We start from the raw sequence: 57,671 nt of genomic DNA on the forward strand, positions 1-57,671 counted from the left end.
AAGCGCGCCACGGAGAACCGGCGAGGGAACTAATTGCAGCGCCCTCGCGTTAACACATTCGACCGGGCGGGGAGCGATCAACGAGAGGAGCCGACGTAAGATGAAGAAGATGAACGGACTGGGAGAGTTGGAACGTGCCGTGATGGACACTCTGTGGGCGTCGCCGACCCCACAGACGGTTCGTCAGGTTCACGCAGAGCTGTCCAGCTCGCGGGCCCTCGCCTACACGACCGTGATGACAGTGCTGCAGCGCCTCACCAAGAAGGAACTGGTCACGCAGATCCGCGACGACCGTGCGCACCGGTACGCAGCGACGCGCCCACGTGAAAACCTCGTCGCCAGCCTGATGGTCGACGCGCTCAAGGGCGCCGAAGCACCGGGCTCCCGACATGCCGCACTCGTCTCGTTCGTCGGCCAAGTGGACGCCGACGAAGTCGCCGCCCTCCGCGAGGCTCTCGACGAACTCGAGTCGTCGCGCGGCCTGAAACACTAGAGTCGACATCGTCGACAACCATCAGTCGAGCCTCGGCTCGACCGCACGATTCGAGGAAGGCCGATGACCGCGCTGCTGTTCGGCTTCCTCACGATCGCTTTTGTCGGACCGATCCCCCAGGCTCTGTCCCGAGCGACCTGGCCGCTCTACGCACCACGAGCCGCGATGGCGCTCTGGCAGTCTGTTGCGCTCGCCGCCGTTCTCTCCGCGTTCTCCACCGGACTCGCGATCGCCGCGAATCTCCTCACTCCCGGCCACGACGGAGCTCCGACCACCAACCCGCTCGACGAGATCGGTCGGCTCGGATGGTTCCTGTGGACGCTCTACGTCGTGGTGTTCGCGCTGACCCTGCTGGTCGGCGCGCGACTGATGTTCACCGTCGTGCGCGTCGGCATCCGCACGCGTGCACGCCGAACCATCCATCGGAATCTGGTCGACCTCGTCGATTGCGTGGACAAGCGTCGCGGCACCGACCGGGACGTCCGCGTGCTCGACGTCCCGACCCCACTCGCCTACTGTCTGCCGGGGCTGCGCAGCCGCATCGTGGTCAGCGAGGGAGTTCTCGACCGCCTCACCGACGATGAGCTGACCGCCGTCATCGAACACGAACGCGCTCACCTTCGCGCACGTCACGATCTCGTCCTGGAGGCGTTCATCGCACTGCACGAGGCCTTCCCCCGATTCGTCCGATCGCAGTCGGCGCTCGGATCGGTGGAACTCCTCGCCGAAGCACTCGCCGACGACCAAGCCGCCCGCGCGACTGCCCCGACGACCGTCGGCCGTGCGCTCGTGGCCTGTGCCGACGCGACCGCACCGCGCGGCGCGATGGCGGTGGGCGGGCCGACCACGCTGACCAGAGTGCGACGCCTCGGCTATGTGCGGCCGGTCCCGTTGGTGTCCGCCACCGCGTACACGCTGGCCGCAGCGATTCTGGTGGTGCCGACCCTCGCCGTCGCGATCCCCTGGCTCACCGAACTCAACCGGCTCATCACCCACTTCTGACATCCCTCAGCTCTGGCATCCCTCAACAAGGAGAAAGGTCCGCGCGTGCGATTCCTGGACGGGCACGAACCCGACCACGACCTCACCTACGACGATCTGTTCATCGTCCCGAACCGATCGGCCGCCACCTCGCGGTTCGACGTCGACCTCGCGTCGACCGACGGGACCGGAACCACGATCCCGCTGGTGGTCGCGAACATGACCGCGATCGCCGGCAAGCGGATGGCCGAGACCGTCGCACGCCGCGGCGGCCTGGTCGTCCTCCCCCAGGACGTGCCGCTCGACGCTGCTGCGCAGACGATCGGATTCGTCAAGAGCCGTGACCTCGTCGCCGACACACCCGTGGTGATGTCGCCGAACGATCTGATGGCGCAGGCCCAGTCGTTGATCCCCAAGCGAGCGCACGGCGCCGCGGTCGTCGTCGACGACGGACGGCCGGTCGGCCTGGTGGCTCGCAACGTGACCGGCCACGACATCGACATGTTCACCGACCTGCGCTCGGCGATGACACCGATCCCCGTCGTGCTTCCCGCCGGCACCGATCCGCGGACGGTGTTCGACACCCTGACCGACGCGAACGCCGAACTGGCCGTCCTCGTGGACGACGACGGAGCACTGGTCGGCGTGCTGACTCGCACCGGCGCGCTGCGGGCAGGCATCTACCGCCCGAACGTCGACGCGCAGGGTCGCCTCCGCGTGGCCGCTGCGGTCGGCATCAACGGCGACGTCGTCGGCAAGGCTCGCGGACTAGTCGAGGCCGGTGCGGACGTCATCGTCGTCGACACGGCGCACGGGCATCAGGAGAAGATGCTCACTGCGCTGGCCGCCGTTGCGGGCGCCGATCTCGGCGTCCCGATCGCCGCAGGCAATGTGGTCTCCGAACGCGGTGCACTCGACCTGATCGACGCGGGCGCGACGATCGTCAAGGTGGGCGTCGGTCCCGGCGCCATGTGCACCACGCGCATGATGACCGGTGTCGGACGCCCGCAGTTCTCCGCCGTCGCCGAATGCGCCGCCGCCGCCCGGGAACGCGGCGCGCACGTGTGGGCCGACGGCGGGATCCGGCATCCGCGCGATGTGGCACTCGCCGTCGCCGCCGGTGCGTCCAACGCCATGGTCGGATCGTGGTTCGCCGGCACATACGAATCGCCGGGAGACCTCCACACCGATACGAGCGGCGAGTACAAGGTCAGTTTCGGCATGGCCTCCAAACGAGCGGTCGCCGCACGATCGGCCACCGACAACGCCTACGACCAAGCTCGTAAGGGCCTCTTCGAAGAAGGCATCTCGTCGTCGCGCATCCGGATCGATCCGGAGCATCCGAGCGTCGAGGATCTCATCGACCACATCTGCTCCGGCGTCCGGTCGACCGCGACGTACACCGGCGCGACGACCCTCCAAGAGATGCACGAGAAGGTGGTGCTCGGGGTTCAGTCGGCCGCCGGATTCGCCGAGGGCAGACCGCTGCCCGGGGGTTGGTGACCCGCCCACGTGGACATAGTGATCATCGTCGCGAGCCTCATCGGCTTCGTGGCGCTCACCCTCGGCACCGCACTCTTCGTCGCCGGAGAGTTCTCGCTCACCGCACTCGAACGATCGACGATCTCCGACGACCTCGCCCGTCGAGGTGACCGACGCGCCCGATCAGTCGATCGGGCACACCGGGAGCTGTCATTTCAGCTCTCGGCCGCCCAGCTCGGCATCACCATCACCACTCTGATCACCGGTTATATCGCTGAGCCGGTGCTCGCCCGCATCTTCAACCCGATTCTGGACGCCGTCAAGATCCCCGAGTCGTGGCAGGCGGGTGTCTCGTTGGCTCTGGCCCTGGTGATCGCGACGTCGTTGTCGATGGTCTTGGGCGAGTTGGTCCCCAAGAACCTGGCCATCGCCAAACCGCTCGCCGTCGCCCGCGCCACCGCAGGGCCGATGAGTGCATTCGCAACGATGTTCAAACACGCCATCAACGGGTTGAACGGGACAGCGAACAGGCTCGTCCGACGTCTGGGTGTGGAACCGACCGAGGAGCTGCAGTCGGCCCGTTCGGCCGCGGAACTGTCGGTCCTGGTCCGCAATTCGGCCCTGCACGGTGAAATGGACGCCGACACCGCGGCTCTCGTCGACCGATCACTGCGGTTCGGCGATCTGTCCGCCGAGGACCTGATGACACCCCGTGTCCGCGTGGAGAGTCTCGAGCCCGGCGACTCCGTACACGATCTGATCGAGGCGTCCTCGAGCACCGGTCACTCCCGCTTCCTGGTGGCGCCCGACGGCGACCTGGACAATCTGATCGGCGTGGTCCACATCAAGCAGGCGTTCACCGTCCCCGCTCGTGAGCACTCGACCACTCCCCTGCGGTCCATCGCACGACCGGTCACCCGCGTGCCCGACAGTCTCGACGGTGACGCACTCATGGACCGCATCTCCGCCGACGGCCTCGAAGTGTGTGTCGTCGTCGACGAGTACGGCGGGACGGCAGGCATCGTGACATCTGAGGACATCATCGAAGAGATCCTCGGCAATGTGACCGACGAGCACGACGACGAGGAGTCCGAGGTCGCCCGTGTCGGAAACGGCTTCCGGTGCGCCGGTCTGCTGCGACTGGACGAAGTGCAGGACGCCGTCGGGTACCGCGCTCCCGATGGCGCATACGAGACTCTCGGCGGATTGGTGATGTTCGTCCTGCGGCGGATCCCCGAAGTGGGCGACGTCGTCGACTTGCCGGTTCGCAAATCGACGTCGGACACCGACCGCGGTGAGCCTCCGCAACGATGGCGTGCGACTGTCGTCCGGATGGACGCCCGGCGCGTGGACCAGGTGTGGTTGACCATCGTCGACAATGAGACGACGGGAGACGCTCATGGGTGACATCTGGGGAATCGTCCTCGCGGTACTCCTGCTGGCGGCGAACGCCTTCTTCGTCGGTGCAGAGTTCTCGCTGATCGCAGCCCGACGAGACCGACTCATCGCCTTGGAGGAGTCCGGCAAGAAGCGGGCCCGCACCGTGATCACAGCGTCGGAGAATCTCTCGCTGATGTTGGCGGGATGCCAATTGGGCATCACGATCTGCTCGATCCTGCTGGGTCGGATCGCCGAACCGGCGATCGCCCACCTCATCGAGAAGCCGCTCGGGCTCATGCGCATCCCGGATGGCCTCCTGCACCCGATCGCGTTCGCGATCGCACTCGCGATCGTTGTCGTCCTGCACATCCTGGTCGGCGAGATGGTGCCGAAGAACATCGCACTCGCGGGCCCGGAGAGCGCCGCGATGCTGCTGGTGCCGGTGCATCTGTGGTTCCTGCGGATCGCAAAACCGTTCATCTGGGTGTTCAACGCACTCGCCAACGGCGTTCTCCGGTTGATGCGCGTGGAGCCCAAGGACGAGCTGGCCTCGACCGTGACCGAGACCGAGCTGGCGCAGATGATCGGCGAGTCACGTGAGTCCGGGCTGCTCGACGCCGGTGAACACGATCGACTCACTCGGGCCCTCGAGACCGTCCAGCGGACGGTCAGCGAGGTGATGATCCCGTTGACCGACGTCCACAGCGTTCGGGTGCTGCCGGATCCGGCGACCGGCGGGCTGGGCCCACGCCTGAGCGCACTCGAGGACGCGGTCCGTGAGACGGGCTACTCGCGTTTCCCCGTTCGGGGCCTCGACGGCTCGTACATCGGCTACTTGCATCTCAAGGATGTGCTCGACGACGTCTTCGACGTCAACGTCGACTCCGACTCCCTTGTCGCCGTCGACAAGATCCGCCCGTTGCCGACGTTGGCGGCAACGCTGCCTCTCGACGAGGCCGCGACCGCGCTGCAGCGTGTCAGCGCGCATCTCGCCGCCGTGGTCGACGCCTCGGGCGCGGTCGTCGGCATGGTCGCCCTCGCTGATCTCGCCGAGGCGTTCGTCGGTGCGGTGCGGGACTCCACACACCGAATCTGATGTCCGGCCACGATCGACTCCTGACGCATTCAGAATGGTCAGCACGGGCCGCCACGCACCGAGACAGAATGAATGCGCTGGTCGGACCGTATTTCGCCGAGCGCAGCGCGGGAGTGGCCCATCCCGTTGTCGATTTTCTGTTCACGTACTACGCGGCGCGTCCGGCACAAGTCACACGATGGCACCCGGGGTTCGGTGTGTCACTCGAAAGAGCACGTCGGTACACCGGTCTACGCGGCTACATCGTCGACGATGACGGCACTGCAACCGTCTCTCAGGAGCACCTCGAGTCCCGCATCGACCTGCTCGACGCGACGCTGGCGATCACGCAGGCGACAGCGGGACGGGCTCCGAGATTCGGGTGTTTCGGGCTCCACGAATGGGCGATGGTGTACCGCTCCGACGCCAATCGGCACCCACATCCGTTGCGCCTCGGCGCTGTCGAGACGGATGCCGTCGTCGAACGGAGTGGGCTCCGGTGCACACATTTCGACGCGTTCCGCTTCTTCACCGATCCCGCGCGCCCACGCAACGCCACCTACCTGACCAGGGCCGATGCCGTTGCCAATGAGCAGCCGGGGTGCTTGCACGCCACGATGGACCTGTACCGGTACTGCCTGCGCCTGTCTCCGCTGATCGGTTCGGACCTGCTCGGCGACTGCTTCGAGTTGGCGCTCAAGGCGCGAGAACTCGACATGAGGGCCAGCCCCTACGACCTCACCGGTGTTCTCGACATGACCGGCAGGCCGTACGAGCCCGTCCCGATCGAGACCGCAGAGGGTCGCGCGCAGTACGCGGCCGAGCAGACAGCGGTCGCCGAACGCGGCGCAGTCCTCCGAGAATCGGTGATCGCCAGATGCGACGACCTGCGCAAGTGGTGTCGGGGGCCCAGTCCGGTGGAGCAACCGGGCCGGTAGAATATCTGTGCCGGATGATCTCGCGCCGGCGAATTCGCGAACGCCCACCAGAAAGGTCGTCATGTCTGATCGTGTCACCGTCAACGGCTTGCAGGTCGCTGAGGTCCTCTATGACTTCGTCAACAACAAGGCTCTCCCGGGTACCGGTGTAGACGCCGACGCCTTCTGGACCGGCGCCGCCGCGGTGATCAACGACCTCGCACCACGCAACCGCGAACTCCTCGCGGTCCGCGACGACCTCCAGGCCAAGATCGACGCCTGGCACCGCGATCACCAGACTCTCGACTTCGACGAGTACAAGGCGTTCCTCACCGAGATCGGTTACCTCGTGCCGGTTCCCGCCGACTTCGAGATCACCACCGAAGGCGTCGACACCGAGATCACCTCGGTCCCCGGCCCTCAGCTCGTGGTCCCGATCCTCAACGCCCGCTTCGCCCTCAACGCGTCCAACGCGCGCTGGGGATCGCTGTACGACGCGCTCTACGGCACCGACGCCATCTCCGAGGCTGACGGTGCGGAGAAGGGCACGTCGTACAACAAGGTCCGCGGCGACAAGGTGATCGCATTCGCGAAGGCGTTCCTCGACAAGGCAGTGCCGCTCGAACAGTGCAGCCACGCCGACGTCACCTCGTACACCGTGTCGGGCGACTCCGTCGTCGCAGCGTTCGGTGACGGACAGACCACGACGTTCGCCGATCCGACTGCATTCGTCGGCTACACCGGCGAACCCGCTGCGCCGACCGGGATCCTGGTCCGTCACAACGGTCTGCACCTGGAGATCCAGATCGACGCGTCGTCGCCGATCGGCTCCACGGACTCCGCCGGGGTCAAGGACGTCGCCGTCGAGTCGGCCGTCACCACGATCATGGACTTCGAGGACTCGGTCGCCGCGGTCGACGCCGACGACAAGGTGCTCGGCTACACCAACTGGCTCGGCCTCAACAAGGGCGACCTCGCCGAAGAGGTCAGCAAGGGCGGCAAGACGTTCACCCGCACGCTGAACCCCAACCGGACCTACACGGCTCCGGACGGCTCGACCCTGGAACTGCACGGCCGCAGCCTGCTGTTCGTCCGCAACGTCGGTCACCTGATGACGAACCCGGCCATCCTCGACGCCGACGGCAACGAGGTCCCCGAAGGCATCATCGACGCCCTCGTCACCTCCGCGATCGGCATCCACGGCATGTCCGCCGAGGGCCTGCAGAACTCGCGCACCGGATCGATCTACATCGTGAAGCCGAAGATGCACGGTCCCGACGAGGTCGCCTTCACCGCCGAGTTGTTCGGCCGCGTCGAGGACGTCCTGGGCCTGGAGCGCAACACCCTCAAGGTCGGCATCATGGATGAGGAGCGCCGCACGTCGGTGAACCTGAAGGCGTCGATCAAGGCCGCGTCCGAGCGTGTCGTGTTCATCAACACCGGCTTCCTCGACCGCACCGGCGACGAGATCCACACCTCGATGGAGGCGGGTCCGTTTGTCCGCAAGGCCGAGATCAAGGGCCAGACCTGGTTCAACGCGTACGAGGACTCCAACGTCGACACGGGCCTCGCCGCGGGTCTCGAGCACAAGGCGCAGATTGGCAAGGGCATGTGGGCCATGCCCGACCTGATGGCCGACATGCTCGAGCAGAAGATCGGTCACCCGAAGGCCGGCGCGAACACCGCATGGGTTCCGTCGCCGACCGCTGCGACGCTGCACGCGCTGCACTACCACGAGGTCGACGTCTTCGAACGCCAGGACGAGATCGCCAAGCGCGATCCCGCGTCGGTCGACGACATTCTCACGATCCCGCTCTCGGCGAACCCGAACTGGACCGACGAGGAGAAGCGTGAGGAGCTCGACAACAACGCGCAGTCGATCCTCGGTTACGTCGTCCGCTGGATCGATCACGGTGTCGGTTGTTCCAAGGTTCCGGACATCCACGACGTGGCACTCATGGAGGACCGCGCCACGCTGCGCATCTCGAGCCAGTTGCTCGCCAACTGGCTGCGTCACGGCATCGTGACCGAAGACGACGTCGTCGCCGCGCTCAAGCGCATGGCGCCGGTCGTCGACCGCCAGAACGCAAGCGATCCGGAGTACCGTCCGCTCGCAGCCGATTTCGACTCGAACATCGCATTCAACGCTGCGAAGTCGCTGATCCTCGAAGGCGCTGCTCAGCCGAGCGGCTACACCGAACCGATCCTGCATCGGGCGCGCCGCGAGTACAAGGCCGCGAACGCCTGATACACCTGATGGTGTAGGCGCCGGGCCACGTGGTGGGAACGCCTCGTGGCCCGGCGTTTTCAGTTCAACCGAAGTAGACAGTGGACGGGCTCGGGGGTGGGCCGAGCGCACAGGAGGGACACGCGTTGTCGAAGCACTCGACAGGCGAGAAGAATCGTCAGTTCATCGCACGACCGATCGTCGCCGGAGCACTGGTGGTGATCCTGATCGCGGGCGTCATCACTGCGTGGTCGAGGCTCGGCGACGATATCGAGCAGACCGCGTCGACCGACGCCTCGGCATGCGTCGACGGAAAGGCGACAGTTCCCGTCGTCGCCGATCCCGCGATCGCCCCGGGGCTGCAGCGCATCGCACAGAACTTCAACAGCACCAATCCAATCGTGCGGGACAAGTGCGTGACCGTGCAGGTTCGCCCGGCCGACGCGCGCGCGACGCTGGAAGGCCTCACCGCGAAGAAGTGGGACACACGGTCGTTCGGCCCCTACCCGGGCGCGTGGGTTCCGGAGTCGTCCGTGTGGGCCGCCGCCCTGCAGACGAAGAACGAGTCGATCCTGCAGGGTCCGCCTGCATCGCTCGTCTCGTCCCCTGTCCGACTCGTGATCGAACGTGAACTGGCGAAAGCGATCAACGGACGCATCGCGTGGAAGGACCTGCCGGGACTGACTCAGGCCAATTCCCTCGCTGCCTACGGACATCGCGAGTGGGGGTCGCTGCGCATGGCGATGCCGAACGGACCGCAGTCGGACGCCTCTGCGCTCGGCGCGCAGGGCGTCGCCGCCGCCGTCGCCGACCAGAAGGGATCGCTCACCGCCGCTCAGGCCGAATCCCCCGCTGTGAAGCGCGCCGTGGAACAGTTGATGTCCGCGCCCCCGAAGATCGGTGACGGCTCGACCGCGGCTGCGGTGACGGCGATCGGAGCGGCCACGGACCCGGCGAATGCCAAGGTCCGGGCTGTTCCGGCGACAGAGCAGAGCGTGTTCGCGTCGACTGTCGACGACAAGACCGCCAAGGTCGCCGTCGTCGCACCGACCGGAGCGACTCCGGTCGCGGACTACCCCGTCGTCAAACTGGCGGGCGACATGGTGCCCGCATACGCCGGTGATGCGATCTCGGAGTTCTTCACATTCGCCCGGAAACCTCCACAGATGAAGATCCTGACCGGCATGGGCTTCCGCGGTACCGGTCCACTCCCCGCCCCGACTGCCACTGTTCCATTCGGTCCCGTGGTCGACGCGCTCCCCGCGCCCGAACCCGCCGCGGCCGTCGCCATCAACAAGATCGTCCTCCCCGCCGCCGCTCCCTGAGTCGCGGAACGCTGATTCATCGCTGATCAGCGGCGACGATTCCAGAACTGGTGTGTGAGTCCGCTCGCGGTGGTGACCGATTCGATGTCGAAACGGTCGTGGACGTCGCGCCCACCGTCGAAGACGGACACGCCTGAACCGAGGACGATCGGCACGGTCACCAGGTGCACGAAGTCGACGAGGTCGGCGTCCAAGAACTGACGGATCGACGACGGTCCCCCGCCCAGCCGGATGTCGCCGCCGTCGGCGAGTTCCCGAGCCTGCGCGATCGCCTCTTCCGGGGCTGCGTCGACGAAGTGGAAGCTCGTGCCGTTCTCAAAGGTCAGTGTCTCGCGTTCGTGGTGGGTCAGCACGATGACGGGCGTCTTGAACGGCGGTTCGGCGCCCCACCAGCCGATCCACTCGTCGTCGGTCCACGGTCCGCTCTGCGGCCCGAACTTCTTGCGGCCCATGATCTCCACGCCGATTCCCTGTCCCCAGAGACTGTAGAACGCACGATCGGCGGTGATCGGATCGTCCACGGTGTGGACGCCCTCGATGACACGGCCGTCGAAGCGGCTGAAGAGGTCCCGGGCGTGCCCGATCGGTTCGTCGACGGTGACGGTTCCGCCGGCGCTGAAGCCGTCCAACGAGATGTTCAGGTTGTGTACGCGCACTTTCGACATGCCCAGAACGGTACTCGTCGTTGTGTGCTCGGTGAGTCCAATTCACGTGCCCTGCACCCGATCCCGACAGTTGAATTCATCGCGGGCCGATCCGTCGACGGACCGTCGACGGCGGCGCACCATCGTTGTCATGACCGCTGTCGAACTCTCCCGGAACCGATGTCGCTGACCATGCGTCCTGACGTCCACTTCACGAGGAGAACCACCACTGTCATGTCCGACATCGTTTCCGAGCGGCTCGACGCCGCATCAGCTCCACTCCAATTCGCGTACTGGGTGCCGAATGTGAGCGGCGGCCTCGTCGTCTCCACGATCGAGCAACGCACCGACTGGAGTTACGACTACAACCGCAAGCTCGCCGTCCTCGCAGAGAACAACGGCTTCGATTACGCACTGTCGCAAGTCCGATACATCGCGTCGTACGGTGCCGCCTACCAGCACGAATCGACGAGCTTCTCACTCGCCCTGCTGCTGGCAACCGAAAGACTCAAGGTGATCGCCGCCGTGCACCCCGGGCTGTGGCAGCCCGGAGTCCTGGCCAAGTTCCTCACCACCGCCGACCACCTGTCCGGCGGGCGAGCCGCCGTGAACGTGGTGTCCGGATGGTTCAAAGACGAGTTCACCAAGCTCGGCGAACCGTGGCTCGAGCACGATGAACGCTACCGCCGGACCGAGGAGTTCATCACCTACCTGCGACGGATCTGGACCGACGATCACGCCGAGCTCAAGGGCGACTTCTATCGGCTCCACGACTTCGACCTGAAGCCCAAGCCCGTCGACCTCCCCGGTCGCCCGCACCCGGAGATATTCCAGGGCGGCAACTCGACGGCCGCACGTGCACTCGCCGGCCGGGTGTCCGACTGGTACTTCAGCAACGGCAAGGACTTCGACGGGTTGACCGAGCAGGTCGTCGACGTGAACACCGAAGCCGCCCTGCACGGTCGAACCGTCAAATTCGGGCTCAACGGCTTCCTCATCGGCCGTGACACCGAAGCGGAGGCACGCGACGTGCTCCGCGAGATCGTCGACAAAGCCGACCGACAGGCCGTCGAAGGCTTCGGCTCCGCAGTCAAACAGGCAGGCAACTCGACGGCGGACGGCAAGGGCATGTGGCAGGACTCCGAGTTCGCCGACCTCGTCCAGTACAACGACGGGTTCCGCACAGGTCTGGTCGGCACTCCCGAGCAGATCGCCGAGCGCATCGTCGCCTACAAGACACGCGGTGTGAACCTCTTCCTCCTCGGATTCCTGCACTACCTGGAGGACGTCGAGTACTTCGGCACCCACATCCTTCCCCTGGTCCGGGAGCTCGAAGCGGACCTCACCTCCAGCGGACGGCTCGAGTCCGAACTCGCCCGCAACGGCGTCCTGACCGCCTGACACCCCACACCTCACCTGACAAGGAATCCCACACCATGACCACCTCACTGTCCCCCGACACCACCACCACCAGTGCCTTCGACGAGGCCCTCCACCGCGCCGACCTGGTAGCCGCAGAGCTCCGCGCCACTGCCGCGGAGCGCGATCGCGCCAACGCCGCACCGACCGCCGAGATCGAGCTCCTCCGCAGTCACGACCTGCTGCAGGTGGGCGAACCCGTCGAACTCGGCGGGTCCGGCCTGAACTATGCGCAGACGCAGCAGATCACTCGCCGTATCGCGCGCGGCGACACCTCGATCGCCCACCTCCTCGGCTATCACTACGCACAGCAGCGGATCGCCCACCTCTTCGGCACCCCGGAGCAGGCGGAGGCGTTGTCCCGCCGGAACGCGCAGGAGAAGCTGTTCTGGGGCGGCGTCCAGAACCCACGCGGCGGGAGCGGCCTGGTGCTGACGCGCGACGAAGACGGCTTCCGGCTCAACGGCCGCCGCACGTTCGCCTCCGGCGCCGGCGTCGGTGATCAGCTGTCGGTGACCGCCACATTCGGCGACGCCCTGGTCTTCCTCTCACTGCCCGCAGGCAAGGAGGGTTTCACGCCGCTCGGCGACTGGGACAACATCGGCCAGCGCCTCACCGACTCGGGCGGTGTCGAGTTCGTGAACACGCCGATCTCGCGTGACGAGATCCTCGGCGACCCCGACTCCCCACCGACGTTCACCGCGTTCCAGCAGCTTGTGACTCCGCACTGGCAGCTCGCCTTCGTGAACTTCTACATCGGCACCGCTGAAGGAGCCTTGGACGAGGCCCTCGACTGGACTCGACTCAACGCAAGCGCGTGGGAGACGTCCGGCCTGGAGGCCGCCACCGACGACCCCTACATCTTGGAGCTCGTCGGAGAGCTCCGCGCGGAGATCACCGCAGCCGTCCTGCTCGCCGACCGTGCAGGCGACGCCCTGCAGCACGCGCTCGACATCGGTGAAGCGCTCACGGACGAGCAACGCGCCGTGGCCGCAGTCGCGATCGCCGAGGCGAAGTACGTGACCACCAAGGTCTCGTTGGACGCGGCGTCCCGACTGTTCGAGATTCAGGGCGCTCGTGCGACCACCACCGACTACGGCTTCGATCGGCACTGGCGGAACCTCCGCACGCACACCGTCCACGATCCGGTGGCGTACAAGGCACGCGAGGTCGGCGACTGGACACTGAACCACCGCGCACCGCAGTTCTCGCTCTACAGCTGACGCTGTGACACTGCGAATCACCGATCACGACGCCGCGCTCGACGCGGCTCGTGCACTCGCACCCGCCGTCGCGGCGGGTGCGAGTGCCCGTGACGCCACCAGGCAGCTCCCGTTCGACGAGGTCACTGCACTGTCGGCGTCCGGGCTCCTGTCCATCACGGTGCCGACCGAGTTCGGCGGCCCGGGGCTCGGCGCTTCAACACTGGCGTCAGTGGTGGCAACGATCGCCGCCGCCGATCCGAACGTCGCTCAGATCCCACAAAGCCACTTCGTGTTCGTCGACGCCGTCCGCCGAGTCGGGCCGGACACGCTCAAGGAGCACCTGTTCCCTCGGGTCGTGAACGGCGGACGGGTCGCGAACGCGCAGACCGAGCGCGGCGGTCGGACCGCTCTCGACGACTCCACGGCCCTGCACCGGACCGCGGACGGCCTGCGGCTCACCGGGACGAAGCATTACAGCACCGGTGCGCTGTTCGCCGACGTCCTCGCCGTGCGGGCGAACGGTCCGGACAGCGGCAGCGTGATCGCGTTCGTTCCAGCCGACTCCGACGGTGTCGAGATCGTCGACGACTGGGACGGGTTCGGTCAGCGCACCACCGCGAGCGGCACCGTGGTGCTGAACGATGTCCCGGTCGACAGCGGTCACCTGGTGGACTTCACTCGCCTGCTCGCTACGCCGAGCACCTACGGGACACGCGCCCAACTCCTGCACGCCGCGATCGACGTCGGCATCGCGCGAGGTGCTCTCGACGCGGCGCCGAGCGTGGTCAGCAGCGCTCGCCCATGGTTCGAGGCAGGCGTCGACAGGGCGGGCGACGACCCACTGCTGCTCGCCCAGGCCGGAGACCTCGAGCTCGACGTGCGCGCAGCAGAGGCCCTCCTCGACGTCGCGGCCCGCAGTATCGACGACGCCGACGCCGACCCGACTCGCGAGACGATCGGCGCCGCGGCGCTCGCGACCGCGGCGGCGAAGGTCAGCGCGGGACGAGCAGCGCGCCGCGCGGGCGCGGACCTGTTCGACTTCGGCGGCACTCGCGCGGCAGGTTCGCAGGCCAACGTGTCGCGCTTCTGGCGTGATGCACGAACTCACACTCTCCACGACCCGGAACGCTGGAAGGTCCAGCACCTAGGCCGATGGGCGCTGGACAGGAAGCTCCCGCCGAGCCACGGAACGCTTTAGAAACAGACGCTCTAGAAACAGACAAGGAAGTCACGACTGATGTCCCTCAAGCTCCACTGGTTTCTGCCGACGTACGGCGACTCGCGCTTCATCGTCGGCGGGGGTCACGGGCAACCGGCCGGAATCGCTCGCGGCGATCGCGATGCGTCCATCGGCTATCTGTCGTCGATCGCCAGAGCCGCCGAGGACTTCGGATTCACGGCCGCGCTCACGCCTGCGGGCGCATGGTGCGAGGACGCCTGGCTGACCACCGCGATGGTCGCTCGAGAGACCGAGCGCCTGGGCTTCCTCGTCGCTTTCCGCCCGGGCCTGGTCAGTCCGACGCTCGCCGCCCAGATGGCGGCGACCTTCACCAAGCACGCGCCCGGCCGTCTGCTGTTGAACGTCGTCACCGGAGGCGAGTCCGCCGAGCAACGCGCGTACGGTGACCATCTCGACAAAGCGGCACGCTATGCCCGTTCCGATGAGTTCTTGAGCGTCGTCCGACGATTGTGGGCCGGGGAGACCGTCACTCACCGCGGCGAGCACATCACCGTCGAGGAGGCGACGCTCGCGACTCTTCCCGATCCGGTGCCGCCGATCTACTTCGGCGGATCGTCTCCGGAAGCCGGCACGGTCGCCGCACATCACAGTGACGTGTACCTGACGTGGGGCGAACCTCCCGCCGCTGTCGCGACGAAGATCGACTGGATCCGTGGCCTCGCGGCCCAGCAGGGCCGGACCGTGACCTTCGGTGTGCGCCTCCACGTCATCACGCGTGACACGTCGGAGGCCGCGTGGGCCGAAGCCGGACGGCTCCTCGAGGCTCTCGACGCCGACACGATCGCGCACATCCAAGAAGGACTCGGTCGGAGTGAGTCGACCGGCCAGGCGTCCATGCGTGCACTGCACGAGCAGAACCGAGCCGACGGCTCGTGGCAGGATCCGCGTGCCCTCGAGATCGTGCCGAATCTGTGGTCCGGAGTCGGCCTGGTTCGTGGTGGCGCAGGCACCGCGCTCGTCGGGTCCCACTCGGAAGTCGCCGACTTGATCGCCGAGTACGCCGCCGTCGGTGTCGACGAGTTCGTCCTGTCCGGCTATCCGCACCTCGAGGAGCTCTACTGGTTCGGCGAAGGAGTGGTGCCCGAGTTGACCAGACGGGGACTTTTCGACGACCGACTCAGCCGATCGATCACGACTTCCGGGACACCTTTTGTTCCGGCCGCCCGCTGAGCGGGACCGACACCCGCTCAACCGTAGGAGTCAGGACATCATGACAGCCATGCTCGCATCTCCCGTCAGCAGTGACCCAGCCGAACTGCGCCGTGTGTTCGCCCAGTTCCCCTCCGGCCTCGTCGTCGTCGCCGCACTCGGGCCCGACGGCCCCGCGGGCATCGTCGCGTCGTCGTTCACGTCGGTGTCACTCGATCCACCGCTCGTGTCGGTGAACATCGCCCGGACCTCGACGACCCTTCCCGTGCTCAGCGGCGCCGAGCACTGGGGCGTGAGTGTGCTCTCCCACGAGCAACATCAGGTGGCCGACCTGCTTCGACGACCGGCGTCCGAACGGTTCGACGGAATCGACTGGGCTGCCGCCGACACCGGAGCCGTCCAGATCGACGGCGCCACCGCAGGCTTCCACACTCACGTGCACAGCATCCTGCCCGCGGGCGATCACGTGATCGCGCTTCTCGAGGTCCGCGGGCACTTCACATGTCCGGACAGTGATCCGCTCGTCTTCCACCGCAGCCGTTTCCGCCGTCTCGAACAGGAGAACAACTCATGACGACCACGCTCCGCATCGCCGTCCAAGCCGACGACGCCGAATGGATCGAGCTCACGCCGGCCGACGACACGCCCGTCACCCGGATCCGGACTGGAAGCCTCGGTGAGGCCGCTCACGCGACCTCGCGGTCCGAACGGCCGGTGTTCGTGGACCTCGACGTGCACGTCGCCGACACCGTCTCACACGCCTACGCGGAGTACGCCGCACAGCACCCCGGCTGGACCGCGGGTGCACGCACCGGAACGATCGTCCATCCGGGCACGGCGACGACCCTCGCGAATCTGCTCAACGACGTGTCCGCCGCACACGTCGCCGACGGGGTCACGCTGCGCGGGCCCGACGCATCGAGCCTCATCAGGGTCTTGCTCGACGACGTCGCTCCCCTGCTCGCGGCCCGCGGGATCGCGCTCCGCGATCCCGCGGCCGCCTAGGCCCACCGCCCAGCGCGACTACTCGGCGAAAGCGTCGAGAGGCGGGCAGCTGCAGACGAGGTTGCGGTCGCCGAATGCGCCGTCGATGCGGCGGACGGACGGCCACACCTTCGGACGTGCACCCGACGACGGGAGTCCGTTCGGGTACACGGCCGTCATCCGGTCGTAGCCGTGGTTCCACTCGTTGACCAGGCTTTCGGCGGTGTGCGGTGCGCCCGCGAGCGGATTGTCGTCCACCGCCCACGTGCCGTCGGCCACCTTGTCGATCTCACCGCGGATCTTGATCATCGCGTCGATGAACGCGTCGATCTCGGCGAGGTTCTCACTCTCGGTCGGCTCGACCATCAGTGTGCCCGCGACGGGGAAACTCATCGTCGGAGCATGGAATCCGTAGTCGGCGAGGCGCTTGGCGACGTCGTCGACGCTCACGCCGGACTCCTTCGAGATGTCGCGGAGATCGAGAATGCACTCGTGCGCCACCCAACCGTTCTCGCCGGTGTAGAGGATCGGGTAGTAGTCGCTGAGTCGACGCGCGATGTAATTCGCCGACGCGATGGCTGTCAACGACGCCGCACGCAGCCCTTCGGCGCCCATCATGGCGATGTACGCGTAGGTGATCGGCAGGATCGACGCCGAGCCGTACGGGGCCGCAGAGATCGTCACGCCGGTCTCGGGGAGCTCCGACGCCAGCGGGTGTCCGGGAAGGAACGGCGCAAGATGCTCACGGACCGCAACCGGTCCGACGCCCGGTCCGCCACCACCGTGCGGGATGCAGAACGTCTTGTGGAGGTTCAGGTGCGAGACGTCGCCGCCGAACTGACCGGGGCGGGCGAGACCGACCATCGCGTTGAGGTTCGCACCGTCGACGTACACCTGACCGCCTGCTTCGTGGACCGCGTTGCAGATGTCGGTCACCTCGTGTTCGAAAACGCCGTGCGTCGAGGGGTATGTGATCATGATCGCGGCGAGTTCGTCGCGGTGCTTCTCGATCTTGGCGCGCAGGTCGTCGATGTCGACGTCGCCGGTGTCGCGGCTGGCGACCACAACAACACGCATGCCTGCCATGACGGCGGAGGCCGCGTTGGTGCCGTGGGCGCTCGACGGGATAAGGCACACGTCGCGGGCGTCGTCGCCACGCGAACGATGGTAGTTGCGGATGGCGAGGAGACCTGCGTACTCACCCTGCGATCCCGCGTTCGGCTGCAGGCTGACGCGGTCGTACCCGGTCACCGCGACGAGCCAGTCCTCGAGGGTCGTGATGAGCTCGCGGATGCCTTCGGAGTCGCCGAGCGGGGCGAACGGATGCAGTCCACCGATCTCCGGCCACGTGACGGGTTCCATCTCGGTGGCGGCGTTGAGCTTCATGGTGCACGAGCCGAGGGGGATCATGCTGCGGTCGAGCGCGATGTCCTTGTCCGACAGCTCGCGCAGGTACCGGAGCATGGCGGTCTCGGTGCGGTAGGCGTGGAACGCGATGTGCTCGAGATATCCGCTGGTCCGGGTCTCGATCGCCTCGGCGAACGTCGCCGGGGCCGATGCTGTGGCGCCGAATGCGTCGAGCACGGCCGTGATGTCGGCGGCGGTCGTCGTCTCGTCGCAGGCGATGCCGACTCGATCCGCGTCGACCAGTCTCAGGTTGATCCCACGAGCCTTGGCGGCCGTGACGATGTCCGCGGCGCGCCCTTCGACGAGCACCTGGACGGTGTCGAAGAACGATGCGTGCTCAACGGTGTGGCCCGCTCCGGTCAGCCGGTCGGCCAGGTCGGCGGCATGTCCGTGGACACGCTGAGCGATGGCCTTGAGTCCTGCGGGGCCGTGGTACGACGCGTACATCGCCGCCATGATCGCCAGGAGCACCTGCGCGGTGCAGATGTTGCTGGTGGCCTTCTCGCGGCGGATGTGCTGTTCGCGGGTCTGCAGTGCGAGGCGGTAGGCGATGTTTCCGTCGGCGTCCTTCGACACGCCGACGAGGCGACCGGGGAGCTGACGGGTGACCTTGGTCGGCACAGCGAGGTATCCGGCGTGCGGACCGCCGAAGCCCATCGGGACGCCGAAACGCTGAGTGGTGCCGAAGCACGCGTCGGCGCCGAGTTCGCCCGGCGCGGTGATGAGTGTGGCGGCGAGGAGGTCGACTCCGGCGGCCACGAGGGCGCCGCGCTCGTGTGCTGCGGCGATCACCGGGCCGGCGTCGACGATCCGACCCGATGCACCCGGAGTCTGGAAGATGACGCCGAAGAAGTCGCCGTCGGGCAGGCCCGCGTCGGTCGCCGTCGGGTCGAGCCGAGCCTCGATCACCTCGATGCCGAGCGGCTCGGCGCGGGTCTCGATCACCGCGCGCGTCTGCGGGAACAGGTCCGCGTCGACCACCAGTCGCGGCGACTTCGACTTGCCTGCACGACGCAGCAAAGTCATCGCTTCGGCCGCCGCGGTCCCTTCGTCGAGCATCGAGGCGTTGGCGACCTCCATGCCTGTCAGGTCCGCGACCATCGTCTGGAAGTTGAGGAGCGCTTCGAGTCGACCCTGGCTGATCTCCGGCTGGTACGGCGTGTACGCCGTGTACCAGGCCGGGTTCTCCAAGATGTTGCGCTTGATGACCGCGGGTGTGTGCGTGTCGTAGTAGCCGAGGCCGATCATCGAGCGTGCGACGACGTTCCGGCTCGCCAGTTCACGCATCGCCGCTGTCGCGGCCGCCTCGCTCAGCGGAGCCGGCAGTGCATCGAGCCCGGTGGGAACACCGTTCTCATCGACACCGTCGGCGATCGTCGCGGGCACGACGTCGGCGGCCAGTTCGTCGAGCGACGAGACGCCGAGGACGTCGAGGATCGTCGCGAGCTCGGCCGAATCGGGTCCGAGGTGGCGCTGGGAGAACGGCGAAGCGGGAGCCGAGTTCGGCAGGGACGTGTCCGACACGAGGGGACCTATCTTCTTCGGTCCGAACAGCACGCTCGGACACCGGTCCTCCCCCTCTGTCGTGTCGCGAGCGACGCCTGAGAGATTCGGCTGCGGGTGACCGCGGCCTTTCACCGTGGGCGGACGAGCGGACCCGTCACTTTCCAGAGACGCCGGCAGTTGCCACGGTCCCGGGTGCCTGAGAGTTTGACGGAGAGGTGTTGCTCCTTCGGCGGCCGTCCGAGGTGATCGGACGACGCTCTCCCGCGGCGTAGCGGCGCACGCACAGGATACCAAGGTGCGCGGACAGATCCGCGATCGTGCACGGCGGGACTGGTCACATTCGCTGTTCGTTCGTTCGCATTCTATCGGCGGAAGACGGGCGCACCTACTCTGAACCGAATGTCGACCGGACCCCTGCCACCACCGCCACCGAGACCCCGTCCGCAGTACGGTCCGCCGCAGGCGGCTCCACCGCCCGCCTATGCGCCGCCGACCTGGCAGACCGCTCCCCCTCGCCCGATGTACAACCCGCACCCGCGGCAGACCGGCGCAGCCGAACACGCCGCTCTCGTCCGCCCTTGGCAGGTGACGTTCTACGGGTGGCTGATCGTCATCGGCTCCATCGTGAGCCTGGTCGCGATACTGCCGTTGATGTTCGTGAACGACGCCACCCTGATCTCATGGTGGGTCGAACTCGACAACCAGGCGGACATCACCGTCCAGAACCTCGACACCGCGCGAGCGATCATCATCGGCGCCGACATCGTGATGGTGATCATCGTGGGCATCAACCTGCCATTGGGAATCGCCATGCTGCGCGGCTCGCGCGGCGCGTACCTCTACTTCTGCGTGATGCTGTGGCTCAACATCGCGGCCGTCGTCTTCGCGATCGTCGTCGCTGTCGCCGTTCTCGTAGGCGGCGTCATGCTCTTCGGCGTCTCCACCACCTGAAAGGGGCAACCATGGATGCCACTGTCGCCATCGTCGTCCTCGCGATCGCGCTCGCCACGCCGATCGTGCTGTTCGGCTTCTACTGCTATCTGCTGATGAACCGGCGGACGCGGGCCTATTTCAGCCCGCAGGGCGTCGAGATCCGACGGCGGGCCCGCGCCGAGGGCCGGATTCGGTAGCAGAAGAAAGCCAGAAAAATCACGCGAGGTCCTGGTTCAACCAAGACCGCCGCGTGACTTTTGTGGCGCTGCGCTGCTAGCCGGTCTTCGCGGTCCGGTTCTTGCGGCGTGCGGCGAGTTCATCCTCCGGAGACTCCTCGCTGAAGCCGCCGTCGGCCCGCTCCGCCGGGAAGTCGGAGATCGTGCCGGTCAACTCGCGCATCGCACCGGACACTGCGATGCCGAACACGCCCTGTCCGCCCTGGAGGAGGTCGACGACTTCTTCGGCCGACGTGCACTCGTAGACGGTGGTGCCGTCGGAGAACAGGGTGATCCGAGCCAGATCCTCGACGCCACGCTGGCGGAGGTGATCAACGGCCACACGGATGTTCTGCAGCGAGATGCCCGTGTCGAGAAGACGCTTCACGATCTTCAGGACCAGGATGTCCTTGAAGGAGTAGAGACGTTGGGTGCCCGAGCCGCCCGCACCGCGGATGGACGGGACGACGAGTTGCGTACGAGCCCAGTAGTCGAGCTGGCGGTAGGTGATGCCGGCGATCTGGCACGCCGTCGGAACACGGTAACCGACGAGTTCGTCGGGAACGACGTCGTTGGGGAACAGACCCGGCGCGATGTCGTCGAGACCACCCTGGACGGGCTCGGTGACGGCGTCGGGCCGACTATCGGACGGCATATCGCCCACGGTGACACTCCCTCGTGAACAGGACTGCGAACGCGAGCCCCTCTGACAAGGGTACTCCCGCACGCAGTCTGCGTGAATCCCGAAGCGAACTGCTTCGGTGCTGGGAATGAAACTATGGCGCTTCGCGACCGCAATCAACGCAACACACCGTAAACCTCAACTTTAGGTTCAGCTGTGACGATTCCGTTACCAATGAGGCTGATGTTACTCGTGTGACTAGAGAGGCGACTGCATCGGCTCGCGGACACGCCTAGTGTCGTGTGTTGAAAGTTCCTAGACGGTTGGTGGTGCTCCGCTGTGCAGCTGGCAAGGCGGAGGAGGGAGGGATACCGGTAGGTATCGCGACCGACGACAACGCTGCCAGGTGTGCAGCGGGGTGCCGCCAACCATTAAGGAACTTTCAACACGCGACACTAGGAGTCGGATTCGGGTCCGAGAAAGTCCTCCGGCGACACCTGATCGAGGAACTCCCGGAACGCCTCGACAGCTTCGTCACTCGAGTCCGACTCCTCCGCGGCAGCGGCCGAATCGTCCTCATCGGGGATCAACAGTCCTGCGTCGTCGAGGACGTCGTCAGACGCGACGATCGGCGCCTGAACCCGCATGGCCACCGCGATCGCGTCCGACGGTCGCGCCTGGACCACGACGTCGCCGTCGAAGACCATCTCCGCATAGAACGTGCCTTCTTGCATGTCGACGATCCGGACCTGGACCAGCTCGCGGCCGAACGACTCCACGAGCGAGACGATCAAGTCGTGCGTGAGTGGACGGGGCGGTTCCACGCCGCGTTGCTCCAGTGCGATCGACGCGGCTTCGCTCTGCCCGATCCAGATCGGCAGGTACCGCGGACCGGTCACCTCACGAAGCAGGAGAACCGGCTGATTCTGTGGGGGCTCCACTCGGATCCCCACGATGCGCATCTCGCCCATGTCTCGGGCCTCCTCACAATGACGTGACGTGTCAGTCGAGCGCGGTGCGGACCGCGGCCTTGACGAGCTGAGTGTGGAGCGTGACGGACAGCGCCGCCATTTCTCGCACGAGCTCTTCGGCACGGTCGCGGGCACCGGTCCCCTTGCCCTTGGCAATGGGCCCGGCGATCTGCGCGACAAGTCCGGCCTCGCGGTCGGCACTCACCTTGAACGCGCGAAGGTGGCGTGTCTCCACGCCGAAGTTCGCGAGCGCCGCGGCGGCCTCCACCAGACGCACCGCGTCCTCGTCGAAGAATCCGCCGGGGCCCGACGACAGCAGACCGTTGCGCATCAGCTCGGCGATGAACGCCGAGTCGACACCGGTCCGCTCGATGAGCGATTCACGGTCCACGCGCCCACCGCGCGACGCGAAGTCGGTGGCGGGTGCGACGGCCGTGCGGGCCGAGGTCAGCAGGCGAGCACCGCCCGCCGCCTCGGACGTCTGGCCGTCGATGGCGTCGAGCTGCTCGCGGATCACCTTGAGCGGCAGGTAGCGGTCGCGCTGTGCGGTCAGGACGAACCGCAGCCGTTCGCAGTCCGCATCGCTGAAGCGACGGTACCCCGACGGGGCGCGCTCCGGGGTGACGAGCCCCTCCGCTTCGAGGAAGCGGATCTTCGAGATCGTGACGTCCGGGAAATCCTCACTGAGGATCGCCAGGACCGACCCGATCGACATCGTCCGTTCGCCGCCGGCGTCCGAACGTGCGGCGGAAGCGCTCACGCTTCCCCTGCGCGGGGTCCTGCGAGGAACACCAGACGGAACTTGCCGATCTGGACCTCGTCGCCGTTGGCCAGGGTCGCGGTGTCGACCGGCTCGCGATTGACGTACGTGCCGTTCAGGCTGCCCACGTCGACCACCTGGAAGTCGTCGCCGTCACGACGGAACTCCGCGTGGCGACGGCTGACCGTGACGTCGTCCAGGAAGATGTCACTGTCGGGATGACGGCCCGACGACGTCGCCGCCTGGTCGAGCAGGAAACGCGAGCCCGCGTTGGGGCCACGCTTGACCACCAGCAGCGCGGTGCCGGGCGAGAGACGCTCCACACCGGTGTCGGCGGGCTCGCCCGTCGTCGCGGGAGCATCGATCTCCTTGATGAACTCCTCGCGGAAGACCGAAGTCGTCTCCACAGGCGCCTCAAAACCGTTGTCGTTACCGGTCACCACATCTCCTTAACCACTGCGATCGCGTCGTCCGGGGTTCCCGGACTGTGCCACCGCTCGCCTATTCGTGTGCAACAGATCGCGTTTCGACGTTGAAACGGCTGCTAGCCGGAAGATCCGGATGGTCACATCCGAACCTACCGTTTTTGTTCACTCACCACCCGGGGTCGGGCGGGAACGAACGAACACTGGCAATCATATCCGTCCCCACCGGGTCGGTGAGGGTTCGTCGACGCTGACGTGACGGATCGTTAGCCAATCGTTCAGATTGGGCCGCTCAGCCGCCGATGACTGCGGCGTAACCGGCAGCGTCGAGCAGATCGTCGAGCAGCGCATCGAGGTCGACGTCGTCGCCGACGGTGATCTCGACCAGCCAGCCGTCGTCGTAGGGCGACGAGTTGACGAGTTCCGGGGCGCCGTCGAGTGCGTCGTTGGCCGCCGAGACGGTTCCGTCGATGGGTCCGTAGATGTCGGAGACGCTCTTGGTCGACTCGACCTCGGCGAACGACTCGCCGGTCTCGACCGCGCTGTCGGCGTCGGGGAGCTGAACGAACACGACGTCGCCCAGCGCATCCTGCGCGAAGTCGGTGATGCCGACGCGGACGGTCTTGTCGCCCACCTTCGAGATCCACTCGTGCTCGGCGGTGTACTTGAGATTCTCGGGGATCTTCGTGTCGCTCACGACAACTGCCTCTCTGGTTCGGACGGACTACGCCAGGAGCACTCCCCCGACGTGACGGAACAGAACTCTATCGTCTGCGGTGCCGCCGTCATGGCGGAGGGCGCAGATTCAGGCCCGAACCGACGGCATCCTGCGGATGACGTCGATCGTCTGAATCCAGTACAGGACGAGCGTCCACACGTACAGGCCGACGCCCCACAGCAGGAAAGCCCACCCGAACGGGTAGGTGATCGTCCCGACAAGACCGTCGATCTGGCCGGCCAACAGCCAGGGGAACGAACTCATCAGAGCGAATGTGGCGGCCTTCCCGACGTACAGGGTCGGAAGGGCACGCACGCCACGAGAGGCCAGCAACGGCGCCGTCGCGAACAGCAGGACGTCTCGGCCGACGATCACCGCGATCAGCCACCACGGAACGAACTCGCGGAGACCGAAGCAGATCGGGATGACGATGACGTACAGGCGGTCGGCCGCAGGATCGAGAAGAGCGCCGAGCTTCGACGACTGCCCCAGCCACCGCGCGAGTTTGCCGTCGAGCCAGTCGGTCAGACCGGACACGAACAGCACCACGAACGCCCAGCCTGCCGACTCCTCCACCATGAGGAGCCAGATGAACACCGGGATCAACGCCAAGCGCAGCACACTCAGCGCATTCGGCACCGTCCAGATCGCGTCGCTCTTCTCCGGCGCGACCCGCGGCGACGGCTCCTCGGTCACCGGAAGATGCCCACGATCCCCTGGACGGCCTGGGCGCCGGCGGATGCGAAGTGGTTCTCGTGGACCAGGTAGGTCCAGGTCATCGTCGAACGGTGCATGTCGGCGTCGTCGAAGTCGATGCCGTCTTCGGTGATCGTCGCGGTCGTGAACGTCTCGCGTGCCGCCTCCATCGCCTCGTCGACGAGTTTGGTGAACTCGGCGAAGATCAACTTGTGGAACTCCTCGAGCGGACTCTGCTGGCCGAGCGCACGGAGGTGGATGCTGGCCTGCACGTCCGCGACATACGCCAGATGGTCGGCCCACGCGCGGTCGAGGTGGAACAGCACGATCTGTCGGGCCACGTCTTCGAGGACGTCGTCGCCGATCGTCTCCGACAGTTCCTCGTAGCGCTCGGTCTCGAGGTCCTTCAGGTCGGTGAGCGCCTGGTCGGTCTTGAGAATCGACATGCGGCGACGCACGATCGAATTGCGCTGCTCGTTGACCTGAGCGTTGAAGTTCCACGTGTTGGCGTGCAACTGCAGCATCGCGCCTTCGGCGATCCGCTGGGCCTGCTGGACGATCTCCACACCGCGAGGTCCCATCGAACCGTCGCTGTCGATCGGCTGCGACTCCCGCAGGTGTGTGTGGTTCTTGGTGACGAGCGGGTCCTCGAGGCTGGAGAAGAACACCGACCGGCCCGGGTCGCCCTGGCGACCGGCACGGCCGCGGAGCTGATTGTCCAGGCGTTCGGTGTCGTATCGCCCGGTTCCGACCACGCACAGGCCGCCGAGCTCGACGACCTCGTCGCGTGCCTCGTCGTCGCCGTCCGATCCGCCGAGTCGGATGTCGGTGCCGCGGCCAGCCATCTGCGTCGAGACGGTGACAGCGCTCTTGCGGCCGGCCTCGGCGATGATCGCGGCCTCCTCCGGGTCGTTCTTCGCATTCAGCACCACCGATGTGACACCGGCACGCTCCAGGAAGTACGCGAGCTCTTCGGACTGCGCGACGTCGTGCGTGCCGATCAGGACCGGCTGTCCGGTCTCATGAACGGTCTGCACGTACTCGACGACGGCCTCCATCTTGTTGGCCTTGTTGTCGTAGACCCGGTCCGGTTCGTCTTCACGGACGTTGGGCATGTTCGACGGGATCTGCGACACGCCCAGGTTGTAGAACTGGCGGAGCTGCTCGCCTGCGGCGATTGCCGTTCCGGTCATGCCCGCAACCCGCGGGTAGCGGCTCATCAACGCCTGGACGGTGATCGTGTCGATGACCTCGCCTGCCGCGGTCGGCTTGAGCCCCTCCTTGTACTCGACGGCCGCCTGAACGCCGTCGGGCCAACGCTGGAGACGGGCCACACGGCCGCGCGACGCGTTGATCAAGTGGACGCCGCCGTCCCGCACGATGTAGTGGACGTCGCGTTCGAGCAGGTAGTAGGCGTAGAGCGCGACGTTGACGTGCACGAGAGTCGTGCCGACGTGGTCGTCGCCGTAGATGTCGATGCCGCCGAGCGTGTCCTCGACGAACCTGGCGCCTTCCTCGGTCAGCGAGACGTTGCGGCCGTCGGTGTCGACGTCGTAATGCTTGCTCTTGAGGTGCGAGACGACTTCGTGGATCGCACTGTTGGGCGTCTCGGCCTCTGTCGAGCCGGCCAAGATCAGGGGAACGAGGGCTTCGTCGACGAGCACCGAATCGGCTTCGTCGACGAGGACGACTTCGGGGACCGGCGCGACGAGTTCGTCCTCGTGCAGTGCCAGCTGATCGCGGAGGACGTCGAAGCCGATCTCGTTGACCGACGCGTATGTGACGTCGCATTCGTAGGCGGCTCGTCGCTCGTCGCGGGTCGAATGCTCGGAGATCGCGCCGACGGTCACGCCGAAGAGGTCGTAGAGAGGGCGCATCCATTCGGCGTCGCGGCCGGCGAGGTAGTCGTTCACCGAGACGACGTGAACGTGTTTGCCTTCGAGGGCGTAACCGATCGCGGCGATCGCTCCGGCGAGCGTCTTGCCCTCACCGGTCGCCATCTCGACGACGTCGCCGTCGAGCATCCGAAGGGCGCCCTGCAGCTGGACGTCGAACGGCGTCATCGACACCGCACGGGAACCCGCCTCCCGAATCAGTGCGAGGAACTTGACCCGGCCGTCGACGGTCTCGATCTCGAGCTCTGCCGCCTCACCTGCGAATTCATCGTCCTTGAGCTCCTGAGCCCACGACTCGTGCTCGTGCGACTTCTCGATCAACGAGATGGACTGCGACTGGTTGCGCGACGCCTGAGCGCCGAGCAGGCGCCACATGGCGTTCGAGAACTTACCCACTAGCTACCTGTTCCTCACGTGATGGTGGTGTCCGATCGTGATCTACCGTACGCGGCGCGGCGCATGATCGGCCGCTGCGGCTGCACTACCGTTGCCCTCATGGAACACCGACACGACCGCGGCCCCATCCGCTGGACCCGGCTCATCCCTCTGATCGCAGCCGTCGGCGCGGCGGCGCTCGGGATCACTTCGTGCGGTTCGGACACCTCGTCCTCCGCGTCCTGGACCCCGGACCCTGCGGCACTCGACGGCAAGACCTACGTGTCGGACGACGCCACGAACCAGGTGGTGCCGGGCAACGGACCACTCACCGTGTCGTTCGGCGCCAAGGGCCAGATCAGCGTGAACGGCGGGTGCAACGGCCACGGCGGAACAGCCGCGTTCGACGGCGGCACGATCACCGTCAGCGGCCTCGTCGGCACGATGATGGCCTGCCCACCACCACGCGACAAGGTCGACGGCTGGATCAACACCCTGTTCGAGTCCCCGGTCACGTGGCGACTGGACGGTCGAACCCTGACGTTGAAGGGCGACGATGTCACTCTCACCCTCAACGAACGCGTGACGCGTGCCGTCGCGGGGACCACGTGGACGGTCAAGGCGTTGGTCCGGAACGAAGCCGTCGAGAGCTCGGCGGTCATCGAGAGGGTCAAGCCGACCGTGCGGATCGGCGCCGACGGATCGTTCACCGGTTTCGCGGGCTGCAACCAGATGCACGGCGACGCGACGGTCGTCGGCTCCGGGAGCGAGCAGAAGGTCACCTTCGGCCCGATCGCGACGACCCGCAAGATGTGCCCACCGGAGGTGATGGACGTCGAGCAGGCGGTGACCGCGGCACTCGACGGCGAGGTCACAGCGGTGGTGGACGGTGACGAACTGCGACTGACGAACGTCAAGAACCCGACGATCGGACTTCGACTCACCGCGGCACCGGCGACTGCGGGCAACTGAGCGCAGCCGACCTCTAAGATCGTCCGCATGGCGAAGAATCCGGCACCTGCCGCGGAAACCAAACTCCCCAAGGACGTGTACGAAGCCGAACTGTTCCGGCTGCAGACAGAGCTCGTCGCGCTGCAGGAGTGGGTGCGAGCTACCGGTGCGCGTGTCGTCGTGATCTTCGAAGGCCGAGACGCCGCAGGCAAGGGCGGCGCAATCAAGCGCATCACCGAGTACCTCAGCCCTCGCATCTGCCGCGTCGAGGCACTGCCCGCCCCGACCGACCGCGAGCGTGGTCAGTGGTACTACCAGCGATATGTCGAGAAGCTCCCCACCAAAGGTGAGATCGTCCTGCTCGACCGCTCCTGGTACAACCGGGCAGGTGTCGAGAAGGTCATGGGCTTCTGCACACCGGAGGAGCACACCCGTTTCCTGCGACAGACGCCGATCTTCGAGCAGATGCTGATCGACGACGGAATCCTGCTGCGGAAGTATTGGTTCTCGGTGTCCGACGACGAGCAGTTGCGTCGATTCCGCGCACGCCGTGACGACCCGGTCCGCCAGTGGAAACTCAGCCCGATGGACCTCGAGTCGGTGTACCGGTGGGAGGACTACTCTCGCGCCAAAGACGAGATGATGGTCCACACCGACACGTTGACCAGCCCTTGGTTCGTCGTCGAGTCGGACCACAAGAAGAACGCGCGAATCAACATGATCTCGCACCTGCTGTCGACGATTCCGTTCACGCACATCGAGACCGAACGCGTGAAGCTGCCGAAGAAGCCGATCGCCACCGGCAATTATCACCGTCCGCCGCGCTCGCTCTCGAAGTTCGTTCCCGATCACGTCGCGACGCTTCTCGGCGACCGCGAGAACTGACACGATGGCGCTTCCCTCCGTCACCGAGGTCGCCCAGCGAACCCGGTCGGTGCGCTTCAAGGTGCGCTCACGTGTCGATTCGGCAGACCTGATCTACCTGGTCACCACGGCAGGCTTCCCGAACTTCGGCGACGAGTTGATCACCGAGGCCTGGCTGCGGCACATCGCCGTCCGCAGGCCGATGGCGCGGGTCGTCGTCGACTCACCTCGTCCCGGTCAAGCATCGCTGCTGCTCCGACACGCCAATCGACGCGCGGTGTTCGTCGACACACTGTGGGAGCTGGTTCATCACGCGCTGTCCCCGGACGCCCACGACGTCGATCCCGACGCGCCGTGGGAGTGGGTCGCCGACACTGCGAGCAGGCTCGGCGCGTCACCCCGCAACGACGCCGGGATCGACATGCTGCTCCGGGCGGGAACGATCCATCTGGTGGGCGGCGGATTCGTCAACGCCGTGTGGCCGCATCACGGAGCCCTCCTGTCCGCGATGGCCGCCGTCGCTGAGAAGACCGGGGCGCGGACCGTTGCGACGGGCGCCGGTTTCACTCCGGCGATCGATGGAGCTGCGGGTGCCGCGATGCTCGCCGCCGCCTCCCGCTTCGACGTCCTCGACGTCCGTGACGCACCGACCGAGACGCTGCTCGCCGGCGCCCCCGGCCTGTCGCGGACGGGAGACGACGCCTGGCTCTCCCCCATACTCACTCGTCCTCGCACACCGGCCGGCGCCGGCGTCGTGCTGTGCGCTCAGAGCGATCTCACGGACACGTTCTCCTGGGACGGGCGGACGGGAACCGATGCCCTCGCGTCGTTCATCCGGGCCACCCTGGACGCCTGGGAGGTGCCGGGCCGAGACGTGACCGTCGTCGAGTGCATCCCGGGCCACGACTACACCATCCCGACGATGCTCGCCGATCGTCTCGAGGGCGCGGCGGTGATCCCGTTCCGGAACCTGTGGCGCGACGGGCTGCCCGTCAACCGCGGCACCTGGCTGTCGACGAGGTACCACCCGCACATGATCGCCGCCGCGGCGGGCGATTCGGGGGTCGCGATCTCGGCGAGCACGGACTACTACGCCACCAAGCATCAGGCTTTGGTCGATGCAGGGTCGGCATGGACCGTGGTGTCCGGTGGCGTCGACCTGCAGACTCCGGCGCGCCCCACCGCAGGCGGGTACACGCCGGAGGCGGTGCAGGAGAACGTCAGGCGGAAGAAGTCGCTCGCCGACAGCCTCTATCCGATCGGTGTCCGTATCAGGTAGAGTCGGCGCTTCTATGTGGATCGGTACTCTTGAATTCGATTTCCTTCTCGGTGACGTGCACTCCCTCAAGGAGAAGCGTTCAGTCGTCCGGCCGATCATCGCCGAGATCCGCCGCAAATACTCCGTCTCGGTCGCCGAGACGGATCATCTCGACCTTCACCGCCGAGCCGGTGTCGGAGTCGCCGTCGTCAACTCCGACATCGCACACCTGACCGATGTTCTGGACACCCTCGAACGTCACGGCGCTTCCCGACCAGACGTGACGCTCTTGTCCGTCCGTCGACGCGTCGTCGACACCGACGAACTGTAGACGTCACACGTGGGCCGGGTCGCCGGTCTCCTCCGCGGCGTCGTCGGTCGTCGACGCGTATTCGGCTGACACGCTCCGATACACGGGTGTCGCGAAGGCGATCGCCGCGGCGAGGACCGTGATCGCGCCTGCGATCAGGAAGACCAGGGCGATGCCTCGCCCCGGCCCGGTGCCGAGCAACGGCGCGAGGGCGGCGGCGCCGTCGCCCTCGGCCCACGGGATCACGACGGCTTCGGCGATCGGTGCGATCAGGAACGCCGTCACCGGGGCGGCCGCGGCCTCGAAGGCGCCTGCGAACCCGAACACGCGTCCCTGCTGCTGCAACGGGACCACCCGCTGGATCACCGTCTGTTCGGCCGCCTCGACTGCGGGCATCGTCGCCATGAAGAACCAGGCGGCGATGATGCAGAGAACTGGAGACGCCCGGAACGAGATGGCCGCGCCGATCACTCCGGTGATCATGACGGCGATCAGCATCGTCCGCATCGGGTTGGCGCCAAGACCGAAGCGTCCGATGAGTGCGCCGCCGACCATGAACCCGGTGGCGCTGATCGCGAACACCACACCCCACATCTGCACGGAGAAGAGTTCGAGTCCGTACGGATCGAACAACGCCATGTGGACACCGCCCACGAAGTTGTTGAACGTCGAGAAGATGATCAACGCGAAAAGGCCCGGGACAGCGTGCACCGCGCGCAGAGAGCCGCGCAGATCGTACGCACCGGCAGCGTCGGAGGCGACGACGTGCTCCTCCTCGGGCATCGTCAGGAACAGCAGATGGACATACCCGACCGCGACGAACACGATCGAGATGACGACCGTCGGTCCCATGCCGAGGAAACCGACTGCCAGACCCGAGAACACACTGGTCACCATGAACGAGAGGCCCTGAACAGTCCCGACCCAGCCGTTCGCCTTATCGCGGCGGTCGGCGTCGACGAGGATGGTGACCGTCGTCGACAACGCCACCGATCTCATGTTCTCGATCACCGCGCCGACCAGCACGAGAATCGCGAAGACCCACAGCCACGGCGAGGTGAGTGACACATCCGTCGAGTCGGGCATCGCCACGTACGCGAGCCCGGCGAGCAGAAACATCACCAAAGTGAACAGCGCCGACACGCGCATCACGATCAGCTTTCGGAAACGATCCACGATCGTGCCGAACCCGATGCTCGCCATCGCGATGATCAACATGTACCCGCCGCCGATCACACCGGTGGCGATCACGTTGCGGGTCTCGAGGTACATCCAGAACGTCAACGCGAACCACAGGAAGCTCGTGGTCACATTGGCGATCGCCGTGTTCAGCAGAATGTTCGCAAACGTCCGATCGCGCTCTTTCACCGAGCGTACGACTGAATTACTCATAGCTGCTCCAGGCTAGTAGCCGACGTATCCGCCGACCAACCGAATTTCGACAGCCCGGCCTCAGAGCGTCAGCCGTGTTCGGCGACGCAGAACTCGTTGCCCTCCGGGTCGGCGAGGGTGGTCCAGGTGAAGCCGGGCATCGACCGCTCCCCGACGACAGTCGCGCCCGCCGACACGAGTCCGGCGACAGCAGCGGCCATGTCGTCGACCCCGAAGTCGAGGTGCAGACGATTTCCGCCTGCCGGGGCGTCCACCTTCTGGAACGCAAGGCCCGGACGGCCCTCGCCGAGCGAGACGAAGACGAACCAGCCGTCGTTCTCGTCGACGATTCGACCGTCGAACGCGCTCGCCCACCACTGCGCGAGACCGAGTGCGTCCGTTGTGTTGAACGTGATGTTGAGGAGAGAGTTCTTCATGGTCCGGACACTACCGCCGGGGTCCGACAATCCGTCCCTCAGCGACCGAATCCCGCGTCCCGCAGTGCCTGTGCCATCGAACCGCTCGCATCACGCTGACCGCCGCCGCGCTGACCGCCGTTCCGCTGACCTCCGCCCTTCTGAGCGCCGCCGTTCCGCTGACCACGATTCTGTCCGCCGCGACCGGCCCCGGGATTGTTCTGCTCACCGCGTGGCCGGCCTCCGCGGCCGTCAGCTCGGGCTCCCTTGTCGCCCGGCTCGTCGTTGAGACGCAACGACAGCCCGATGCGCTGCCGATCGACGTCGACCTCCATGACCTTCACACGGACCACCTGGCCGGACCGGACCACATCGTGCGGATCGGAGACGAACTTGTCCGACATCGCCGACACGTGGACCAGGCCGTCCTGGTGAACGCCGACGTCGATGAACGCACCGAATGCGGCGACGTTGGTGACGACACCCTCCAGGACCATGCCGGGCCGCAGATCCGACACCTTCTCCACTCCGCTGGCGAACGTCGCGGTCTCGAAGGCCGGGCGCGGGTCACGACCGGGCTTCTCCAGTTCCGCGATGATGTCGGTGACGGTCGGGACGCCGAACCGCTCGTCGGCGAACGACTCCGGCTTGAGGGCGCGCAGCGTGCGGGTGTCGCCGATGATCTCGTCGAGCGGACGACCGGCCCCGTCGAGGATCTTGTGGACCACCGGGTACGACTCCGGGTGCACGCCGGACGCGTCGAGCGGATCGACGCCGCCGCGGATGCGAAGGAAGCCTGCGCACTGCTCGAACGCCTTCGGCCCGAGGCGCGGAACGTCGAGCAGCGACTTCCGGCTCGCGAATGCACCCACCTGATCACGATGGGCGACGATCGCGGTCGCCAGACCCGGCGTGACACCCGACACCCGCGCGAGGAGCGGCGCCGAGGCGGTGTTCAGGTCGACTCCGACCGCGTTCACCGCGTCTTCGACGACAGCGTCCAGGCTCCGAGCGAGCGTGGCCGGTGCGACATCGTGCTGGTACTGACCGACGCCGATGGATTTGGGATCGATCTTCACCAGTTCGGCGAGCGGGTCCTGCAGGCGCCGAGCGATCGAGACAGCCCCTCGAATCGAGACATCCAGCTGTGGCAGTTCCTGCGACGCATACTCCGACGCCGAGTACACCGACGCGCCTGCCTCGCTGACCACGGCTTTCGCGGGCGCCTTGCCGCCGCCCGCGGTGATCTCGGCGATGAGTTCGGCGGCGAGGGCGTCGGTCTCGCGCGACGCGGTGCCGTTGCCGATGGCGATCAGTTCGACGTCGTGCCGGAGGACGAGCGCCGCGAGTTCGGCCTTCGCTCGGTCCCACTGTTTCTGCGGCTGGTGCGGAAACACCGCCGTGGTGTCCACGACCTTGCCGGTGGCGTCGACGACGGCGACCTTGACTCCGGTGCGGAAGCCCGGGTCGAGGCCGAGTGTTGCGCGGGTGCCCGCGGGCGCGGCGAGCAGCAGGTCCTTCAGATTGGTCGCGAAGACCGCAACGGCCTCCTCCTCTGCGCGCTGTCGCAGCCGCATGCGGGCTTCGATGGTCGCGGTGATCATCAGCTTGGTGCGCCACGCCCACCGCACGGTGCCCGCAAGCCAGGTGGTGGCTCCGCCGGGCGTCGAGAGGTCGACGCCGAGTGTCTGTGCGACGAGGGCCTGGTAGGCCTCGTCCTCGCCGCCGTCGAACGTCAACGACAGCGCCTCCTCCTTCTCACCGCGCAGCATGGCGAGCACTCGGTGCGACGGCATGTCGTCGAGTGATTCGGAGAAGTCGAAGTAGTCGCGGAACTTCTGCGCGGCGGGGGTCGCTTCTGCACCCGTGCGGACCTCGGTTCGCAGGCGGCCCTCCGACCAGAATCGCGTGCGGACGGCGCCGACGAGTTCGGCGTCCTCGGACGCTCGCTCGATGAGGATGTGCCGCGCACCGTCGAGTGCTGCCGCGACATCGGCGACGTCGTCGGTGAGGTACGCCGCGGCCGCCTCATCCGGAATGAGCGAAGGATCGGCCAGCAGTGCGTCGGCGAGCGGTTCGAGCCCCGCCTCACGGGCGATCTGCGCCTTGGTCCGGCGCTTCTGCTTGTAGGGCAGATAGATGTCCTCGACACGCGCCTTCGTGTCGGCGGCGAGCAGTTGTGCTCGAAGCACGTCGGTCATCTTGCCCTGCTCCTCGATCGAGGCTATGACGGCAGAGCGCCGTTCATCCAGTTCACGCAGGTAACGGAGACGTTCGTCGAGCAGTCGGAGCTGCGCGTCGTCCAGGCTCCCGGTCACTTCCTTGCGGTAGCGGGCGATGAAGGGAACGGTCGAACCATCGTCCAACAACGCGACGGCGGCGGCCACGCGCCCCTCGGCTACGCCGAGCTCACGGGCGATTCGGGCGTTCACGGACTCGACGGGCACAGTGTTGCTCACCCGGAGCAGGCTACCGAAGGCGTCCTCGACCCGGCGAACCCGCAGGAACCGTTAACGTGGGCGGCATGTCGGAACTCCCACTCGAGGGCATCACCGTGGTCTCGCTGGAGCAAGCGGTCGCCGCTCCCCTCGCGACGCGTCATCTCGCCGACCTGGGCGCCCGCGTGATCAAGATCGAACGTGTCGGTGAGGGCGACTTCGCACGCAACTACGACACGGCTGTCGACGGCCTGGCGAGTCACTTCGTGTGGCTCAATCGAGGCAAGGAGTCGATCGCCGTCGACCTCAAGTCGGACGCGGGTCTGGCGATCGCCCGGGAACTCGTCGCCCGCGCCGATGTCTTCGTTCAGAACTCGGCGCCGGGAGCGGCGGCGCGGCTCGGCCTCGACCCCGCCGAGCTCGCGACTGCCGATCCCGCCCTGATCACCGCGAGCATCAGCGGATACGGCACATCAGGTCCGTACCGCGACCGGAAGGCGTACGACCTGCTCATCCAAGCCGAGACCGGACTGGTGTCGCTGACCGGCAGTCCTGCCGAACCCGCGAAGACCGGGGTGCCCGCATCCGACATCGCGGCGGGTCTCTACCTCGCGCAGTCGATTCTCGCCGCCTTGTTCCGGCGATCCAGAACCGGCCGAGGCGGTGTCGTCGACGTCTCGATGTTCGACGCGACGGCCGAGTGGATCGGGCACCCGATGTACATCCAGATGCACACCGGACGACAGACGCAGCGGCACGGGCTGGGGCACGCGGCGATCGTCCCGTACGACTCGTTCCCGACGGCGGACGGTCGACTCCTGATCGGGGTGCAGAACGATCGCGGATGGCAGACGTTGATGAACGGCGTGTTCGGCCGTCCCGACGTCGCTGATGATCCCCGCTTCGTCACCAACACCGACCGCGTGGCCCACCGAGTGGAGTGCGATTCCGCGGTGGCTGCCGAGACCATCCGCTTCGCGGGAGCCGACCTCGCGGCGCGGCTCGAGGCCGCGGGCGTTCCGTCAGCCGTCGTCAATGATGTCGCCGGGCTGGTGAATCATCCGCAGCTCGCCGAACGCGACCGCTGGCGCACGATCGGCACTCCCGTCGGGGCGGTCCAAGCGCTGCTGCCTCCGATGGGCTTCGGCGACGTCGAACTCGCGATGGGCGACGTGCCCGCTCTCGGACAGCACACGCGCGCACTGCTCCACGAACTCGGCTATCCCGCCGCGCTGTCCGCGGAGTGGATCTCCTCCGGCGTCGTCGGCGTCTGATCGGCTCTCGCCGCCGGGCCGAACCGCCGAACCAGAACGACGACGGCGACGATCATGCTCGCCTGGACCAACGCGCCGCCGATCAGGGGCGCACGGGGGCCGAGCCATTCAGCGAGGAGCCCGAGGAGTGGCGAACCGATCGGCGTACCGCCCATCAGGACCGTTATGTAGAGGGCCATCACCCGACCCCGGACCTGCGGGTCGACGCTCGTCTGCACGTACATGTTGGTGGACGTGAGCGTGATCAATGCGGACAAGCCGACGAGCGGCAGGCTGATCGCGTACAGGAGGTACGTGGGCGCAGCCCCCGACAGTCCGATGAGCAGCGCGAACACCAGCGACGAGATCACGACGAACTTCAGACTCGGCGCGGCCTTCCGACGGGCCGCGAGCAACGCGCCGAGCAGCGATCCGATGCCGAGGACGGAACCGAGCACTCCATAGGTCTGGGCTCCAAGCCCGAACTCGTTGCGGACCATCAGGGCGTTGGTCATCTGAAAGTTCATGCCGAAGGTGCCGACCGCAAAACCGACCCCCAACGCGATCAGCAGGTCGGCACGTCGGGCGACGTATCTGAAGCCCTCCCGGACCTGGCCTTTCGCTCGTGGAATGGGTTCACTTCGGACAAGTTTCGATTCATCGAGGACCACAAGCGCCAGCAGGAACGCGATGTAGCTGACGCCGTTGGTGAGGATCGCCCACCCGCTGCCGAAGGCTGCGATGACGAGTCCGGCGATCCCCGGTCCGATGAGGCGCGCCGCGTTGAACGCGGAACTGTTGAGGCCGATCGCGTTGGTGAGCCGGTCCGCGCCTACCATCTCGGAGACGAACGCCTGCCGCGCCGGGACGTCGAGCGCAGAGCCGATGCCGAACACGAACGCCAACACGTACACGTGCACGGTGGTCGCGTCCCCGGCGACGGCGAGCGCCCCCAGGATCAGGGCGGAGACCGCCATCCACGACTGGGTGGCCATGAGCAGCCTGCGCTTGTCGAAGCGGTCGGCGAGGAGACCTCCGACGGGCGACAGCAGCAGAGCCGGCAGGAACTGCAGCGCAGTCGTGATGCCGACAGCGACCGCCGAGCCGTTCGAGAGTTGAAGGACCAGCCAGTCCTGCGCGACGCGCTGGACCCACGTCCCGATGTTCGACACGAACGCTCCGCTGACATAGGTCCGGAAATTGGGTACGGAGAGGGAGGCGAACATCGTCGAACTCCCGCGTCTCACGCCTGCACTCTCCTCATGGTCCGAGTTGGTGCAACCTCGCCCGCGGGCAATCTATTCCCGCGGGCGGCAAGCCCGCGATGTCACTAGGCTGGAGTCCATGCGCGGAGTGATCATGAATGCCCCCGGCCAGGTGTCCGTCGTCGACCGACCCGATCCGGTGATCGTCGAACCGACGGACGCGATCATCAAAGTCGCGGCGACCTGCATCTGCGGTTCAGACCTGTGGCCGTATCGCGGCGCCAACGACGTGCACGACGCACCGATGGGCCACGAGTACGTCGGCTACGTCGAAGAGGTCGGCTCGGCGGTCACCACGGTGAAACCGGGCGACTTCGTGGTCGGCTCCTTCATGGCGTCGGACAACACGTGCGAGATCTGTCAGGCCGGCTATCAGTCCAGGTGCGTGCAGGTCCACGGTATGGGCGGCATCGGGACACAGTCCGAGTACGCGCGGATCCCGCTCGCCGACGGCACGCTCGTGGCCACCGCCGAGGCCCCGGACACCGACCTCATCCCCGCGTATCTCGCAGCGTCCGACGTGCTGGGCACCGGATGGTTCGCGGCAGTGGCGGCCGGCGTGAGACCAGGTTCGACCGTGGCCGTGGTCGGCGACGGCGCCGTCGGCCTGCTCGGTGTGCTCGCAGCGCGGGAGCTCGGCGCGGAGCGGATCATCGCCATGAGCCGCCACGCCGATCGTCAGGAGCTCGCTCGCCAGTTCGGCGCGACAGACATCGTCGCCGAGCGAGGGCGCGACGGAGTCTCGGCGATCAAGGAACTCACCAACGGGCTCGGTGCGCACTCGGTGATCGAGGCGGTCGGCACGCAGGAGTCGATGATGCAGGCGATCCGATCGACCCGACCCGGCGGCCACGTCGGCTACGTCGGCGTCTCCCACGGCGTGGAGCTGCCCGGAGACAAACTGTTCTACTCCACTGTTCATCTGCACGGCGGCCCGGCTCCGGTCCGCCGTTTCCTGCCCGACCTGCTGGACCGCATCGCACGACGCACCATCGATCCGGGCAAGGTGTTCGACCTGACGCTTCCGCTGGAGCAGGCGGCCGAAGGTTACCGTGCGATGGATCAGCGAACCGCGATCAAGGTGCTTCTCGAGCCCTGACTGCACGCGCGGACCAGCGGCCTGCGTCGTGGCCGACCGTGATCGGATGCTCGAACGCCCGGCTGATGATCTCACTGGTCACGACGTCGTTCACGCTGCCGGAGGCCACCTGAGCGCCGTGCGCGATCACCAGCGCATGGCTCGTCGACTCGGGCAGCTCCTCCAGATGATGGGTCACCAGGATCGACGCGACGTTCGGCGCTGTGACAGCCAATCCGTCGATCGTCTCGAGCAGTTGTTCGCGCGCGGCGACGTCCAGCCCGGTCGTGGGCTCATCCAGCAGCAGCAGCTCCGGATCGCTTGCGAGCGCACGCGCCACCAGCGCTCTGCCGCGTTCGCCCTGCGACATCGTCGGCCACGTGCTCGTGCGCCGATCACCGAGTCCGACGTCATCGATCAGCGCGTGAGCGTGGTCGATCTGCTCGGCGGTGGGCGTCCATCGCATCGGCGTGTCGATGGTTCCGGTGATCCCCGTGAGCACCACGTCGACGACACTCAACGGCGAACGCAACGAATGACGCGGGTTCACGTGGCCGATGTGTCGGCGGAGTTCCTGCATGTCGACGCGACCCAGGCGCTTGCCGAGGACATCGACAGTCCCGGTCGTCGGGTGGGTCTGCGCTGCGCAGAACCCGACGATCGTGGTCTTGCCCGCACCGTTCGGACCGAGCAGCGCCCAATGCTCCCCCGCACGGACCGTCAGGTCGATGCCGTGCAGGATCTCCCTGCCGTCCCGGCGGAACGTGACCTGGGAGAGCACGAGAACGTCGTCTGCCTTCGTGTCGGGGACTGCTGAGGTCATGACAGGGCCTCCTTCAAGGCGGTCAGGTGGTCTCGGCTGGCGCGGGCGGCGTCGTGGCCCCGACGGTCGGCGACGGCGTCGGCGAGGTCGGAGTGCGCGGCATGGTCGGCGTCCGAGCCGAAGCGGCCCACCATCGCCAGCATGTCGATCATCGCCTCCCTCATGCGGGGCGTCGACAGGTCGTACAAGTCGGTCAAGACGGGGTTCCCGGCTGCCACGACGACGGCACGGTGGAATGCCAGATCGGCGTCGACATGCGCGGCAGCGTCGTGAACGGCGACGGCGCGCGCAGCAAGGGCTCTGCGGATCTCCCTCATCTGCGCCGGAGTACGGCGTTCCGCTGCGAGCGCGGCCGCCTCCGCCTCGATCGCGACACGCGCTTCGATCACCGCGACGATCGACGCGCGGCGCATGACCTCAGCTCGGTCCTCGGCAGCGTCGAGTGCCGCAACAAACACTCCGGAGCCCTGCCTGCTGATGAGGACACCTCGGCCGGCCAGTTGCCTGATCGCCTCTCGGACCGTGGATCGCCCGACTCCCAGTTGACCCGCGAGAGTGTTTTCACCAGGGAGTTTCGCTCCGAGTGCCCACTCCCCACCACGGACTCGATCCAGGAGAAGCGCGGCCGCCTGGTCGGCCAACGGCGTTCTCGTCACCCTTTGCGTCACAAAAGCACCTCTACTTGTCTGACAACTTCTGCTACATTCTAGCCATGCGTTCGAGCCTTCTCCTCCTTCTCTGCCACGGCGAGTCCTGATCCCAGACCGGCGACTCTCCGTGGGATGCACTCGCCGGTCTGAGGGTCTCGAGGAAGAAAGCTCACACAATGAATCGCCAGCAACCGTCCCCCATGCCGTCCCACCGTTATCGCGACGTCTTCGCCCGCGTCGACGTTCCTCTCGTCGACCGGATCTGGCCGTCGAATCGCATCACCGAGGCGCCCCTGTGGGTTCCGGTCGATCTCCGCGACGGCAATCAAGCACTGCCCGAACCGATGGATCCGGCGCGCAAGCGGGAGTTCTTCGAGTTGATGGTCTCCATCGGCTACAAGGAGATCGAGGTCGGATACCCGTCTGCGTCGGCCACCGACTTCGACTTCGTCCGGCTGCTCGCCGACCGGCGACTGATTCCCGACGACGTGACGATCGTCGTCTTCACACCTGCACGCCGCGATCTGATCGAGCGGACGATGCAGTCCGTCGCCGGCATCACGACAGACGTCGTGATCCACATGTACACCGCCACCGCACCGGTGTGGCGCGATGTGGTCCTGCAGCGCGACGTGGACGACCTGAAGCGGCTGATCACGAGCGGCGGCGAGGACGTGCTGGAGTTCGCCGGCGACGCCGACAACGTCCGCTTCGAGTTCTCCCCCGAAGTGTTCAACGTGACCGAACCCGACGTGGTGCTCGACATCTGCGACACGATGACCACGCTGTGGGATGCGAGTCCCGACCGGCCCGTGATTCTGAATCTCCCGGCGACCGTCGAGATCGCCACGCCGAACGTGTACGCCGACCAGATCGAATACATGCACCACAACCTGGGCCGTCGCGAGTCGGTGATCCTGTCTGTGCATCCGCACAACGACCGTGGCACCGGCGTCGCATGCGCCGAACTCGCGGTGCTGGCGGGCGCCCAACGGGTGGAGGGCTGCATCTTCGGCAACGGCGAACGGACCGGCAACGTCGACATAGCCACCCTGGCCCTCAACCTGCACGCACAAGGCGTGGACCCGATGATCGACTTCTCCGACATCGACCGCATCCGGCGCGTGGTCGAGCGCGCGAACGGCATCGAGATCCATCCGCGCCACCCGTACGTCGGCGACCTGGTGCACACGGCGTTCAGCGGCACCCACCAGGACGCGATCCGAAAGGGTTTCGTGGCGCACAGTCGCGACGCCGCCCGACGAGGCGTGGCCGAATCCGACGCACCGTGGGCAGTGCCGTATCTGCCCATCGACCCCGCGGACATCGGCCGCTCATACGACGCGGTGATCCGCGTGAACTCGCAGTCCGGCAAGGGCGGGATCGGATATCTCATCGAGTCGGCCGCAGGTCTGACCCTGCCTCGTCGCCTCGAGATCGATTTCGCCGCCGCCGTGCAGCGGCATACCGACGGGTCGGGCGCGGAGGTGACCGCCTCCGAGCTGTGGACGCTGTTTCTCGCGACCTACGCGCGGGCCACCGACGCCGACGGCAGATCCGTCAGCGTCGTCGAACGGCACATCAGGACCGCGACCGTCGACGGCCAAACCCTCAACGTCGTACTCGTCGAGTGGACGGCGGGTGCCGGCGCTCGATGGGCGATGGGCGTCGGCGACACCGTGGAATCGGCAGCGACGTCAGCGACCGCCGCAGCCGAGGTGATGGCGCGCGAGCATCAGCCGTCGGACGCCAGCCTGCGGTCGTAGGCGTCGTTGAACGCCTTCAGCTGAGCGAGCAGACCCTCCGGTGTGCCCGGTGCGAGGTCGGAGAACACTCGGTCGAGTCGCTGCGCGCGGAGGAGACCGTCGTGCTCGAACGCCCGGCGCCCTTCCTCTGTGGGCCGATGCAATCGACTGACCTGACCTTCGACCTCGTACCGTTCGACGTAGCCGCGTTTGATCGCGGCGTTCACCTGGCGGTTCACCGTCGACTGTTCGAGCTCGAGCGCATCAGTCAGTTCGCGGAGCGTACGCCCAGGCCCCTCGTTCAGCTGCCAGAGAATGCTGAACGCGGAGCCGTCCAGAATCGCGCCGTTGTGCTCGTCGGACCTCCGCTTGCGCATGCGCAGGAGTTCCTCCACAAGGCCGCGGTACACCGGCAACGACCAGATCGAGTCGTCATCCTCCGACAACACGCATGCCCCCTCGTCGGCCATCTCCACCTCGTTCTCCACGAATGTCGCAGCCGAGTATGCCACATGCCCGATTTTGAACGTGCATCATGCATATGTACCATGCATAGTCTAATCGATGTATCCCTCAGATCCACGGAGAAGGACACCCATGTCACTCGACACCGCACCTGACGAGTCGCCGGAGCAGACCCGCTCGGCACTCGTCGTCGTCGCAGTGCTCTGCTTCGGCGGGCTCGTGGCGTCACTCATGCAGACGCTGATCATCCCGATCCAGCCCGAACTTCCGACTTTGCTGAGCACAAGCATCGGCAACGCCTCATGGATCATCACGGCGACGCTGCTGGCGGCAGCCGTCGCGATGCCGATCGCTGGCCGCCTCGGCGACATGTTCGGCAAGCAGCGAGTGCTCCTCGCGAGTGCGATCCTCCTGATCGTCGGCTCACTGATCTGCGCGTTGTCGACCTCGTTGGTCCCGATGATCGCCGGACGCGCCGTGCAGGGCCTCGCCATGGGCTTCGTCCCCGTCGGCATCAGCCTGATGCGTGAGGTCACTCCCCCGCGACTCACCGCTGTGGCGGTGTCGGCGATGAGCGCGACGCTCGGCGTCGGCGGAGCGATCGGACTCCCGCTGTCGGCGTGGATCGCGCAGGACCTCGACTGGCACGCCCTGTTCTGGGTCGCCGCGGGCCTCGCCGTGGTCGTTGCGCTCCTCGTCCAGTTCGTCGTCCCGCACATCGACGACGCCATCGGCGGCCGCTTCGACGGCATCGGGGCGATCGGCCTGACGATCGGTCTCTCGAGCGCGCTCGTCGCCGTCTCGAAGGGCAACGACTGGGGATGGGGCTCGGGCAAGACCCTCGCATTCCTGCTCGGCGGCATCGCTGTCCTGCTCGTCTGGGGCGCTTTTGAACTGCGTCAGTCCAATCCGCTCGTCGACCTGCGGACCACCGCCCGACCGGCCGTGCTCCTGACGAACCTGGCCGCGATCGCAGTCGGCTTCGGCATGATGGCCCAAGCAGTTGTGATGCCGATGCTGATGGAACTCCCCGAAGCCGCGGGCGGCATGGGGCAGTCGATCCTGCATGCCGGCCTGTGGATGGCTCCCGGCGGCCTGATGATGCTGGTGTTCGCGCCGGTGTCGGCGTCGATGATGAACAAGTTCGGCGCCAAGGTGACGCTTGCGGTCGGCGCGACCGTCCTCGGCGTCGGCTACCTCTGCGCATACTTCCTGATGGACGCGCCGTGGCAGCTGGCGGTCGCCTCCGTGATCGGCTCGGCGGGTGTCGGCATCGGCTACGCCGCCATGCCGACCCTGATCATGGGCGCCGTCCCGATGTCCGAGATGGGCGCGGCCGTCGGCCTCAACGGGCTCATGCGCTCCATCGGCACCACCCTGTCGTCCGCCGTGATGGCCGTGGTCCTGACGAGTTCGACGTTCACGCTGGGCGTCAAGGAGGTCCCGACGAACGACGCGTTCAAGTGGTGCTTCCTGATCGGTGCGATCGCAGCGTTCGTCGGCGTCGCCATCACCCTAGCCATCCCAGCCGTCAAGAAGCTCCACAAGGAAGACGACGTCGCTGTGAAGGACGAAGCGCTCGTCTGACGCCGTCGCGGCATTCACTGACGAACGCTGCACTTCTCGACACAGATCGACGCTTCATTGACAAACGCGGCCTTCCTGAAGGCCGCGTTTGTCGCTGAAGGTCGCGGCGGTGTGGGCCGGCTTTCTGTGTGACATGTCAGCTCCTTTCGTGGAGCGCTTCCTCAAAGGACGCTAGGACGACGGCAGGTGCCAGAGCAGGCGCACATTCGCACGTTCCCTCTTGTCAAAGCGCCTTTGAGCCGATCACGAAGCGCGCGCGTTCAGGCCACCGCGACCCTCGCTGACAAACGCGGCCTTCAGGAAGGCCGCGTTTGTCGTTGAAGCGTCGGTTTGCGTCGAGGAGCGCAGCGTTTGTCGTCGAACGCCGCGTTAGGCAGTTGAAGCGGCTAGACCAGCGGGGCCGGAGCGGTGCCGCGGCCGAAGGGCGAACCGCCGAGCGCTTCGCGACCGTGCGGCTCGGCCCAGTTCGCGAGATCGGGGCCCTTCGGCACGATGCCGGAGGGATTGATGTCGCGATGCACCTCGTAGTAGTGCGACTTGATGTGGTCGAAGTTCGTCGAGTCGCCGAAGCCCGGTGTCTGGAACAGGTCTCGCGCGTAGGCCCACAGCACCGGCATCTCCGACAGCTTCTCGCGGTTGCATTTGAAATGGCCGTGGTACACCGGATCGAACCGGGCGAGCGTGGTGAAGAGACGGACGTCGGCCTCGGTGATGGTGTCGCCGACGAGGTAGCGCTGAATCTTCAGCCGATCGCTGAGCCAGTCCAGCCGGGAGAACAGCTGATCGTAGGCGGCGTCATACGACTCCTGCGAACCCGCGAAGCCGCACCGGTAGACGCCGTTGTTGACGTCGCGGTACACGAGCTTGTTCACGTCGTCGATCTCGACCCGGAGATCCTCGGGGTACAGGTCCGGCGCTCCCGCCCGGTGGAAGTCGGACCACTCGAGCGAGAAGTCGATGGTGATCTGCGGAAAGTTGTTCGTGACGACAGCTCCTGACGGAACGTCGACGATCGCGGGCACCGTGATGCCCTTCTCGTAGCCGGGGACACGGGCGAAGTAGGCGTCCTGCAGCCGCGGGATCTGCAGCACCGGATCAAGGTGTCCCGGATCGAGGTCGAACGTCCACGACCGACTGTCGTGCGTCGGTCCACACACGCCCATGCTGATCGCATCCTCCAGGCCGAGGAGACGGCGGACGATGATCGTGCGATTCGCCCACGGGCAGGCGTACGAGACGACAAGACGGTAGCGACCGGCCTCGACCGGGTACCCGTCGGCACCGTCCCGGGTGATGCGGGTCTCGATGTAGCGGGTGTCGCGCTCGTACGGCTGGTTCGCCTCGACGTACGTGCCCTGATCTGCCATTCCTATGCCATCCCTTCGAATGCTCGGCCGAGTTCGACGTCGACGTCGATGAGTCGCGCCTTCTGAACCTCGGGCTTGTCGACTTCGTCGGCGACGAAGCGCGCGATCACACGCCGGATCTCGTCGTCGACCTGCGCCAGATAGCGGATGATCGATCCGCGGATGTTGTGCGACGCGACATCGACGAACACATCTCGCGGGTGTGGCGTCTCCACCTCGATGCGCAGTTGCAGTGGTTCGGCGCACCGGACGGCAAGCGGCAACGTGACCAGACCGTCGACGTCGTACCGGATGCGGTCGACCTTCAGATCGATGACCAGTCCGATGGAGAGCGGGAGCTTCACGGTGAAGGTGATCGTGTCGGCCACCTGTCGCGTGATCTCCGGCTCGTCGATCTTCACGTTGGCTTGGACTTTCACCACACCGCCGGGGCCCGCGGCGATCGGGCCCACCTGGAACTCTTCTCCGGCGATCGCGGTGAACGCGGCTCCGATGCGCGCTTCTGTCACCGCCACCTCGAAGAAGCGTCGCCCGAACTGCTCGTACGTCAGGTATGCACGGCCGTCATCCGTGGTCTCGACAGGAGTGCTCACCTGGACGACCTCACTGACATTCCCCCCTGACCGGTCACCGGCAGAAGCGGCGTCGACGTTGTCGACGAGGCTCTGATCCGGCGTCACTTCTTCGGAAACCACGTTCTCGGACACGGTTACATCGTGCCGCATCAGCGAGTGAATCGCCTACCTCGCGTTGTCGCTCGAATGGGCCACTCGCAGCCCCGTCAGCGTCGACTCGCGTCCGGAACGCGAGGTCCGCACCGCGCTCCCGGCATGGTGGTGAGCTCAAAATGCCACCACTCGTTGTCGAACGTTCGGCACAGTCCGTACCGGAACCCGTACCGTTCGAGCCACGCCGCTCCCCGACGCGCCCCCACATCGATCGCGTGACCAGTCACGTGTGTTGATCGCGACGGCGGAAGCACCCACCGGCTCGCTTCTGCGGCGCTGCCGTAGCGGCGGACGCCGTCGCGCCACATCCGGGTCTGCTCGGCCCACGAACGCTTGCCGGACGTGATGTGCATCCCGACCCCGGCCCGCTGGGCGTCCGATCGTGCGACGGTGTAGGCGATCGCGAGCTGCGGCGTCAATCCGGCAGTGTCCGGCGCGAGCCGGACGCCCAGGACCTTCGCGGCCGGTGCGGCCGCTGCCGTCGCCGGCAGCGCCGCCCCCAGTCCGATGAGCACCGCCACGGCTACGAGGATCCGAGATGTCATCATCAATCGAGGGTACCCACGGCTCGGCCGACCGGAGAAGACCCCGGTCAGGTGTGCGACGTCGCGTCGTCGCCGGTCCATTCGGCGTAGAACGGCGGCATCTGCGACGCGCGTGACGTGAAGGCGGGCGAGCGCTTCTCCACGAACGCGCGAACGCCCTCGCCGCCGTCCGCGATGCTCGTGTAGAACATCGCGAGGGAATCCACGCGGTGCGCGTCCACCGGGTCCGGTGCCGCGGAATTGCGGAGCATCATCTGGCGAATGAACGCGACCGACACCGGCGAACGCCCCTTGGTCCACGCATCGGCGAGGGCTCGCGCTTGGGGAAGCAGGTCATCGGGTTCGTGCACACTCTGCACCAGTCCGACGTCCTTAGCCGCCGTCGCATCGAGGATGTCCGCGCGATACACGAGGTCGAGCGCCGCGGGCATCCCCACGATGCGCGGCAGAAACCATGTCGAACACGCTTCCGGCACGATGCCGAGCCTGCCGAACACGAACCCGATGCGGCCCTTCGTCGACACCAGTCGCGCGTCCATGGGGAGCGTCATCGTCGCACCGATCCCCACGGCGGCGCCGTTGATCGCCGCGATGACGGGCTTTCGGCAGGCGTGAATCGCGAGGGTCACGCGACCGCCGGTGTCCCGGATCTGCTCAAGCGACGGATCGTCGAGGTCGACCATGTCCTCGAGCATCGGCGTGGCCGACTCGTCGAGACCGAACACGTTTCCGTCGCTCGCCAGGTCCATGCCCGCGCAGAACGCCCGACCGTCGCCGGTCACGATCACCGCACGCACCGAGTCGTCGGTGTTCACCGACGTGAACGTGTACTCGAGTTCGTTCGCCATCTCGACGGTGAACGCGTTCAGGTTGTCCGGGCGGCTCAGATGAACAGTGAGGACGCCGTCCTCGAGGTCGTGCCTGATCGTCGTGAATTCCATGAGTGGACCCTATCGAAGGACGACCAGTTCGCGGGTCGAGCGCGTCATGGCGACATACCTGTCGACGGCGCCTGCGATCTCGTCGCCGAACTGCTCAGGACGCACGAGGACGACGAGGTCGAATTCGAGTCCCTTCGCGGTGACCGGTGTCAACGTTCGGACGCGCGGGTCGACGACGGCGGTGCTTGCGCCGATGACACACACCGTGCCGTTGTCGTCGGCGAGCCACGCCGTGACGATGGTGTCCAGATCTGCCGCGGCGCCGAATCTGACCGGTTCTCCCGACGTCCGGACGGCTGACGGAACACTCGCGTCGGGCAGGGCGGCCGTGATCGCCGGTCCGGCGACCGCCATGATCTCCTCGGGAGTCCGATAGTTGACTGTCAAGGTGCGCGTCGTGATCTCACCCAACGCGGCACGAGTAAGTCCGACGCGTTGGAGGCGGTCCGCCCACGATTCGGTGAATCCGTCACGTGCCTGCGCGCGGTCCCCGACGATCGTCATGCTGCCCGAGGGACACCGGGCGATCAGCATCTGCCATTGGGCGTCGGACAGTTCCTGCGCCTCGTCGACGACGATGTGCGCAAACGGCCCGGCCAACGCATCCGGTTCGGCGCGGTACAGGTCGGCGTCGTCGACGATCGCCCCCGCGATGTCCTCCGCGCGGAGCATGGTCACCAGACTCCCTGCGTCGTCAGCCGCGTCGATGAGGTCGTCGACGACGCTGTCCATCACCCGTCGGCGTTCAGCGCTCTCTGATCTCGCTGCAGCCGCTCGGCGAGCGGCGCCCGAGTCGCCGAGGCGGCGGGCCGCGGTGTCGAGCAACGGGACATCGGAGACCGTCCAGGCCGTCGGGTTCTCGCGTTGCAGAAGGTCGACCTCACTCGGTGTGAGTCCGGGTGAGCATCTGCGCAGGTAGGCCGGCACGCTCCACAGATCCGACACCAGATCCTCGGGTTCGATGAGCGGCCACACACGGCTGATCGCACGATGCAGATCCGAGTTCCGGGACAGCTCGGCCCGTACAACGGTCGGATCGAGGTCATCGTCGATCGTGTCGATGAGGATGTCGAGCACGGCTGCCCAGAGGTCTCCGCGGGCCTCGTTGTGCGGGGTTCCCGGGGGAACGGCGGCGATCGCTTCGGCCCAGTCGGCGGGGCTCAGCCAGAAGTCGCCGTAGTCGGTGTCGATGTCGGTTCCGTCGCGTGGCGGCTCTTCGTAGAACGTCACGGCGGGTTCGATCGCAGCGACCATTGCGACCGTTCCTTTGAGCGCGGCGACGCCTGGATCGGTCTCGACGGGAAATCGATCACCGCCGTCGACGGTCTCGGCGAGTGTGCACGCGGCGACGCCTTCCTCGCCGAGGCTCGGCAACACGTCGGAGATGTACGCGAGGTACGGGCGGTGCGGTCCGACGATCAGGATCCGCCCCCGGCCGCCCTGCATGCGGGGATCGGAGTACAGCAGGTAGGCGGCGCGGTGAAGCGCGACGACAGTCTTTCCGGTGCCGGGCCCGCCGTCCACGAGGAGCACTCCGCGCGACGATGCTCGGATCGCCGCGTCCTGGTCGGCTGCGATGGTGCCGAGAACGGATTGCATCGTGGATGACCGGCTCGCACCGAGGCTCGCGATGAACGCAGACTGAGCGTCGAGCGCCGCGGATGCGGTGTCGTCGCCGGTGAATCTCTCGTCCCAGTAGTCGACGATCGCGCCGGACGCCCATCGATAGTGGCGCCGATTGGCGAGTCCTCGAGGATCTGCGAGGGTTGCGGCAAAGAAGGGCGCGGCGTCGGGTGTGCGCCAGTCGAGCAGGAGTGTCGTGCCGTCCGTGTCACTCAGGCCGATCCGGCCGATGTAGACGGGTTCGCCGTCGAGCGGGTCGATGCGCCCGAGCACCACGTCGGCGCCGAGCCGCGACAACGTCCTCAGCCGGGTCTCGAGCCTGCGGATCTCCAGGTCCCGTTCCACACCGGCGCCGCCGCGCAGGTCGGTGACACGGCGCGCCGCAGCCAAGTCGTCGGTTGTTCGGGCGGTCTGCTCCACGATCCGGGCGGCGACCCTCGTCAGGTGAGCGATGTCGGCGTCGATGAGGCCGGGGGCGGCCTTGGCGGCGGTGGACAGTCGGAAAACAGTGCTGGTCACAGAGTCCTCTCGTCGGTGAGTGGACCATTGTGCACCCGCCCCTGGGCCTTGCGGCAAGCCCACTTACACAGGTTATGGTGGAAGGGGAAAGACCAGTCAGCGCACTGTGGTCGCGAGCAGCTCGGCCAGCGCCGCGAGTTGGGGCGCCGCAGCATCCGCCCGCCACAGGAGTCCAAGACGGCTCGTCCCCTCCAGCCCGCGCACCGGAATGAACCGGACGTCCGACCTCTGGTTGTACTCGATGTACGCCCGGCAGACGAGCATCGCGTGGTCGCCGGTCGCGGCCAGCACGAGCCCCTGTTGCATGCTTGTCACACCGGTCGTCGACACGATCGGAAGCCCGTCGGGTGTGACGATCGGGGTGTGCACCATCTTCCAGTGCTCGGGCGCGTCGCCGTCACGGTGCAGCATGTCCAGACACGCCAGTTCTTCGACGTCGATCTCGTCTCGATCCGCGAAGGCGTGTCCGCGCCCGACGGCCACCAACCGGTCCTGCGCCGGAAACTCGAATCCGACGACGAGTCGATCGTCCTCGGAGGGAAGCTCGACGATCGCTCCGTCCACGTCACCGGCGAGCAGCGCGGTGAACGGTGACCCGAGCGGCAGATCAACGCTGTGCACTCGCACTCCGTGGGTCGTGCGGAGTTCGAGAAACGCCGCCGTCACCTGCTCGTACACCATTCCACTGAACCCGATCCGGAGCTCCTCGAGAGCTCCGCGCATCGCTCGGTCGCGGGCACGCTGGAATGTGGTCAACAGCCCCGCGTACGCGGGTGTCACCTCGTCGACGAACTGCTCCCCGATTCGAGTGAGAGCCACCCGCCTGCTTGTCCGTTCGACGAGTCGAGCCCCGACCCGATGCTCGAGTTGAGCGATCAACTGGCTCACACGCGACTGTGAGTAGCCCAGCCGCTCAGCGGTGCGACCGAAGTGGAGCTCGTCGGCGAGCGTGATCAGGCACTCGATCTGCTGCACGTTCACCTGGTGCATCGTCGGCTGACGAGAGGTCATATCAATCACTCTAAGTGATCGATCGGTGAGAGAGTCGCCGTTGATCCGCGTGCGATCCGCGGGTGGAATCAACGGAGTGACCGAATGCATCTCACCTGTTCTTCCGCCCGCTACCCCACCGGCAACGACACCACGACGCAGTTGGGCCTCCGTCGCGGTGATCGCCGCCGGGACATTTCTGGTGGTGACTGCCGAGATGCTCCCCATCGGGGTGCTCACTCCCATGTCGTCCGACCTCGCGACCTCATCCGCCGCGATCGGGCTCGCGGTGACTGTCACCGGACTCGTCGCCGCCGTCGTCGCGCCCGTGGTGCCGCACCTTCTCGGGGCATTAGACCGGCGGATGGTGCTGGCCGCGGCACTCGTCATGCTCGGTGTCGGCGACGTCATGACGGGCGTCGCGGACAGTCTGCCCGTCCTGCTGGTGTCGCGCCTGCTGGTGGGGCTCGGCATGGCGACAGTGTGGGGCATGGCGTCGGCACTGGCGGCGCGACTGGTTCCCGGACGACGCGGTCCGCTCGCCGTGTCGATCGTCATCGGCGGGGTGGCCGCCGCTTCGGTGCTCGGCGTGCCGTTGGGAACCCTCGTCGGGAGTGTGTTCGGGTGGCGTGCCGCCTTCATCGGTCTCGGCGTCGCCACTGTCGGCGTCGGCGCGGTCGCCCTGCGGGTCATGCCCGAGATGCGTCGTCCACCCGAGGTCGAGTCGCCGACCGGCGGCGTTCGGCTGCGGTTGCTGCGTCCGTCCGTGATGGTCGGCGCGATCACCGTCGCACTGGTCGTGACCGCACACTTCGCGGCCTACACGTACGTTCGGCCGTTGCTTGAAGATCGCTCCGGCTTCAGCGCGGTCGGCGTGACGGTCGCGCTGCTCGTGTACGGCGTCGGAGGGCTCATCGGCAATTTCGTCGCAGGCGCCGTGGCGTCCAAGTCGCCCCGATCATGCATGGCGACGCTCGGTGTCGGCATCGCCGTCGCCGTCGTCGTGCTTGCGACTCTCGGCACTGCGCCCGCCGCTGCGATGGTCGGCCTCGTGCTGTGGGGCGTCGCCTACGGAGGCGTCTCGGTGACCGGACAGCTCTGGATGACAACGGCCGCGCCGGACCGGGTCGAGCAGGTGACGGGCCTCTACGCCGGAGTCTTCAACGCGTCGATCGCACTGGGCGCGTTCCTCGGCGGACGCGTGGTCGGAGTCGGACATGCACCGTTGCTGTGGCTCGCGGCGGGGATCGCAGTCGCCGCGGCCGGCGTGGCCCTCACGCCGACGCGGTGACTCGGACCTGGACGTTCTTCATCAGTGGCTGGTCACTCTGGACGCTGTAGTCCGCCGCGCCGATCAACGCGTTCATCTCGGGCATGTATCCGGCGGCCGCACCTCGTGGCAGGTCGTATCCCACGGCTCGATACCGGCTCAGGGCACGCTGAGAACCGTCCTTCGACGTCGCGACGATGTCGACGAATGAGCCTTCGGACAGTCCCCTGTCGTCCATGTCGGAGCGATTCATGAACACCAGTTCGCGGAGATTCTTGATTCCGCGGTACCTGTCGTCGCTCGAATAGATCGTGGTGTTCCACTGATCGTGCGACCGCATGGTCTGCAGGACCAGGACGTCGGACGACGCCGGGATCACATCAGGAGTCGGCGCGTGACTGAACTCGGCGCGACCGCTCGGAGTTCGGAAGATCCGTTCCCGCGCCGCTTGCGGGATCCGGAAGCCGAGCGGGCGTCGAACCAAGTCGTTGAATCCCTCGAACCCGGGAAGGACCCGCGACATCGAGTCTCGGATCAGGTCGTAGTCGTCGACCATCGCCTCCCACCGCGTTGCGCTCGTCGGCAGGGTCGCTCGAGCCATTCCGGCGAGAATCGCAGGCTCCGACTTGAGGTGCGGTGACGCGGGCTTGCGTTTGCCCGCGGAGAGTTGGACGTTGCTCATCGCGTCCTCACACGAGACCCCCTGGGGTCCGCTCGCCTGCACGTCCACTTCGGTACGACCCAGGCACGGAAGAATCAGCGCTTTGCGTCCGTGGACGAGATGACTTCGGTTCAGCTTGGTGCTGACCTGCACGGTGAGTTCACATCGGGTCAGCCCCTGTGCGGTGAACTTGGTGTCGGGTGCGGCGAGGACGAAGTTTCCACCGAGTGCGACGAACACCTTCACCGTCCCGTCGTTCATTCCGGCGACGGTCTTCACCGTGTCGAGCCCATGCTCGCGCGGCGACGTGATCCCGAACTCCGCGTCGAGCGCTTCAAGGAACGCCTCCTTCGGCCGGTGGTCGATTCCGCATGTCCGGTTGCCCTGCACGTTGCTGTGCCCGCGGACGGGCGACGGTCCCGTCCCCTCCCGGCCGATGTTCCCGCGCAACAGCAGAAGGTTGGTGAACTCGCGGACCGTGTCGACGCCGTGTTCGTGCTGGGTGACGCCGAGGCACCACGAGATGATGGTGCGCGGCGACGCGAGGTACAGCTTCGCCAACGTCCGGATGTCGCTTTCGCTCACCCCGGCCTGCGCGGTCAGGTCGTCCCACGTCGCCGCGTCGACGATGGCCCGGTACTCGTCCACCCCGTGGGTGAACCTGTCCAGGAACTCGTGATCGAGCGCACCTCTGCCGGGGGCCGCGTCTTCGGCTTCGAACACCGCCTTCGCGACGCCGCGGATGAGCGCGAGGTCACCTCCCGGCCGCACCTGCACATCCATGGTGCCGGTGTCAGTCGACTTGAACATCGCCATCTCCAGCACCTCGTGCGGAACGATCGTCCTGGTCGACGCGACTTCCTTCATCGGGTTGATGTGGACCACCTGTGCGCCGCGCTTGACCGCATGGGCCAGCGACGTCAGCATCCGCGGTGCGTTCGACGCCGCGTTGACGCCCAGCACGAGCAGCAGATCGCATGCGTCCCAATCGTCGAGTGACGCGGTGCCTTTGCCGGTCGCGATCGACGCCGTCAGTGCACGACCGGAGGCTTCGTGGCACATGTTGGAGCAGTCCGGCAGGTTGTTGGTGCCGAACTCCCGAACCCAGAGCTGGTACAGGAAGGTGGCCTCGTTGCTGAGTCGGCCGGACGTGTAGAAGGCCGCCTCGTTCGGACTGTCGAGGCCGCGCAGTTCCTCGCCGACCATGGTGAACGCATCGTCCCAGCTGATGGGGACGTATCGGTCGCTCGACGCGTCGTAGACGAGGGGCTCGGTCAGCCTGCCGACGTCTTCGAGGTCGAAGTCGGTCCACTGGGAGAGTTCGGCGACCGTGTGCCGGGCGAAGAAGTCGGCGTCGGCGCGCTTGTGGGTCATCTCCCAGGTGACGTGCTTGATGCCGTTCTCGCAGATGTCCAGCTTCACGCCGTGATTCGAGTCCGGCCACGCGCACCCGGGGCAGTCGAACCCGCGGACCGGATGGTTCATCTCCAGCATCGCCTTGGTGCCCGCGAACAGTTCACGTTCGGAGATCAGGACCTTGGAGACCGACCGTGCGGCGCCCCACGCCGCCGCCGGGTGGTGGTAGGGAGAACTCGACCACGGCTTGGTGGTCGACGGACCGAACCCACCCTGGCGCGGGATGTCGGCGAGCAGCCCCGGGACGTGCTTCTGTCCGTGCATCGAGTCGGTCATGACACTGCTCCTTCGCTGACGGCGATCGGGTTCGCGACCCGCCGGGGGTGGGTGTACACGTTCATGGTGCGGCCTCGGAGGAAGCCGACGAGGGTCACTCCGGAGTCGCGGGCGAGTTCGACGGCGAGCGACGACGGCGCTGACACCGCCGCCAGCATCGGGATCCCGGCCATGACAGCTTTCTGGACGAGTGCAAAGCTTGCGCGCCCGGACACCGCGAGCACAGTCCGCCGCAGTGGCAGCAGGTTCTCGCGGAGCGCCCAGCCGACGACCTTGTCGACCGCATTGTGTCGCCCGACGTCTTCACGGAGCACGAGGAGCTCACCGCTGTCGGCGTCGAACAACGCTGCGGCGTGCAGTCCGCCGGTCTTGGCGAAGACTGTCTGCTCGGCGCGCAGGGCGTCGGGAAGTCTCGACAGGTCGTCTGCGGACACCTCGACATCGTCGGCCGCGACGTCGAAGCTCGACACAGTCGAGACCGCGTCGATGCTCGCTTTCCCGCACACGCCGCACGCACTTGTCATCGAGAACGATCGTGCGTGCTCCCTGCTCGGCAACTCCGCGTCGGCGGCGAGCGTCACGTCGAGCACGTTGTAGGTGTTCTGGCCGCCTCCGGTGCCGGGTCCCCCGCATGCGATGGCACCGACGAACTGATCGCGACGTCGGACGATCCCTTCGGAGACGAGGAATCCCGCGGCGAGATCGACGTCGTTGCCCGGCGTCCGCATGGTCACGACCAGCGGCGACCCGCCGACCCTCAGCTCAAGCGGTTCCTCGACCGCGAGCACGTCGACCCGAGTGCTGTTGCTCTGTGCCACCGACATCTTGGTGATCGGCCACCGAGCGGTAATCCGTCCCACGCTTCGACAGTACGTCCGGTGACTGCCATTCGTCTGCCGGTACCACCCGAAGACCGTGCGGAGCGAAGTCGAAACTGTCGCCGAGGGACGGCAGGCGGCCACCTCCCAACGCTCGCGCCGCGTCGACGGAAAGCTCTGCGGTGATGCCGGCACTGGAGTCGAGGCGCACCACTCCGGCCTGCACGGACACACCTGTCACCGCTGCCGCAAGCACGCCGGCGCAGCCACGCGGTGCGGAGACGGCGACATCTCGGGGGGCGACGATCCCGACCGCAGCCTGCCCGGCGACCACTCCGTCCGGTTCACCCGGGAGCTCCACGCCACCCACGTCCAGCGTCGATCCACTCCAGCGGCCGCGCAGGACACCGAAACCGGCGAGCAGTGCCGTGAACTCACGGCGCGGACGCATCGTCAGCCGGTCCGGAGGGCCCTGCTCCACTACCCGACCGCGGTCGAGGACAAGACACTCATCGGCCCATTGCCACGCGTCCGCGAGATGGTGTGTCACCAGGACGGCGGTGGTCCCGGTCCGCGCGAGTTCGTCGGCCAGCACGCGCCGGACGATCGGTCCACTCTCGGCGTCGAGGGAGGCGAACGGTTCGTCGAGCAGGATCACGCTCGGTTGCGACGCGAACGCCCGCGCGATCGCGACGCGCTGTTGTTGACCGCCGGACAGCTCGTGGGGTTTGGCCCGAGCTCGGTCGGCGAGCCCGAGCCGACCGAGCCATTCGTCGACGACAGTCCGCACCTGGGATCGCGGCAGGCCGAGCGCCCGCGGACCGAACGACAGGTTCTTCTCCACGGTGAGGTGTGGAAACAGCCGGGACCGCTGATCGAGAAGCGCCACTCCCCGGCCCTCGGGTGGCACCCGTCGACGACCGGGACCATCGAGGGTCCGGCCGTTCAGCGTGATCGTCCCCGATGCGAGTGGAGCGAGGCCCGCAAGTGCGGCGAGGATCGTCGACTTGCCTGCCCCGTTCGGCCCGAGGATCGCCAGACATCCGCCGGGTTCGATCTCGAAAGACGCCGACACGGGGAACGGTCCTCTGTCCACCACGATCTCCGCCGCGAGCGCGCCGGTCATCGGACCGCGTCCTCGCGCCACGATCGCAGGCCGCACACCACGATCGCGGCGCTCACCAACAACAGCAGCGACAGTGCGACTGCCGAGTCCGCAGTGACTCCGACCCCATTGAAGGCGGTGTATATCGCGAGCGGCATAGTCCGTGTGACGCCTGGTGCATTCCCCGCGAACAGCGCAGTCGCACCGAACTCACCGAGCGCCCTCGCGAACGCCAGGACCGTGCCTGCGACGAGCCCTGGAACCACCAATGGAACGGTGATCTGCGACAACACGCGCCACCGCCCGGCCCCCAGTGTGGCGGCGATCTGTTCGTGACTCACGCCCGATGTGCGGAGTGCTCCCTCGACGGTGATCACGAAGAACGGGAGAGCGACGAACGACTGTGCCACGACGACGGCCGCGGTCGTGTACGGCAGACTATGGCCGCTCCAGGTGAAGACCGGCTCCCCGATCAGACCGGATCGCCCGAGCAGGGACAGCAACGCGAGGCCGCCGACCATCGGCGGCAGTACGAGCGGAATCAGAACGAGGGTCCGGAGCAGCGACGCCGTCCGGCGCGCGGCGCGCGCCATGACCACGGCCATCGGCAGCCCCAGGACGATGCACACCACCGTCGCTGCTGCGGCCGTCACCAGCGACAGCCGCAGTGCGGTCATCGACGCGTGCGAGAACAGGTCGTCGCCGAGAGTCGACCATTGCACGCGCGAGACCAGGCCGACGATCGGCAGGATCAAGAAGGCGAGACCCAACGCGGCCGGGACGTACAGGACGCGGGGCAGCCTCACGGCGCGCCGAAACCGTGCTTCCGCAGGATCGCTTGACCGGCAGCGCTGCGCACGAAGTCGACGAACCACCGAGCTTCCTCGGGGAGCTTCGCGTCGGTGGCGACGGCGATCGGATACCGGTTGATCGCGACGTCGGCGTTTGCCGGGGTGACACCGACGACGGCGCCCTTCGCCCCCGTGACATCGGTCGTGTACACCAGGCCCGCGTCGGCTTCGCCGTTCCGTACACGAGTGAGGACTGCGGTGACACTCGTCTCCTCGCTGACCGGGGTGACGGTCACACCGGCGTCCTTCAGGAGAGTCTGCGACGCCGATCCGCACGGCACCTGGGGAGCGCACAGCACCGTCGAGACGCCGTTCTTCGTCAGGTCGGTGAGCCCGGTGATGCGCTTAGGGTTGCCCGGCGCGACAGCGATCTGCAGGGTGTTCGTCGCGAACACCTGACCCGCGTCGGACTTCTTCGCCTCGACGACCGGGCCGAGGCTGTTCTGACTGGCGAACGCGATCACGTCGACGTCAGCCCCTTCGACGATCTGCTGGGCGAGCGCCTGTGAACCGTCGTAGACGATCGGCGCAACGTCGATGTCGGGATGCGCGCCGGTGAACGCCTCGGCGAGCTCGTCGAACGAGCCTTGCAGTGAAGCTGCGGCGAAGATCGTCAGTCGAGTTCCGGATTCATCGTTTCCACATCCGGCGACGATGAGACCGAACGCCGCGAGAACGGCGACCGACAGGGCGGACATTCGTTTCATCGGGTGGTCTCCCCTGCCGCGGACGAGGTCTCGACGATGACCGTCGTGGCCTTCACGGTGGCGGTCGCGAGTGAGCCGACTTCGAGGCCGAGCTCCCGGACGGCCTCGGTCGACATCAACGACACCACCCGGTGGGGTCCACAGCGCAGTTCCACCTGTGACATGACGGTGTCGCTCAGCACGCCGGTGACGATGCCGACGAACCTGTTTCGGGCGCTTGATCCCCGATCGATCGGATCACCCGGATCGCGGGACTCTGCAGTGAGAAGCGTGGCGAGGTCGGCACCGTCGACGACCGCGCGACCCGCCTGGTCGGTACGGGATTCGATGCGGCCC

Annotated in this window: 53 protein-coding genes and 1 riboswitch (1 of these 54 running past the window's edge); of the genes, 25 read left to right on the forward strand and 28 right to left on the reverse strand. The window is 66.8% G+C overall.

From position 1 onward, the window contains the following. The first annotated feature begins 100 nt into the window (after nt 1-100). From GM1_RS03045 to GM1_RS03080, 8 genes are all read left to right on the forward strand, one after another. Nucleotides 101-493, forward strand: coding sequence for a BlaI/MecI/CopY family transcriptional regulator (locus tag GM1_RS03045; RefSeq protein WP_008376524.1), 393 nt, complete (start codon nt 101-103; stop codon nt 491-493). A gap of 63 nt (nt 494-556) precedes the next feature. Then, complete coding sequence (locus tag GM1_RS03050; protein WP_008376526.1) at nt 557-1,495, forward strand: M56 family metallopeptidase; 939 nt, start codon at nt 557-559, stop codon at nt 1,493-1,495. A gap of 45 nt (nt 1,496-1,540) precedes the next feature. Beyond that, nucleotides 1,541-2,977 (forward strand): GMP reductase, encoded by a 1,437-nt coding sequence (guaB1, locus tag GM1_RS03055; RefSeq protein WP_008376528.1) that lies wholly within the window; start codon nt 1,541-1,543, stop codon nt 2,975-2,977. Nucleotides 2,978-2,986: 9 nt separating this feature from the next. Continuing rightward, nucleotides 2,987-4,363, forward strand: a complete 1,377-nt coding sequence (locus GM1_RS03060; protein WP_008376530.1) for a hemolysin family protein — start codon at nt 2,987-2,989, stop codon at nt 4,361-4,363. Next, entirely contained in the window at nt 4,356-5,432 is a 1,077-nt protein-coding gene (locus GM1_RS03065; protein WP_008376532.1) for a hemolysin family protein, read from the forward strand. The genes GM1_RS03060 and GM1_RS03065 overlap by 8 nt, the downstream gene beginning before the upstream one ends. Beyond that, nucleotides 5,432-6,349, forward strand: coding sequence for a hypothetical protein (locus GM1_RS03070; protein WP_008376534.1), 918 nt, complete (start codon nt 5,432-5,434; stop codon nt 6,347-6,349). The genes GM1_RS03065 and GM1_RS03070 overlap by 1 nt, the downstream gene beginning before the upstream one ends. Nucleotides 6,350-6,410: 61 nt before the next feature. Beyond that, nucleotides 6,411-8,576 (forward strand): malate synthase G, encoded by a 2,166-nt coding sequence (locus tag GM1_RS03075; protein WP_008376536.1) that lies wholly within the window; start codon nt 6,411-6,413, stop codon nt 8,574-8,576. A 125-nt stretch (nt 8,577-8,701) separates the two neighbouring features. Next, on the forward strand, nt 8,702-9,880 hold the full coding sequence (locus GM1_RS03080) for a hypothetical protein (RefSeq protein WP_008376537.1): 1,179 nt from the start codon (nt 8,702-8,704) through the stop codon (nt 9,878-9,880). Nucleotides 9,881-9,906: 26 nt separating this feature from the next. Here GM1_RS03080 and GM1_RS03085 read toward each other — a convergent pair whose 3' ends face one another. Then, complete coding sequence (locus tag GM1_RS03085) at nt 9,907-10,545, reverse strand: dihydrofolate reductase family protein (protein ID WP_008376539.1); 639 nt, start codon at nt 10,543-10,545, stop codon at nt 9,907-9,909. Between the two features lie 213 nt (nt 10,546-10,758). On the opposite strand from GM1_RS03085, the gene sfnG reads away from it, so the two are divergent. The 6 genes from sfnG to GM1_RS03115 are packed head-to-tail and all read left to right on the forward strand — an operon-like array spanning nt 10,759 to nt 16,542. Beyond that, nucleotides 10,759-11,925, forward strand: coding sequence for a dimethylsulfone monooxygenase SfnG (sfnG, locus tag GM1_RS03090; RefSeq protein ID WP_008376541.1), 1,167 nt, complete (start codon nt 10,759-10,761; stop codon nt 11,923-11,925). A gap of 35 nt (nt 11,926-11,960) precedes the next feature. Next, the gene (locus tag GM1_RS03095; protein ID WP_008376542.1) at nt 11,961-13,166 is read left to right on the forward strand and encodes an acyl-CoA dehydrogenase family protein; all 1,206 of its coding nucleotides are present in this window, start codon (nt 11,961-11,963) and stop codon (nt 13,164-13,166) included. A 4-nt stretch (nt 13,167-13,170) separates the two neighbouring features. After that, on the forward strand, nt 13,171-14,346 hold the full coding sequence (locus GM1_RS03100) for an SfnB family sulfur acquisition oxidoreductase (RefSeq protein ID WP_008376544.1): 1,176 nt from the start codon (nt 13,171-13,173) through the stop codon (nt 14,344-14,346). 39 nt (nt 14,347-14,385) lie between these two features. Continuing rightward, nucleotides 14,386-15,558 (forward strand): LLM class flavin-dependent oxidoreductase, encoded by a 1,173-nt coding sequence (locus tag GM1_RS03105; protein WP_008376545.1) that lies wholly within the window; start codon nt 14,386-14,388, stop codon nt 15,556-15,558. A 49-nt stretch (nt 15,559-15,607) separates the two neighbouring features. Beyond that, on the forward strand, nt 15,608-16,111 hold the full coding sequence (locus tag GM1_RS03110) for a flavin reductase family protein (RefSeq protein ID WP_306302644.1): 504 nt from the start codon (nt 15,608-15,610) through the stop codon (nt 16,109-16,111). Then, nucleotides 16,108-16,542, forward strand: coding sequence for a hypothetical protein (locus tag GM1_RS03115; protein ID WP_008376548.1), 435 nt, complete (start codon nt 16,108-16,110; stop codon nt 16,540-16,542). Before GM1_RS03110 ends, GM1_RS03115 begins: the two co-directional genes overlap by 4 nt. 18 nt (nt 16,543-16,560) lie before the next feature. Here the strand turns inward: GM1_RS03115 and gcvP are convergent, their stop codons facing one another. Then, nucleotides 16,561-19,452 carry an aminomethyl-transferring glycine dehydrogenase gene (gene gcvP, locus GM1_RS03120; protein ID WP_040519403.1) on the reverse strand — a complete coding sequence of 964 codons (2,892 nt, stop codon included), beginning with the start codon at nt 19,450-19,452 and terminating at the stop codon, nt 16,561-16,563. A gap of 155 nt (nt 19,453-19,607) precedes the next feature. After that, nucleotides 19,608-19,708, reverse strand: a riboswitch (glycine riboswitch). Between the two features lie 125 nt (nt 19,709-19,833). Between gcvP and GM1_RS03125 the strand changes: the two genes are divergently transcribed. Together GM1_RS03125 and GM1_RS22235 are read left to right on the forward strand one after the other, a co-directional pair. Beyond that, nucleotides 19,834-20,385: a hypothetical protein gene (locus GM1_RS03125; RefSeq protein ID WP_157435748.1), complete on the forward strand. Its 552-nt coding sequence runs from the start codon at nt 19,834-19,836 to the stop codon at nt 20,383-20,385. A gap of 11 nt (nt 20,386-20,396) precedes the next feature. After that, complete coding sequence (locus tag GM1_RS22235; protein ID WP_008376552.1) at nt 20,397-20,564, forward strand: hypothetical protein; 168 nt, start codon at nt 20,397-20,399, stop codon at nt 20,562-20,564. 76 nt (nt 20,565-20,640) lie between these two features. Here the strand turns inward: GM1_RS22235 and GM1_RS03130 are convergent, their stop codons facing one another. From GM1_RS03130 to secA2, 7 genes are all read right to left on the reverse strand, one after another. Continuing rightward, nucleotides 20,641-21,237 (reverse strand): MerR family transcriptional regulator, encoded by a 597-nt coding sequence (locus GM1_RS03130; RefSeq protein WP_052005283.1) that lies wholly within the window; start codon nt 21,235-21,237, stop codon nt 20,641-20,643. A 422-nt stretch (nt 21,238-21,659) separates the two neighbouring features. Next, nucleotides 21,660-22,175 (reverse strand): bifunctional nuclease family protein, encoded by a 516-nt coding sequence (locus tag GM1_RS03135; RefSeq protein ID WP_008376555.1) that lies wholly within the window; start codon nt 22,173-22,175, stop codon nt 21,660-21,662. 31 nt (nt 22,176-22,206) lie between these two features. Then, nucleotides 22,207-22,935, reverse strand: a complete 729-nt coding sequence (gene ftsR, locus GM1_RS03140) for a transcriptional regulator FtsR (RefSeq protein ID WP_008376557.1) — start codon at nt 22,933-22,935, stop codon at nt 22,207-22,209. Continuing rightward, the gene (gene garA / locus GM1_RS03145; protein ID WP_008376559.1) at nt 22,932-23,378 is read right to left on the reverse strand and encodes a glycogen accumulation regulator GarA; all 447 of its coding nucleotides are present in this window, start codon (nt 23,376-23,378) and stop codon (nt 22,932-22,934) included. Before garA ends, ftsR begins: the two co-directional genes overlap by 4 nt. A 274-nt stretch (nt 23,379-23,652) precedes the next feature. Continuing rightward, nucleotides 23,653-24,057 (reverse strand): glycine cleavage system protein GcvH, encoded by a 405-nt coding sequence (gene gcvH, locus GM1_RS03150; protein WP_008376561.1) that lies wholly within the window; start codon nt 24,055-24,057, stop codon nt 23,653-23,655. 108 nt (nt 24,058-24,165) lie between these two features. Next, nucleotides 24,166-24,774: a CDP-alcohol phosphatidyltransferase family protein gene (locus tag GM1_RS03155; protein ID WP_008376563.1), complete on the reverse strand. Its 609-nt coding sequence runs from the start codon at nt 24,772-24,774 to the stop codon at nt 24,166-24,168. After that, nucleotides 24,771-27,065 (reverse strand): accessory Sec system translocase SecA2, encoded by a 2,295-nt coding sequence (secA2, locus tag GM1_RS03160; protein WP_008376565.1) that lies wholly within the window; start codon nt 27,063-27,065, stop codon nt 24,771-24,773. The genes GM1_RS03155 and secA2 overlap by 4 nt, the downstream gene beginning before the upstream one ends. A 99-nt stretch (nt 27,066-27,164) precedes the next feature. On the opposite strand from secA2, the gene GM1_RS03165 reads away from it, so the two are divergent. From GM1_RS03165 to GM1_RS03180, 4 genes are read left to right on the forward strand one after another with little or no spacing between them, the layout of a single operon-like run. Beyond that, nucleotides 27,165-28,016, forward strand: coding sequence for an META domain-containing protein (locus tag GM1_RS03165; protein WP_052005296.1), 852 nt, complete (start codon nt 27,165-27,167; stop codon nt 28,014-28,016). Nucleotides 28,017-28,043: 27 nt separating this feature from the next. Then, the gene (gene ppk2, locus GM1_RS03170) at nt 28,044-28,880 is read left to right on the forward strand and encodes a polyphosphate kinase 2 (protein ID WP_008376568.1); all 837 of its coding nucleotides are present in this window, start codon (nt 28,044-28,046) and stop codon (nt 28,878-28,880) included. 4 nt (nt 28,881-28,884) lie between these two features. Then, nucleotides 28,885-30,138, forward strand: coding sequence for a polysaccharide pyruvyl transferase family protein (locus tag GM1_RS03175; RefSeq protein WP_008376570.1), 1,254 nt, complete (start codon nt 28,885-28,887; stop codon nt 30,136-30,138). A 13-nt stretch (nt 30,139-30,151) separates the two neighbouring features. Continuing rightward, nucleotides 30,152-30,448: a DUF503 domain-containing protein gene (locus GM1_RS03180; protein WP_008376572.1), complete on the forward strand. Its 297-nt coding sequence runs from the start codon at nt 30,152-30,154 to the stop codon at nt 30,446-30,448. 3 nt (nt 30,449-30,451) lie between these two features. Here GM1_RS03180 and GM1_RS03185 read toward each other — a convergent pair whose 3' ends face one another. The 3 genes from GM1_RS03185 to GM1_RS03195 form a co-directional block, all read right to left on the reverse strand. Then, on the reverse strand, nt 30,452-31,819 hold the full coding sequence (locus GM1_RS03185; protein WP_008376574.1) for an MFS transporter: 1,368 nt from the start codon (nt 31,817-31,819) through the stop codon (nt 30,452-30,454). Between the two features lie 68 nt (nt 31,820-31,887). Next, nucleotides 31,888-32,235 (reverse strand): VOC family protein, encoded by a 348-nt coding sequence (locus GM1_RS03190; protein ID WP_008376576.1) that lies wholly within the window; start codon nt 32,233-32,235, stop codon nt 31,888-31,890. A 38-nt stretch (nt 32,236-32,273) separates the two neighbouring features. Further along, complete coding sequence (locus GM1_RS03195) at nt 32,274-34,673, reverse strand: Tex family protein (RefSeq protein ID WP_008376578.1); 2,400 nt, start codon at nt 34,671-34,673, stop codon at nt 32,274-32,276. A gap of 65 nt (nt 34,674-34,738) precedes the next feature. Between GM1_RS03195 and GM1_RS03200 the strand changes: the two genes are divergently transcribed. Then, nucleotides 34,739-35,926 (forward strand): CaiB/BaiF CoA transferase family protein, encoded by a 1,188-nt coding sequence (locus GM1_RS03200; protein ID WP_040519411.1) that lies wholly within the window; start codon nt 34,739-34,741, stop codon nt 35,924-35,926. Here GM1_RS03200 and GM1_RS03205 read toward each other — a convergent pair. After that, nucleotides 35,872-37,131 (reverse strand): MFS transporter, encoded by a 1,260-nt coding sequence (locus GM1_RS03205; protein WP_008376581.1) that lies wholly within the window; start codon nt 37,129-37,131, stop codon nt 35,872-35,874. The two genes, GM1_RS03200 and GM1_RS03205, sit on opposite strands and share 55 nt — an antisense overlap. Before the next feature lie 118 nt (nt 37,132-37,249). On the opposite strand from GM1_RS03205, the gene GM1_RS03210 reads away from it, so the two are divergent. Beyond that, nucleotides 37,250-38,269 (forward strand): zinc-dependent alcohol dehydrogenase family protein, encoded by a 1,020-nt coding sequence (locus GM1_RS03210; RefSeq protein ID WP_008376583.1) that lies wholly within the window; start codon nt 37,250-37,252, stop codon nt 38,267-38,269. Here GM1_RS03210 and GM1_RS03215 read toward each other — a convergent pair. Both GM1_RS03215 and GM1_RS03220 read right to left on the reverse strand, forming a co-directional pair. Continuing rightward, nucleotides 38,247-39,071 (reverse strand): ABC transporter ATP-binding protein, encoded by an 825-nt coding sequence (locus tag GM1_RS03215; protein WP_008376585.1) that lies wholly within the window; start codon nt 39,069-39,071, stop codon nt 38,247-38,249. The two genes, GM1_RS03210 and GM1_RS03215, sit on opposite strands and share 23 nt — an antisense overlap. Next, complete coding sequence (locus tag GM1_RS03220; RefSeq protein ID WP_040519357.1) at nt 39,068-39,739, reverse strand: FadR/GntR family transcriptional regulator; 672 nt, start codon at nt 39,737-39,739, stop codon at nt 39,068-39,070. Before GM1_RS03220 ends, GM1_RS03215 begins: the two co-directional genes overlap by 4 nt. A gap of 158 nt (nt 39,740-39,897) precedes the next feature. Here GM1_RS03220 and GM1_RS03225 point away from each other — a divergent pair, with 158 nt between their 5' ends. Next, on the forward strand, nt 39,898-41,487 hold the full coding sequence (locus GM1_RS03225; protein ID WP_008376588.1) for a 2-isopropylmalate synthase: 1,590 nt from the start codon (nt 39,898-39,900) through the stop codon (nt 41,485-41,487). Here GM1_RS03225 and GM1_RS03230 read toward each other — a convergent pair. Continuing rightward, nucleotides 41,457-41,936 (reverse strand): MarR family winged helix-turn-helix transcriptional regulator, encoded by a 480-nt coding sequence (locus GM1_RS03230; protein WP_040519416.1) that lies wholly within the window; start codon nt 41,934-41,936, stop codon nt 41,457-41,459. The genes GM1_RS03225 and GM1_RS03230 overlap by 31 nt on opposite strands. Nucleotides 41,937-42,063: 127 nt before the next feature. On the opposite strand from GM1_RS03230, the gene GM1_RS03235 reads away from it, so the two are divergent. After that, a complete protein-coding gene (locus tag GM1_RS03235; RefSeq protein ID WP_008376590.1) occupies nt 42,064-43,518 on the forward strand; it encodes an MFS transporter in 1,455 nt (484 codons plus the stop codon). A gap of 386 nt (nt 43,519-43,904) precedes the next feature. Here GM1_RS03235 and GM1_RS03240 read toward each other — a convergent pair whose 3' ends face one another. The 6 genes from GM1_RS03240 to GM1_RS03265 form a co-directional block, all read right to left on the reverse strand. Continuing rightward, on the reverse strand, nt 43,905-44,885 hold the full coding sequence (locus GM1_RS03240; protein ID WP_008376591.1) for a glutathione S-transferase family protein: 981 nt from the start codon (nt 44,883-44,885) through the stop codon (nt 43,905-43,907). A gap of 2 nt (nt 44,886-44,887) precedes the next feature. Continuing rightward, complete coding sequence (locus GM1_RS03245) at nt 44,888-45,592, reverse strand: hypothetical protein (RefSeq protein WP_008376592.1); 705 nt, start codon at nt 45,590-45,592, stop codon at nt 44,888-44,890. 74 nt (nt 45,593-45,666) lie between these two features. Then, on the reverse strand, nt 45,667-46,161 hold the full coding sequence (locus GM1_RS03250) for a M15 family metallopeptidase (RefSeq protein ID WP_040519359.1): 495 nt from the start codon (nt 46,159-46,161) through the stop codon (nt 45,667-45,669). A 44-nt stretch (nt 46,162-46,205) separates the two neighbouring features. Beyond that, nucleotides 46,206-47,099, reverse strand: a complete 894-nt coding sequence (locus GM1_RS03255; protein WP_008376594.1) for a crotonase/enoyl-CoA hydratase family protein — start codon at nt 47,097-47,099, stop codon at nt 46,206-46,208. Nucleotides 47,100-47,108: 9 nt separating this feature from the next. Then, on the reverse strand, nt 47,109-49,241 hold the full coding sequence (gene helR / locus GM1_RS03260; RefSeq protein ID WP_008376595.1) for an RNA polymerase recycling motor ATPase HelR: 2,133 nt from the start codon (nt 49,239-49,241) through the stop codon (nt 47,109-47,111). 96 nt (nt 49,242-49,337) lie between these two features. Then, nucleotides 49,338-50,252: a LysR family transcriptional regulator gene (locus GM1_RS03265; RefSeq protein ID WP_052005284.1), complete on the reverse strand. Its 915-nt coding sequence runs from the start codon at nt 50,250-50,252 to the stop codon at nt 49,338-49,340. 76 nt (nt 50,253-50,328) lie between these two features. On the opposite strand from GM1_RS03265, the gene GM1_RS03270 reads away from it, so the two are divergent. Continuing rightward, nucleotides 50,329-51,522 carry an MFS transporter gene (locus tag GM1_RS03270; protein ID WP_008376597.1) on the forward strand — a complete coding sequence of 398 codons (1,194 nt, stop codon included), beginning with the start codon at nt 50,329-50,331 and terminating at the stop codon, nt 51,520-51,522. On the opposite strand, the gene GM1_RS03275 is transcribed toward GM1_RS03270, so the two are convergent. The 6 genes in view from GM1_RS03275 to GM1_RS03300 are tightly spaced (each overlapping or abutting the next) and all read right to left on the reverse strand, a layout consistent with a single transcriptional unit that may run on beyond the window. Continuing rightward, entirely contained in the window at nt 51,506-53,854 is a 2,349-nt protein-coding gene (locus tag GM1_RS03275) for an FdhF/YdeP family oxidoreductase (RefSeq protein WP_008376599.1), read from the reverse strand. The genes GM1_RS03270 and GM1_RS03275 overlap by 17 nt on opposite strands. Next, nucleotides 53,851-54,714: a formate dehydrogenase accessory sulfurtransferase FdhD gene (fdhD, locus tag GM1_RS03280; protein WP_040519360.1), complete on the reverse strand. Its 864-nt coding sequence runs from the start codon at nt 54,712-54,714 to the stop codon at nt 53,851-53,853. Before fdhD ends, GM1_RS03275 begins: the two co-directional genes overlap by 4 nt. Further along, the gene (locus GM1_RS03285) at nt 54,617-55,798 is read right to left on the reverse strand and encodes a sulfate/molybdate ABC transporter ATP-binding protein (RefSeq protein WP_008376602.1); all 1,182 of its coding nucleotides are present in this window, start codon (nt 55,796-55,798) and stop codon (nt 54,617-54,619) included. The genes fdhD and GM1_RS03285 overlap by 98 nt, the downstream gene beginning before the upstream one ends. After that, nucleotides 55,795-56,583 carry an ABC transporter permease gene (locus GM1_RS03290; protein WP_052005285.1) on the reverse strand — a complete coding sequence of 263 codons (789 nt, stop codon included), beginning with the start codon at nt 56,581-56,583 and terminating at the stop codon, nt 55,795-55,797. Before GM1_RS03290 ends, GM1_RS03285 begins: the two co-directional genes overlap by 4 nt. Continuing rightward, entirely contained in the window at nt 56,580-57,335 is a 756-nt protein-coding gene (modA, locus tag GM1_RS03295) for a molybdate ABC transporter substrate-binding protein (RefSeq protein WP_008376605.1), read from the reverse strand. Before modA ends, GM1_RS03290 begins: the two co-directional genes overlap by 4 nt. Next, nucleotides 57,332-57,671, reverse strand: the 3' portion of a protein-coding gene (locus GM1_RS03300; RefSeq protein WP_008376606.1) for a TOBE domain-containing protein. 77 nt of this gene lie beyond the right edge of the window; the window shows 340 of its 417 coding nt (coding positions 78-417); its start codon lies off the right edge, out of view — the gene reads right to left on this strand; the stop codon is at nt 57,332-57,334. Before GM1_RS03300 ends, modA begins: the two co-directional genes overlap by 4 nt.

Source organism: Gordonia malaquae NBRC 108250 (genome assembly GCF_000344135.1).
Taxonomy (GTDB): Bacteria; Actinomycetota; Actinomycetes; order Mycobacteriales; family Mycobacteriaceae; genus Gordonia; species Gordonia malaquae.

Excerpts from the sequence above, each read along its gene's own strand:
- GM1_RS03130 (WP_052005283.1), bottom strand. The coding sequence starts at position 21,237 with ATGCCGTCCGATAGTCGGCCCGACGCCGTCACCGAGCCCGTCCAGGGT.
- GM1_RS03250 (WP_040519359.1), bottom strand. The coding sequence starts at position 46,161 with ATGATGACATCTCGGATCCTCGTAGCCGTGGCGGTGCTCATCGGACTG.
- GM1_RS03110 (WP_306302644.1), top strand. The coding sequence starts at position 15,608 with ATGCTCGCATCTCCCGTCAGCAGTGACCCAGCCGAACTGCGCCGTGTG.
- GM1_RS03050 (WP_008376526.1), top strand. The coding sequence starts at position 557 with ATGACCGCGCTGCTGTTCGGCTTCCTCACGATCGCTTTTGTCGGACCG.
- GM1_RS03210 (WP_008376583.1), top strand. The coding sequence starts at position 37,250 with ATGCGCGGAGTGATCATGAATGCCCCCGGCCAGGTGTCCGTCGTCGAC.
- GM1_RS03275 (WP_008376599.1), bottom strand. The coding sequence starts at position 53,854 with ATGACCGACTCGATGCACGGACAGAAGCACGTCCCGGGGCTGCTCGCC.
- GM1_RS03165 (WP_052005296.1), top strand. The coding sequence starts at position 27,165 with ATGGAACACCGACACGACCGCGGCCCCATCCGCTGGACCCGGCTCATC.
- GM1_RS03065 (WP_008376532.1), top strand. The coding sequence starts at position 4,356 with ATGGGTGACATCTGGGGAATCGTCCTCGCGGTACTCCTGCTGGCGGCG.
- modA (WP_008376605.1), bottom strand. The coding sequence starts at position 57,335 with ATGAAACGAATGTCCGCCCTGTCGGTCGCCGTTCTCGCGGCGTTCGGT.
- GM1_RS03075 (WP_008376536.1), top strand. The coding sequence starts at position 6,411 with ATGTCTGATCGTGTCACCGTCAACGGCTTGCAGGTCGCTGAGGTCCTC.
- GM1_RS03240 (WP_008376591.1), bottom strand. The coding sequence starts at position 44,885 with ATGGCAGATCAGGGCACGTACGTCGAGGCGAACCAGCCGTACGAGCGC.
- GM1_RS03105 (WP_008376545.1), top strand. The coding sequence starts at position 14,386 with ATGTCCCTCAAGCTCCACTGGTTTCTGCCGACGTACGGCGACTCGCGC.
- GM1_RS03230 (WP_040519416.1), bottom strand. The coding sequence starts at position 41,936 with ATGGCCGACGAGGGGGCATGCGTGTTGTCGGAGGATGACGACTCGATC.
- GM1_RS03185 (WP_008376574.1), bottom strand. The coding sequence starts at position 31,819 with ATGAGTAATTCAGTCGTACGCTCGGTGAAAGAGCGCGATCGGACGTTT.
- GM1_RS03070 (WP_008376534.1), top strand. The coding sequence starts at position 5,432 with ATGTCCGGCCACGATCGACTCCTGACGCATTCAGAATGGTCAGCACGG.
- GM1_RS03045 (WP_008376524.1), top strand. The coding sequence starts at position 101 with ATGAAGAAGATGAACGGACTGGGAGAGTTGGAACGTGCCGTGATGGAC.
- sfnG (WP_008376541.1), top strand. The coding sequence starts at position 10,759 with ATGTCCGACATCGTTTCCGAGCGGCTCGACGCCGCATCAGCTCCACTC.
- GM1_RS03225 (WP_008376588.1), top strand. The coding sequence starts at position 39,898 with ATGAATCGCCAGCAACCGTCCCCCATGCCGTCCCACCGTTATCGCGAC.
- GM1_RS03285 (WP_008376602.1), bottom strand. The coding sequence starts at position 55,798 with ATGACCGGCGCGCTCGCGGCGGAGATCGTGGTGGACAGAGGACCGTTC.
- GM1_RS03125 (WP_157435748.1), top strand. The coding sequence starts at position 19,834 with ATGTCGACCGGACCCCTGCCACCACCGCCACCGAGACCCCGTCCGCAG.
- GM1_RS03215 (WP_008376585.1), bottom strand. The coding sequence starts at position 39,071 with ATGACCTCAGCAGTCCCCGACACGAAGGCAGACGACGTTCTCGTGCTC.
- GM1_RS03190 (WP_008376576.1), bottom strand. The coding sequence starts at position 32,235 with ATGAAGAACTCTCTCCTCAACATCACGTTCAACACAACGGACGCACTC.
- GM1_RS03135 (WP_008376555.1), bottom strand. The coding sequence starts at position 22,175 with ATGGGCGAGATGCGCATCGTGGGGATCCGAGTGGAGCCCCCACAGAAT.
- GM1_RS03115 (WP_008376548.1), top strand. The coding sequence starts at position 16,108 with ATGACGACCACGCTCCGCATCGCCGTCCAAGCCGACGACGCCGAATGG.
- GM1_RS03095 (WP_008376542.1), top strand. The coding sequence starts at position 11,961 with ATGACCACCTCACTGTCCCCCGACACCACCACCACCAGTGCCTTCGAC.
- GM1_RS03085 (WP_008376539.1), bottom strand. The coding sequence starts at position 10,545 with ATGTCGAAAGTGCGCGTACACAACCTGAACATCTCGTTGGACGGCTTC.
- GM1_RS03265 (WP_052005284.1), bottom strand. The coding sequence starts at position 50,252 with ATGACCTCTCGTCAGCCGACGATGCACCAGGTGAACGTGCAGCAGATC.
- GM1_RS03175 (WP_008376570.1), top strand. The coding sequence starts at position 28,885 with ATGGCGCTTCCCTCCGTCACCGAGGTCGCCCAGCGAACCCGGTCGGTG.
- ppk2 (WP_008376568.1), top strand. The coding sequence starts at position 28,044 with ATGGCGAAGAATCCGGCACCTGCCGCGGAAACCAAACTCCCCAAGGAC.
- GM1_RS03205 (WP_008376581.1), bottom strand. The coding sequence starts at position 37,131 with ATGTTCGCCTCCCTCTCCGTACCCAATTTCCGGACCTATGTCAGCGGA.
- GM1_RS03200 (WP_040519411.1), top strand. The coding sequence starts at position 34,739 with ATGTCGGAACTCCCACTCGAGGGCATCACCGTGGTCTCGCTGGAGCAA.
- GM1_RS03235 (WP_008376590.1), top strand. The coding sequence starts at position 42,064 with ATGTCACTCGACACCGCACCTGACGAGTCGCCGGAGCAGACCCGCTCG.
- GM1_RS03180 (WP_008376572.1), top strand. The coding sequence starts at position 30,152 with ATGTGGATCGGTACTCTTGAATTCGATTTCCTTCTCGGTGACGTGCAC.
- GM1_RS03255 (WP_008376594.1), bottom strand. The coding sequence starts at position 47,099 with ATGGAATTCACGACGATCAGGCACGACCTCGAGGACGGCGTCCTCACT.
- GM1_RS22235 (WP_008376552.1), top strand. The coding sequence starts at position 20,397 with ATGGATGCCACTGTCGCCATCGTCGTCCTCGCGATCGCGCTCGCCACG.